The sequence below is a fragment of the Leisingera sp. MMG026 genome (genome assembly GCF_021654205.1).
GTDB lineage: Bacteria > Pseudomonadota > Alphaproteobacteria > Rhodobacterales > Rhodobacteraceae > Leisingera.
The window spans coordinates 1-53,480 of sequence record NZ_JAKFZM010000030.1 but is presented as its reverse complement, the minus strand read 5'-3'; the positions used below and the strand labels follow the sequence as shown (position 1 = coordinate 53,480).

The window sequence follows — 53,480 nt, the reverse complement described above, 5'->3', positions numbered from 1 at the left end:
AGTGCGGTTCCAGACCCGCGACGGCCTGGGGCTGCGATCTTCCAGCGCCTCAGGGCCGCCCGACAAATACCGATCATACCAGCGGCAGAAGGTCGTTCTGGGGATGCCGGGCTTGTCCTGCCTGCGCCTGGCCGGCAGGTGCGACCCTTCCACCAGCCGGATGCTCTCCAGATTCTCAGATGCGGGATACCTCATTCGCCGTCATCCCCATCCGCGATCATGCATTTTTGAGCAGCCGCAACTTCAGGTCCTGCTCAGCGACAACTTCCTTTCGATCTCGGGCTTCACGGCTAAGGTCATTGACCTCGCTCTACGTCGCCGCACGCGCCGTATCGCCCGCCAAGCGTTTCTTCCCGGCTTCGAGGAATTCCTTGGACCAGCTGTAATACAAGCTCTGCGCAATGCCCTCGCGGGGCACAGCTCTGCAATGCTGTCCTCGCCCTTCAGGCCGTCCAAGACGACCCTGATCTTCTCCTCAGCTGAATACTGCTTTGGGGTGGCACGGCGGATTTCCTTGACGACCTTCTTGCCGTGGCTCCGCTTGGTTCCGGGTTTCTGTCTCATCTCCGCTCCTCGGTGGTTACGATGTGCCAGCAACCCTATCTTATCAAATCAGCCTAAACTGTCCCATTGGCGCTGACGTCAGAAAGATTCAACAGTCGCACGGCACCGCCCTGATCCACTACGATTGTCTTCACAATCGCCAGTCCCAGCCCGCTGCCGGGCACAACCTGCCCCAAACGCTCAAACGGCCGGAACACCCGCTCAAGATCCTCCTTGGCGATGCCTGGGCCGAAATTGTCGATGGTCACGACCGCTACATCGCCTTCTTGGACAACCGCAGCCCGCGCCTGCCCACCGTACTTGCATGCATTTTCAACCAGGTTGGACAGGCACCGCTGGACAGCATTCACACGGCAAGACACGATCACCGGTGCGGCTTCAGCCATTTCTGCATCCTCACCCAGTTCCGCCCGCTCATCGACGACCACTTCAAGCAGCTGGCCCATATCAACTTACTGAAAATCCCCGTCGCGCATCACCGCCCGTGAAAATTTCATAATCGATTCCACAACGGTCTCTACATCTTTCACCCGCGTTTCAATCAGATCGCGTGTATTATCCTGGGCCACTGTCTCGACAAACCGGTTCACCGCTGCCAGTGGCCCTAAAAGGTTATGAGCAAGGCTGCGCAAGAGCCCGATCTGATAATCACGGTCTGCGTCACGCGTTCGTTCATACGGTTGAACGACAAAATAAATTCCCGGGTGTCCCGGGGGGATCAACGACCAGCACCTCTGCAACCTCGCCCCGCCCAAGCCGCGCGGCTTGCCGCGAGAGGCGATACAATGGCCGCATGACACGGCGGCCGATGATCAAAACAACTACTGCCAGACAGAGCTATACCACACTGGTGGTGAACAGCTTCGTATAAGCAGCATTCACCGGTGGGGGCCGTTGCAAATGATAGACCGTTAGCCAGCGGCCGGTCACTTCGTGCCGCAGTGCGATCCGGTGAACTTCTGTGCGCGGCTGGAACCGGAACAGGTTCAGCATGTTTTCCGGCGGTGCTGGTGCTTCCTCTAAAACCTAATGGCGCAATCGATGAGGTTCATTTTCCCGTGCCAAGAGTGTGGGCGGTCTCTCGCCAATGTCCAATAAGGCAGAGCGTTCAGCTGCAATTCCCGGTACTGGAGGTGGCGACGGATACCCCCGTTTTGTCATCACAACGGCATCCACCGGCACGCCCGCATCGCCGCTCAGCAGTGTTCGCAGCTCGCCCCACTCAACTTGAACTGCCTTATTCGACAGCGCCCGGGTGAACATGGCGCTCTGGCCTTCCGGAAGCGCGGCCACGTCGCGCAACGCCTGGCCAGCCAAGATCAGGTTTTGGCTTTGCTGTATCGCGGTGGTCTGTTGGACATCTGCAAACCGCGCCACAATAACATTGGCGACCTGACCGCGAAGACGAGCCCGATGACCAACACTACAAGCTGTTGGCCCAGCGTCAGGCGGTTCAGCGTCAGCATCTTGTTCATCTCCTAAAGCTGGCATTTGTGCGCAACTGCACTATCCCCGCATATCGCGGTTCTCTGCAAAGCCCAATGGAACCAGGTGTTGTTAAGATGAACGAAAACGTATTGATCGTAGATAACGAAAAGGCTTTGGGAACTGATCTGGCAGCCGCATTGTCCAGCGCGGGATATGTAACACGGCACCGGACAAATGTTCCCGAAGCCCGGCAGGCCTGGTCCGAAGAAAAGGCAGATCTGTGCCTTGTTGATATTCTCATGCCGGGCCCAGCGGGCAAAGTATTCTGTCGCGAAATCAGCGAACATTCCGATGCCTCCATCATTATGATGAGTTCGCTTGGCGATCATGAAACGGCCATCGCGCTTCTCGACATTGGCGCCGATGACTGCATCGTCAAGCCGTTCTCGATGTCTGAGATGATGGCGCGCGTTCGCGCGGTCCTGCGCCGTCGCACGAGCCGGTCTGCCCCGCAGGCTGCGTCCTCCATAGAGATTGGCGATTTGGCATTCGATCTGCAATTGCGCCGTCTGTCGAAACCTGAAGGGCTGACAATTCCGCTTTCTTCAGCAAGCACTATATCGCTCCGCGATAGGGGCTCATCGAAACTCCTGCGCGTGGCGAGCAGGAGATTGCCCGGATGTCCGGTGGTCTGCCATTCGGCACAGCTGGTCTCGACGCAATTAACCCCCGCGCTCCGGCCCATCGCGCGGCTTGCACTGGTCATGTTGCGGTTTGATACCGCTCCTTTGATGGAATTTATTGCACCTAAGTAGACGAACTCTGGAACTGAATTGGACGGAGGAATTCCGCGCTTATGCGGTGCGGATCGCGCTGACCAGTGGGCTGACATGCAAACTGGTGGCGTCTGATTTGGGCGTGACCGATGCTCAGATCCGTATGCTGACGCTTTACGTCCTTTGGAATGCTGAAGAAGTTCCAAGCTGAAGAAAATCCACGCTTTCGAAAGGCCATGTATCTTCTGATACTGGCCCTTCCGGCAGGCTATCCTGGCTTCAAGGCCTGGCATTTTTCAATGGCGTTTGGGGTTTTGGACGGGCAGGTTTTGGACGGATCTGTATCCGGTGCCGCAAATTCGAGCCTTCGAAGGAAGGTGTTGGCAGAAATGAGTTTTAACGCAATGACACCTTTTGCATTATGCTTGTTTTTCAGCTTCCCGCTCTGCTTCCAGCGCGCGGATTAAACTTTTCATCCCGCGGTTGCCTGTCAGCACATCTTCAAGCGTCCGGCTGTCCAAAGCGGCAAAAAACGCCTCTTGCGCCTCGTTCAGAATCGGCAGCAGCCCGCAGGCCGGGGTCATCACGCAGCAACCGCCGTCTTCTTTCATACACTCCACCAAGGGGGTGCCGCTTTCTGACTTTCGCAGCAGCGCGCCAATCGAGATTGCCTCTGGCGGAAGCGCTAAACGCATGCCTCCGTTCCGGCCTCGCACTGAGTCCACATACGCCTCATGGGTCAGCCATTGAGAAATCTTGGCCAAGTGATTGAAAGGCAGTTTCTGCATCGCCGCGACCTCGCGGGTCGACATCAACCCTTCCTCATGCGTGGCGAGGTGGATCAGGATGCGCAGGGCGTAATCTGAGAATTTTGATATCTGCATAAGTGTTCCTCCCATAATTAATATGCATTGAAAAGGCGCATTTTGTTAAGGTGTATCGCCTCCCATTCAATAATAGGCATATTTAATGCTTATTAGTCGGGGCGGCACATGTCATCAATGCCCGCAAAATCCGTGCCTGAAATGCCGCGCATCTTTCAATCGTCGCGCACGGGGTCCGAGAAACTTACAGCAAAATTCTCTATCACAGGGCGTAGTGATGCGTTTGAACGGTTTCTGAGAGTGCCGGTAAGCAACGGCGGTTGCCTGCTCTCGCAACCGCTGCTTCCAAGAGGCATGATCCCGGCCAATTTGCCAACAACGCCAAGCTGATGGCCTTCGGACGCCACATTGTCCGGAACCATCCGCACCTCCGGAATCTAGGCGCGCAGCACCGCTGCGGCTTCCTGCCTCGCCTCTGGCGCGTACAGAGACCGGGCGGGATCTTGGACCGGTTCTGTGTGCCGGGCCGAGAGACTGGGATGCAGCCGCAGGGCAGGCACTGGCGGGTGACAGCCCAGAGCATCGTTGGCGCATTGCGGCATGAACTTTGCGAAATGCGGCGGAAAGCTGCATCCGGCTAGGAAATTGTTAGAGAGTGCAGCTTAAACCTGCTGGCAATATGCACGTAACGAAGGTTCCGCACTAATGCTCCGACTCCCCGATTTTCTGTACCGTCTGCCTGTTCGTATCTATGCGCTGGCGGCGCTGGCTCTCAGCCTGACGGCTGTGCTGACTTTCCTGCTGCTGTCACAATCCGTCAAAAACGCCTATGAAATGCGCTATACCGAGCTGCACAACGTCACAGACACCGCAGTCAGCCTGCTGCGCGATCTGGAAGAAGGGGTGAAATCCGGCCGTTTCACCGAGCAGGAGGCCCGGGACATCGGCCGAGAGCGGCTCACCGCTCTGCGTTTCGGCGATGCAGGCTATGTCTATGTCTTTGATCATGATCTGGTGGTGCAGGCGCATCCGATCGTGCCTGCCTGGAACGGCACCAACCAGGGCGCCTACGAGGATGTGACAGGCATGAAGGTGTTCCAGGAGCTGGAGAAAATCGCCGCAGCTAATGGGGCAGGGGAGCTTACATATTACTTCAAGAAACCGGATTCCGACGTGATCGAAGCCAAGATCGGCTATGTGCAGGCCTATGAACCCTGGGGCTGGATTGTCGGCACCGGCGCCTATGTCTCGGATATCGAATCGGACGTGGCGCTGATGCGCAATGAGGCGCTGATCATTCTGGGCATCAGCCTGGTGACGCTGTCGATTGCCGCCTATTTCATCACCCGCAGTGTCACCGGACCGCTGAACGGTCTCAAGTCACGCATGCAGACCTTGGCCGATGGCGACACCGACAGTGAAATCCCCTCTGCCAATGCGCGCAGCGAAATGGGGGAGATTGCCCAAAGCCTCGATGTGTTCCGCCAGGCACTGATCCGTCAGAAAGATCTGGAGAAGGCCGAGCAGCAACGCAATGAAAAGCGCAGCAATGTCGTGGCCGTGCTCAGCGGCAAACTGTCAGCCCTGTCGCAGGGGGACCTGACCGCGCAGATCACCGAGGTTTTCCCTGAGAATTACGAGCAGCTGCGCCAGGATTTCAATACCACCGCGCAGAACCTCAGCGCCACGGTTGAGCAAGTGATTGCCGCGGCCGCCAGCATCCGCAGCGGTGCTGCAGAAATCAGCCAGGCTTCGGATGACCTGTCGCACCGCACCGAAAGCCAGGCCGCCACGCTGGAACAGACCGCCGCAGCGCTGGATGAGCTGACCGCAAGCGTCAAATCCGCCGCCGAAGGCGCCCGCAGCGTCGAAGCTACCATGGACGAGGCCAAAGAAGAGGCCCGCACCAGCGGCGAAGTGGTGCAGAGCGCGGTGTCGGCGATGACCGAGATCGAAGAAAGCTCCAACAAGATCAGCCAGATCATTTCGGTGATCGACGACATTGCCTTCCAAACCAACCTTCTGGCGCTGAACGCGGGTGTCGAGGCGGCGCGCGCAGGCGAGGCAGGGCGCGGCTTTGCGGTGGTGGCGTCTGAAGTGCGGGCGCTGGCACAACGGTCTTCGGATGCGGCGATGGAGATCAAGACGCTGATCTCTGACAGCTCCGGCCAGGTGGCCCGCGGTGTGGATCTGGTGGGCAAGGCGGGGGATGCGCTGCAAAGCATCGTCAGCCAGGTTACCCATATTTCGCAGCTGGTTTCTGGCATTGCAGAGGGCGCGGCGGAGCAGTCCACCGGCCTGAATGAGATCAACACCGGCGTCACCCAGCTGGATCAGGTCACCCAGCAGAACGCGGCGATGGTGGAGGAGGCGACGGCCGCCGGCCATTTGCTGAAGACCGATGCCTCCAAGCTGACCGATCTGGTGGCGCACTTCAAAATCCCCGGCGGCCGTATGGCAGCTGCTCCGGTCCAGGCGGCCAGCACGCCGGCATCTGTGCCGTCCGCCCATGGCAACGATGACTGGGACATGCAGCCCGCCGCGCAGCCTGTTGCCGCGGCCGGCGGCAATGCGGCCAAGAACATGTGGCAGGATTTCTGATCCATTCGGCAACCTTCACAGGTAAACAAAAAAGCGCCCGGGGAAATCCCCGGGCGCTTTTTTGTTTCGGACTGTCCGGAAAGATCAGCCGATGATCGCGTTCAGCGTGGCACTGGGACGCATCACCTTGGCCTTCAGCTCGACACTCGGGCGATAGTAGCCGCCAATGTCGGCTGCCGGGCCCTGGGCAGCGGCCAGTTCGGACAGGATTTGCTCTTCCTTGGCGCCAAGCTCTTCGGCGATGGGAGCAAAATGCGCCGCCAGACCTGCGTCTTCGGTCTGTGCTGCCAGGGCTTCGGCCCAATAGCGGGCAAACCAGTAGTGGCTGTCGCGGTTGTCCGGCTGGCCAACCTTGCGCGAGGGCGAGCGGTTGTGGTCGAGAATGCCTTGGGTGGCGTCCTCTGCCGCGGCGCCCAGCACACCTGCTTTGGCGTTGCCTTTGTTGTCGGCCAGGAAGTTCAGGCTTTCCCCCAGGGCGCAGAATTCACCCATCGAATCCCAGCGCAGGTGGTTTTCCTCGACCAGCTGCTGCACGTGTTTCGGGGCGGAACCGCCGGCGCCGGTCTCAAACAGCCCGCCGCCTTGCATCAGCTTGACGATTGACAGCATCTTGGCCGAGGTGCCCAGCTCCAGGATCGGGAACAGGTCGGTCAGATAGTCGCGCAGCACATTGCCGGTGATGGCGATGCTGTCCTTGCCTGCGGTAATGGTCTCCAAGCTCTGGCGGGTCGCTTCGCGCGGGGCCAGGGTCTGGAACTTGTCAGCAACGCCAGCGGCTTCCAGCGCCGGGGTCACATATTTGATCAGCTCGGCGTCATGGGCGCGGTTTGCGTCCAGCCAGAAGATCGATTCCGAGCCGGTCAGCCGCTGGCGGTCCATTGCCAGCTGGATCCAGTTCTCGATCGGCGCCTTCTTCACAGTGCAGGCACGCCAGATGTCACCCGCCTCGACGTCATGCGAATGCAGCGTGCCGCCATTTGCCAGAACCACCCGGATGGTACCGTCTGCGGGCGCTTCAAATGTGGTGGGGTGGGAGCCGTATTCTTCGGCCTTCTGCGCCATCAGGCCGACGTTGGCGACCGCACCGGCGGTGGTCACGTCCAGCGCGCCATTGGCTTTGAAGAAATTGATGGTCTCGTCATAGATCGTGGCATAGCAGCGGTCGGGGATCACGCAGTTGGTGTCGCCCTTGTTGCCGTTCTGATCCCAGCCCTTGCCGCCAGCTCGGATTACTGCGGGCATCGAGGCGTCGATGATCACATCGGACGGCACATGCAGGTTGGTGATGCCCTTGTCGCTGTCGACCATATACATGTCGGGGCGCTCGGCGCGGACCGCGTCGATGGCGGCCATGATCTCTGCGTTGTCCTTGACCCGCGCCAGCAGGTCGCCCAGACCCGAGTTCGGGTTCACACCCAGCGCGTCCAGTTCAGTTCCGAATTTGCCGAACACCGGCGCCAGCCAGGCCTTGACGGCGTGGCCGAAGATGATCGGATCGGAGACCTTCATCATGGTGGCCTTCATGTGCAGCGAGAACATGGTGCCGTCACTTTTGGTGTCTGCGATCGCCTCGGTCAGAAAGGCGGCCAGGGCTTTGGCGGACATGAAGGTCGCATCGGCCACGGTGCCGTCTTCCAGCGGCCAGGCGTCTTTCAGTACGGTGACGGAGCCATCTTTGGCGACGAATTCGATTTTTGCGTCCCCGGCCTGCGCGGCGGTGATGGTGGCGGATTTCTCGTTTGCATAGAAATCATTGCCCGGCATCGACGACACTTTGGTCTTGCTGTCTGCGGACCATGCGCCCATCGAATGCGGGTTCTTTTGGGCAAAGTTCTTCACCGCCTTGGCGGCGCGGCGGTCGGAATTGCCTTCGCGCAGGACCGGGTTTACAGCCGAGCCCTTGATCGCATCAAAGCGCGCGCGGATGTCTTTTTCGGCGTCTGTGGCGGGTTCTGCCGGGTAGTCCGGAATGGCATAGCCCTGGCCCTGCAGTTCCGTGACAGCGGCAACCAGCTGCGGCACCGAGGCAGAGACATTGGGCAGTTTGATGACATTGGCGTCCGGGGTTTTCACCAGCTGGCCCAGTTCGGCCAGATCATCGCTTTGGCGCTGTTCTGCGGTCAGCCCTTCCGGGAAGGCTGCAATGATGCGCCCCGCAAGCGAAATATCCTTGGTTCCGACCGAGACACCAGCGGCTGCGGCAAACTTGCGGATGATCGGCAGGAAGGATGCCGAGGCCAGTTCGGGCGCTTCGTCTACAATGGTATACAATATGTCCGGGGTTTGATTTTCTGCCATGTTTCACAACCTTTCAGCGATCTCGGAGGCTTTTGTGACGTCAGCGCAGACAGGCCGCGCCAGGTTCGGGTATTCCGGTGCTGCCGCGGCGGTGCCCTGAAAATGGGCGGAACCCGGCCTGGCAGCCAATGGTATGGCCCCCATGTAGAACACGATTGCTGCGGGTGCAATGGTTTGGCGCATCTGAACCCCGCGCGGATTGCCGCGGCAGGCCCTGAGGCGGGCGGGAGAGGGGCGCTGCCCCTCTTGGGCCTGCGGCCCAATTCACCCCGGAGTATTTGGGGGAAAGATGAAAATTGCGAGAGAAGGGGGTTATTCGCGCAGCTCTTCCGGAGCAACGCCCCAGAGTTTTTTCTTCGGTGCCCAGCCGCTGTAGCCGCCGGCCGAGATTTCACACCAGCTGGTTTCGCAGTCGCCGAGGCGGGCAACCACGCCCAGTTCAAATGCGGCGGTTACCGGCGCGCGGGAGTCCGGGCGCGCATGCACGGTTAGCATGTCTTCTTCTATCAGCACCGTGCGCACGCCGGACAGCAGCGCGTAATGCACCCAGCCGCCGGCCCCCTCGCGGTCTTGAACCCGGCGCCAGTGGCCGTATTCCGCGGTGATCTCCAGCGGCATGCCGCGGCGTTTGAACACCCAGTCGATCTTATGGGTCAGTGACGGGCCGCGGCGCACATTGCCCTTGGCGGCCTTCATCGAGACATAGCGGGGCAGCGGCAGGTTGGTGACAGGGCCGCGGGATTCGGCAGCGCACACAGCCCCTGCCAGCGCCAAGGATACCGCTGCCGCTGCCAGATGGCGCATTGCCATTGCCGCATTTTTCACTGCCTGCTCGCCTCTTTTTGCCCAGCCGGATCAGGCCCAGCCTCTCGTTCCGGTCTTCTGCCCGCCATTTTGAACTGGCCGGGAAATTTCCGGCCTGCGGCAAGGGAGTTGCGCTTGGGTTCTTGTGCCCGCCCGCGTCCTGCGCCACGATGCCATGGAGGCGTGCGGAATGAAAAGCCCAAGGGAGAGCGCAAGTGCCAAGAGACCGACTGAGTGTTGTTGTTACGCGACGGTTGCCGGAGCCTGTGGAAACCCGGCTGAGCGAGTTGTTTAATGTGCGCCTGCGCGAGGATGACGCGCCGATGTCCCGGGCCGAGCTTGCCGCGGCGGTGAAGGATGCCGATGTGCTGGTGCCCACGGTCACCGATACCATTGATGCAGGGATCCTGGGTCAGGCGGGCGAGCGGCTGCGGCTGATTGCGAATTACGGCGCGGGCGTCGATCATATTGATGTGTCCACCGCCCGCCAGCGCGGCATTCTGGTATCCAACACCCCCGGGGTGCTGACCGATGATACGGCTGACATGGCAATGGCGCTGATCATGGCAGTGGTGCGCCGCATGCCCGAGGGGCTTGCCGTGATGCAGAAGGGCGACTGGAAAGGCTGGGCGCCCACAGCGCTGTTGGGCGGGCGGATTGCCGGGCGCCGTCTTGGCATCCTTGGCATGGGACGGATCGGCCAGGCCGTGGCCAAGCGCGCGGCGGCCTTTGGCATGCAGATCCATTACCATAACCGCCGCCGGTTGCGTCCCGAAATCGAAGAGGCATTGGAGGCCACCTATTGGGAAAGCCTCGATCAGATGGCGGCGCGGATGGATGTGCTGTCGATCAACTGCCCGTCTACCCCTTCGACCTTTCACTTGATGAATGCGCGGCGGCTGAAACTGATGAAACCCTCGGCGGTGATCGTGAACACCTCGCGCGGCGAGGTAATCGACGAACACGCCCTGACCCGCATGCTGCGCTCGAAAGAGATCGCCGGTGCCGGTCTTGATGTCTATGAGCACGGCACCGACATCAACCCGCGCCTGCGCGAGCTGCCCAATGTGGTGCTGCTGCCGCATATGGGCTCGGCCACAATCGAGGGCCGGATCGAGATGGGCGAGAAGGTGCTGTTGAATATCAAGACCTTCGAGGATGGTCACCGGCCGCCGGATCAGGTGGTGCCGTCGATGCTGTAACTGCCCGCACGCCGGGCCGGAATTTAAGAAAGGACTTTTCCATGAGACACTTGATTCTGGCCTGTATTGTCTGCGCGGGCAGTGCCGCTGCCCAAGAGGCTGCCGACGCCGTCGCGCCCGAAGGGGCAACTGCCGGCAGGTTTGAGGCGCTCTCGGCGGATGTGGCTGCTGCGCTGGAGGCCAAGTCCGCGGGCCTGCCTGTAGACGCCGAAAACTGGATGGTCGCCGCCGCCAATCCGCATGCGGTGGAGGCCGGCGCTGCCGTGCTGCGCGCAGGCGGCACCGCGGCTGATGCGATGGTGGCGGTGCAGACCGTGCTGGGGCTGGTGGAGCCGCAATCTTCGGGCCTGGGCGGCGGCGCGTTCCTGGTCTGGTATGATGCTGCCACGGGCGAGCTGACCACACTGGACGGGCGCGAGACGGCGCCGCTGGCTGCCACACCAATCTTGTTTCAGGATGAAAACGGCGAGCCGTTGAAATTCTTTGATGCGGTTGTCGGCGGTCTGTCTGTTGGCACGCCGGGCACACCTGCGCTGCTGGAAGCCGCGCACCGGCGCTGGGGGCGCGCCAACTGGCCGTCGCTGTTTGAACCGGCGATCCAGCTGGCGGAGGATGGCTTTGCCGTCTCGCCGCGTCTGGCTGCGCTGGTGGCGGGCGATGCAGAGCGGCTGGCGCGTTTTCCGGCTACGGCGGAGTATTTTCTGCCGGGCGGCGAACCCATCGCAGAAGGCGCTATGCTGCTAAACCCTGACTATGCCGCCACTTTGCGGGCGCTGGCGCAGGGCGGGGCAGGGGCGTTTTACACCGGTCCCATCGCGGCAGAGATCGTCCGCACCGTCAACACGGCCGAGGGCAACCCGGGCGTTTTGTCCGCCACCGATCTGGCGCTTTATCAGGTCAGGGAACGTCCGGCAGTCTGCGCCGTCTACCGCGATTTCGAGGCCTGCGGCATGGGGCCGCCTTCGTCCGGTGCGCTGACGGTGGGGCAGATCCTGGGAATGCTTGGACAGTATGATCTGGCGGAACTGGGCGCGGACAGTGCCGAGGCCTGGCGGCTGATCGGCGATGCTTCGCGGCTCGCCTTCGCCGACCGGGGCCGTTACATGGCGGACAGTGATTTTGTGCCGGTGCCGACGCAAGGGCTGGTGGCAGCGGATTACCTCGCCAGCCGGTCTAGGCTGCTGCAAAGTGGTGATGCGCTGCCCGAGGCGGCGCCGGGCACGCCCGAGTTCGATCACGCGCTGCTGCTGGCAGATGACGAGTCGATCGAGCTGCCCTCGACCTCGCATATCTCGATTGTGGACCAGTACGGTAACGTGCTGTCGATGACCACGACGATAGAAAACGCCTTTGGCTCGCGTCTGATGGCGGGCGGTTTCCTGTTGAATAATGAGCTGACGGATTTCTCCTTCCGCACCCATGCGGACGGTGTGCCCATTGCCAACCGGCTGGAACCGGGCAAGCGTCCGCGCTCCTCGATGGCGCCGACGATCATGCTGCGGGACGGCAAGCCGGTGCTGGCCATCGGCTCTCCCGGCGGCAGCCGGATCATCGGCTATGTGGCGAAATCCATCGTGGCATGGGCGGATTGGGGGATGAACATCCAAGAGGCACTGGCTCTGCCGCATCTGGTTAACCGGTTCGGCACCTATGATCTGGAGGCAGGCACCAGCGCCGAGGGGTTGGAACAGGCGCTGACAGACATGGGGTATGAGGTCAATATCCGTGATCTGACCTCCGGCCTGCACGCAATTGAAATCGACGAGGGGCTGAGGGGAGCTGCGGACCCGAGACGGGAAGGGATTGCGCTGGGCGGTTAGCCGGTTACTGCCCGGCCGCCATGCCGGGCGGCATCAGCGCTACGGGGTTCTGGGTATTGCTGAACTGCAAGTTCGGAGCGTAGGTTAACAGGTGAAGTTCCGGGCTCTGTGCCCTGACCCCGAGGAGACCCATTATGGTGCAAGCCATCTCATTGCCCCGCAACGAGGCCGGGATCGCCGCCGCTGTCGAGACGCTGAGCCAGCGGTTCGGCGATCAGCTGCAAACCGGCCAGGCCATCCGCGATCAGCACGGCCACACCACCACATGGATCACCAATCAGCCTCCGGATGCGGTGGTCTTCCCCACTTCTACGGAAGAAGTTTCCGGGATTATCACGGTCTGCGCCGAATACGGCGTGCCGGTTATTCCCTTCGGCACCGGCACCTCTCTGGAAGGCCATGTGAACGCCCCCGCCGGCGGTATCTGCATCGACATGATGCGGATGGACAGGATTATCGCCGTCCATGCCGAAGACCTCGACGTGGTGGTGCAGCCCGGCGTCACCCGTGAGCAGCTCAACACCTATCTGCGCGATCAGGGTCTGTTTTTCCCGATCGATCCCGGCGCCAATGCATCCTTGGGCGGCATGGCGGCGACGCGGGCCTCGGGCACCAACGCGGTGCGCTACGGAACCATGAAGGACAACGTGCTGGCGCTTGAGGCGGTGATGGCCGACGGCGGCGTGATCCGCACGGCGCAGCGGGCCAGGAAATCCTCGGCAGGTTATGACATGACGCGCCTGCTGGTCGGCTCCGAGGGCACCTTGGGCCTGATCACCGAGCTGACGCTGAAACTGCAGGGCATCCCCGAGGCGATCCGCTCCGCCCGCTGTTCCTTCCGCACCGTGGATGACGCCTGCCGCGCGGTGATGATGACCATCCAATACGGCATCCCCGTTGCCCGGATCGAACTGCTGGATGCGCTCAGCGTGCGGGCGGCCAATGCCTATTCCGGCCTCGACCTGCCAGAGACTCCGCTGCTGCTGCTGGAATTCCACGGTTCGGACGCGGGCGTGGTGGAACAGTCGGACATGTTTGCCTCCATCGCCGAGGAATTCAGCGGTTTTGACTTTGCCGCGACCTCAACATCCGAGGAACGCAACAAACTTTGGCAGGCGCGCCATGACATGTATTGGGCCAGCCTGCAGCTGCGCCCCGGTGCCAAGGGGATCTCGACCGATGTCTGCGTGCCGATCTCGCGCCTTGCGGAATGCGTCGGCGCCGCGCGGGACAAAGCCGAGAGCATGGGACTGATGGCTCCGATTGTCGGCCATGTGGGCGACGGCAATTTTCACGCGCTGCTGCTGATTGATATGGACAGCGGCATCGAACGGCAGAAGGCGGATGATTTTGTCGGCTGGCTGAACGATCTGGCGATCTCGATGGACGGCACCTGCACCGGCGAGCACGGCATCGGACAGGGCAAACGTCCCTATCTGCAAAAGGAGCTGGGCGAGACGACCCGCTATATGGCAGCCATCAAGGCCGCACTGGATCCGGAGAACATCATGAATCCGGGCAAGATCCTGGAGATGTGAGCCGCAGGAGCCGCCTGCGAACCATGCTGGATCAACGGCGGACTTTGAGTATTTAGAAAAAGCTGAAGCACTGCCCTGTCGCTTCATCTTTTCTCAAATACTCACTGCGCAACGGCGGCAACAGGATGCAGCGCCAAGATGTTGCACCCCCGGCGCACGCCTGCCTCAGCGTATCTTAAAGCCGCTCTGTCATGATCCCCCTTGATCGCGGTCACCACCGGGCCTGACACCCCCGGCATTTTGGAACAGGGTCCTTTGGCAAGGGCACGCAGAGACAAAGTTCAGCGTGCGGGAGGAGCCTCCCGTCCCGCCTCCGCCTCCTTGGCGGCGGCGCCATTCCTAACTGCTGACGATCAAAGCATCAGACAGCACCCAAGGATCAGCACCGGCAGAATGCGGCAGCAACCGGCAGGGCAGGGTCCTGGCCGGACAGCGGCGATTGCACTGCACTCTTCCCTGAATTGCCGGAAAGCTGCCGCAATTCTGCGCCGGGTCCTGAATTGGGATGAAGCCGGAGCGTTTCGCAAAACCGGAGAACGGCATGGGACTGAAAAAGGCAATGGGCATTCTGGTGTTCAGCACCCAGGCGGTGATCGGCTATGATTACTACATCCAGACCCGTGCCGCGGGGCTGAATTGGGGGGATCTCAGCGCCACCGACTACAGCACCATTCTGCAGGACCGCTTTACCCGCGCCCGTGCCGCCAAGGAAGCAACCAGCCTTGCCGGGCTTGCTGCCGGGGACGGCCAGTCGATTTGGAGCGAGGCGGCCGGCTATGGCAAGAGCCTGCTCTCGGGCGGTCAGCAGGTTGCAGATGCACAGAACAACGAGGACGCGCCGCAGCCCGTCTGCATCCGCCGCGGCAATGTTGCGGACTGCTGACAGCCCCAAACCAGCCTGATCAAGGAACCACAGGGGGCGCCGGCCCGCTTTCTGCTGCGTAGAAAAACGCCATTTCCGGCAGGGTTTCCATCAAAATCCTGTATGCTGTGGCGCGCAAGGTCGGTTTTGGCTGTTTTTGCGTCGGCCTGATTTTGCGCCGATTGCGCGGCTTGGGCATAACCGCAGGCAAGAATCTCACAAAGCTGGAGAGCCGGAGAATGAAAACCCAAGTCAAAGCGCTTGTTGTTGGCGGCGGCGCCGTTGGCACCTCGATTGCCTATCACCTGGCCAAGGCCGGCTGGGAAGACGTCATGCTGATCGAGCGTGACGAGCTGACCTCCGGCTCGACCTGGCACGCAGCCGGCCTTCTGCCGCTGTTCAACATGTCTTATGCGACCACCCACATCCACAAGTACTCGGTCGATTTCTACAAGACCCTGGAAGAGGAAACCGGCCTGAACGCAGGTTTTGCCGTGGTCGGCAACCTGCGCATGGCGCAGACCCAGGAGCGCATGGACGAATACATGCTCTATGCCTCCATCGCGGAAACCTGCGACGTGCCTTATGAATGGCTGACCCCGGATGAGATCAAGGCGCGCTGGCCGCTGATCGAGACCTCTGATCTGAAGGGTGCGATCTACCACACCGAGGACGGCTATATTAACCCCGCAGACGTGACCCAGGCGATGGCCAAGGGCGCCCGTCAGCGCGGTGTTGAGATCGTTCGCAAGCTGCAGGCTGATGAATTCCATTGGACCGGCACCCACTGGGAAGTCACCTGCACCAAAATGGTGGAGAAGGGCGGCAACCTGGTCGAGAGCGACGAGAAGGTTGTGATCACCGCCGAGCATGTCGTGACCGCATCCGGCAACCACGCGCAGCGCACCGCCAAGATGCTGGGCATCAAGATGCCGGCAATCCCGGTCGAGCACACCTTCATCGTCATGGACAAGGACCCCGAGCTGGTCAAATGGCGCGAAGCAGGCAACCCCGAGCACCCCGTGGTGCGCGACGCCGACAATGAATCCTATGCCCGCGAAGAACGCGGCGGCTGGATCCTGGGGATTTATGAGCGCGGGGCACCTGCGCGTTTTGAGCACGGTGTGCCGGACAGCTTCCGCGCCGACCTGTTCCCGCTGGAATTGGACCGGATTGCCGATCAGTACATGGCGATGGCCGAACGGGTTCCGTCCTGCGCTGAATCCGGCCTGAAAGACGATTTCAACGGCCCGATCTGCTACACTCCCGACGGCAACCCGCTGGTCGGCCCGGCACCGGGCCTGCGCAACATGTGGCTGGCGGAAGGCTTCTCCTTCGGCATCACCGCCGCAGGCGGCACCGGCTATTATCTGGCGCAGATGATGGTCGACGGCGAAGCCGAGATCGACATGGCGTCGCTCGACCCGAAACGCTACTCCTCCAACTGGATGACCACCGAGTTCGCGGCCCGCAAGAATGAAGAGTGCTATGAGCACGTCTACATCCTGCACCACCCGGACGAAGAGCGCCCGGCAGCCCGCCCGCTGCGCACCGCGCCCGCGTTCGACCGCCAGAAAGCCCGCGGCGCGCAATTCGGCTGGGTCAACGGCTGGGAACGTCCGAACTACTTCGGTCCCGTGGACGCCGCCGACAACTTTGACGAGGAAGCCCGCTCCTTCCGCCGCGGCGGCTGGTGGCAGCACGCTGTGGACGAAGCCAAGGCGATCCGCGAAGGTGTTGGCCTGGTCGATGCAACTGCCTTTACCAAGCACATCGTCAAAGGCCCTGGTGCGACTCAGTTCCTTGACTGGTTCACCTGCAACAAACTGCCCAAGGTCGGCCGCATCAACCTGACCTATGCGCTGACCGTAGCCGGCACCACCCGGACTGAGTACACCATCGTCCGCCTGAAGGATGACGAGTATTACCTGGTGTCCGCAGGTGCCTGGACCGAATACGACGCCGACTTCCTGAAGAAGGCGATCGCGGATAAGGAAGCTGAATTCGGCCGTATCGAGCTGCAGGACGTGACCACCCAGTGGGGCGTGTTTGCGATTGCCGGTCCGAAATCGCGCGACGTGCTGAAAGAGATCATCGTCGATGCCGATCCGGAAACCGCGCTGTCCAACAAGCGTTTCCCCTGGCTGTCGGCCCGCCAGATCGAACTGGGCATGTGCCCGGTGAACGCGATCCGCGTGGCCTATACCGGTGAACTCGGCTGGGAACTGCACCACCCGATGGAGATGCAGAACTACCTGTTCGATCTGCTGGAAAAAGCCGGTGAGAAGCACGGCATGAAACTGGTGGGTGCGCGTGCGCAGAACTGGCTGCGCCAGGAGAAATCCTATCGCGCCTTTGGCAACGAACTGGGCCGCGACGCAACCCCGGCCGAAGCGGATCTGCCGCGCTTTATCGACCTGGAAAAAGATTTCCACGGCAAGGAAAAGCTGATCGAGACCGGCGTGCGGGTGAAATGCTGCACCCTGCTGATCGACGGACCCGAAGACGCTGATCCCTGGGGCCGTGAGGCGCTGTACGCCGAGGATGGCACCCGTGTGGGCCGCCTGACCTCGGGCGGCTATTCGGTGGCCTTCGAGAAATCCATCGGCATGGGCTATGTAAAGCCCGAGATGGCGGTGGAAGGCACCAAGCTGAAGGTCAAGATCCAGGACAAGCTGTGGGACGCGGTTGTGACCTGCGACAGCCCCTATGACCCGAAGAACGAGACCATCCGCCAGAACGGCTAAGGCCAGAGCAGTGAGACAAGGAAGCCCCGGCGATTGCGCCGGGGCTTTTTTTCTGGGGGTGGCGGCCAGCCAAGCGCGGCCTGTCTGCCCCTGCGGTCGTTAGGACACCAGCTTTTCCGCTTCGGCGACCGCGGCCTGGAAGCCGGCCTCCGGATCCGCCGTCAGCAGCGTGGGCTGGAAACGGATTTCTTCGATGTTCTCCACACCGGCCTGGTTCAGCCAGAACTTCAGGTAGGCAGACTGGTGGTCCACGCCGAAGGCGGGCGAAGGCATGTTCGGGCCGTAGGCTCCGCTGGTCAGGGCCAGCACGGCCTTTTTGCCTTCCAGCAGGCCGAAGTAGCCTTTTTCCGGGTCAAGACCCCACAGCAGGCCGGGCTGGTGCACCAGGTCGATGTACTGCTTGAACTTGTAGGGGATGCTGCCGTTCCACATCGGAGAGGCGATCAGGTAGATGTCGGCGCTGATGAAGCGATGAGCCATGGTGGTAATCTCGTCCCAGGCAGTCCGCTGGGATGCATCCTGGTCCTGGCCGGTGATGATGTTCATCTTGGCGGCAACCTTGTTGCCATCAAAGTCCGGCAGGGTTTCGGCGGACAGATCCAGAACGTCCACCTCGAGCTGGGCGTCCTGCGCCTGCAGCTTAGCAAGATAGGCGTTGGCCACCGCGGTGGACTTTGAATCATCGCCGCGGGGCGATGCCTTGATAAACAGCAGTTTGGTCATCTCATGTCTCCTGTCTGAGGGAATGATTGTCTTGGACGGGTGCAATATGAGGGCGGAACCAACCCGCAAAAATGGATTGAATCGCAAAGCACTTGTGCGCAAATTGCACAAATGATTCAGGGCGCCAGCATCTCTCTGTTTGTCTGCGTGGTCGAGGAGGGCAGCTTCTCGGCAGCAGCTCGCGTTCTGGGTGTGGCGCCGTCGTCGGTGGCGCGCCAGATCCAGCAGCTTGAGAGTGCCTTGGGGGCGCGGCTTTTTCAGCGCACAACCCGGAAGCAGAGCTTGTCTGAGGCTGGCGAACTGTATTACCACCATGCGAAACGCGCTGCCGAGGAGCTGGACGCTGCCCGCAGCGGGATCGCGCGTATGACCGGCGCACCGGCCGGGATGCTGACGGTAACGGTTGAGCCGGATCTGGCGGTGGCCCTGATTTCACCGCTGCTGCCCGAGTTTCTGCGCGGGCATCCGGAGGTGAAGGTGAAGCTGCTGTTTTCCTCTCCCATTGCGGATTTGGTGGAAGGCCGGATCGACCTTGCAATCCGCATGGGGCAGCTGAAGGATTCCAGCCTGGTCGCCCGTAAGTTGTTCGATAGCCACTCGCAGCTCTATGCCAGCCCGGCTTATCTCAAGGCGCAGGGCACGCCGGCGCACCCTTCAGATCTGGCAGGGCATCAGTGCCTGTCGTTCCGCACATCCGCCGGCCCCTCGTTCTGGCGGTTTGATACGCCGGACGGCCCATGCGATGTTCCGGTCAGCGGTCCGGTTCAAGCCAACGGGCTGGCGTTTCTGAAGGCGCTGGCGGTGTCCGGATGCGGGGTCGTGATGATGCCCGAGTGGGCAGTCCGGGAGCAATTGGATAATGGCAGTCTTGTTCCTTTGCTCGCAGAATTTGTTTCTCTTCCCGCAGGCACGCCGGTCAGCGCGGTCTATGCGGAGCGGCGCCAGCTGGAGCCGAAAACACGTGCTTTTGTGGATTTCCTGACGGCCTGCCTGCCAAAATCCTGAACCGGCGCCCAATCCGGATCCGGCTATGGAACCTTTGCTGGACGCCTTTCCGATTGGCCGCAGATATTGCTCTCCCGCCCGTCACCGTTCGGATATGAAATCCGAAGGTTCCCGTTGGGCCAGGCAGGCCGCGCCTGCGGCGCGGCCTGCCTGGCCCCCGTGGTGGCGCGCCGGGCGCGGCGCAGGGCCGCCGCGGTCAGCCGCCGGCGGTCTCGGCCAGCTCCATATGGCCCCAGCCGCGCGACAAAACCCGGCGCAGGATCGGCTCGAAGAACTCCAGCGGCTTGGTGGGATACTCGGGGTCAAAGGCGCATTGGTCGTATTTTTCGCAGAAATACCGGCAGTCCTCCCAATGGGGGCTGCCGCGGTATTTGTCGCGGGCGTTGCGGTCACCGCCGAAATGATGGTTGTAATAGAAACCCTGGAACACGCAGTGATGTTTCAGAATCCAATAGGTTTTCTCGCTGACATAGGGTTTCATCATCGCCGCTGACAGCTCGCCATGGTTGTAGGGCGACAGGATGTCGCCGGTGTCATGCACCAGTGCCGCCACGATGATCTCGTCATTGGCGCCGTCTTCATGCGCGCGGGTCGCGGCCTGCAGCGAGTGCTGGTACCGGTTCACCGGGTAGGGGGTCCAATCCTCGTCCAAAGAGCGGATCGCGTCCAGAATCCGGTCGGGCAGGGCGGCGTTGTATTCCTCCTCATATTTCTCCACCGCGGCCCAGTCTTCGGGCGTGGCGTCTTGGAAACTGGTCCAGGTGGGCTTGTGGCTTTTGTCCAGCATGTCGCGGGTCCTTTGGTTGATAGGGTTTCAGCCTAGCGAAACGTGACTAAGCAGAAAAACGAATTGATTTGCTCGATCCGAGCAGAAATAGTGGTCAATATGCAGATCAACGCTTTTGAGACCTTTCTGGCTATCGAGGCCGCCGGCAGTTTTCACGCCGCGGCGCGGCGGCTGCACATCACCCAGACCGCGGTCAGCGCCCGCATCAAGGCGCTGGAGGAGGCGCTGGGCGCCAGCCTGTTTGAACGCGGGCCGGGCGGCACCCGGCTGTCTGCGGCGGGCCGGCAGTTTCTGCCCTATGCCGAGCAGATGATGCGGACCTGGGAGTTTGTGTCCGGCGATTTGCGGGAAAGCCTGGCGGGAAGGGTTTCACTTCGGTTGGGGGCGCAGCTGTCAGTTTGGGATCCTCTGCTGGTCGATGTGGCCGTCTGGCTGGAACAGGCGCAGGGCACCGTGCCGTTCACGCTGAACTATGATCACGGTCTCAACATGGGCGAAGCGGTGGCGCGCAGGCTGCTGGATCTGGCAATTGTGAACGAGGTTCCCGCAGGCACAAGGCTGGGGGTAGAGGAACTGCCGCCGGAGGAGCTGGTTCTGGTGTCGGACCAGCAGTTGCGGCTGGGTCGGGACGCATTGCCCCTGTTCATCAACCTGGAGTTCGGCAGCGAATATGCGGCGCAGGTGCAGCAGGTGCTGCCGCAGCGCAGCCGCCAGCATATCGTTTTGGGTAACGCGCCGATGGGTTTGCGCTATCTGATGAAACGGGGCGGCATGGGGTATTTTCCTGCCTATATGGCGGCGGGGGCGCTGGCGGCGGGACAAATCCACAGGGTCGAGGACGCGCCGACAATCCAACTGAGCTGCAAGGTGCTGTACCTGCCGGACAACCCGGCGCTGGAGCAGATCCGCCAGGTCTTGCAAGGGTTGCGGGAGGTGCGCACATAAAATCCCGGTGCGGAATTTCCGCCGGAAAACAGGTGGTCTCCGGGCTGAATTCCGCGTCGGAGGTCAGCGGGTCAGCTGATCGAAACAGTCCATCGCCTTGGCCGCATACATCATTGCCGGCCCGCCGCCCATCTGGATCGACATCGCCAGCACGTCGCCCACTTCCGCCCGGCTTGCCCCCGACTTGACCAGCGCCTCCACATGCAGACCGATGCAATCCTCGCAGCGCAGGGCCACCGCGATGCCAAGGGCCACAAATTCCTTTTGCTTGAACTCCAGCACACCGCCCTGTTTCACAGCTTTGCCAAGTGCGCCGAAGGCCTGCGCGGCTTCGGGGATGGCGCCGTTCAGATTGCGCAGACCCTTGCGGGTCTCATTCAGTTTGCCGTGCCAGTCCATCTGCCTGTCCCTCAGAAATATATTCCAGTTTCAGAAGGTTTATGGGCCGCAGGGGCGGGCAGCATTGATCCAGATCAGAGGCGTGGTTTTTCCGCAATCAGCGCCAGATTGATGGCGGGCATCTCGACCGCCTGCAGCAGCTCCAGCCCGTTGCCGTGCAGCCAGTCGATGGTGTCGAAATCGTCCTTGTAGCCTATCTGCGGGTCGTGGGCGGTGAGGCTGGCATGGAACGCTTTGTCGCCCTCGCTGGTCAGCTCGCCGCCACGCAGGAAGGGGCCATAGATCACAAAGCGCCCGCCGGGGGCGAGGGCGGCGGCGGCCTCGGCGATGAGGGTTTCTGCTTCATCTTCGCTGATCAGATGCAGGAGGTTGACCAGCACGATCAAATTCTGCCCCGGGTGATCTGCACCCCAGCCGGGGGCGGTAGCATCCAGCGGCACCGGCGGGGCGATGTTCGCCAGGCTCGCCCCTTCGGCATAGGCTTGGATACTGGCAAGCCGGACCGCCTCCGCTTCGCTGGGCTGCCACATCAGACCGGGCAGGCGCGCGGCATAGGCCGCGATATGCTGGCCGGTGCCGCTGGCCAGTTCCAGCGCGCGTCCTTGCGGCGGGGCAACCTCTGCCAGCAGATCGCACAGCACATCGCTGTTGCGGGCGGCGGCGGGGGCGAACAGCTTGCCATCCTCAGGTGCCGCGACCGAAGCTGATCCGGGGACAGAGCGCACCGGCATCAGCGCAGCCTTGCAGGCGACAAGGCCGCGACGGCGGACGCATCCAGTGCCGGCGTGCGGCCTGCCGTCAGATCGGCAATCAGCTGCGAGGCGGCGGGTGCGGTCATGATGCCATAGCCGCCCTGGGCCGCGCACCAGATGAAATCCGGCTGCTCCGGGTCCGGGCCCAGAACCAGGGTGCCGTCGGCCACAAAACTGCGCAGCCCGGCAAAGTTGCTTTCGACCCGCGTCACCGGCTCGGTCACCATCTCCTCGTAGCGCGCCAGTCCCTCGGCCAGCACCATGTCGTCGGCATAGGCGTCATGCGGGTCCACCGGATCGGTATCGGCGGGGGAGACCAACAGCTTGCCCGCGTCGGGTTTGGCGTACCAGGTTTCACCGACGCCGATCATCATTGGCCAGCCGCTGACGTCATGCCCGCCCGGCGCAGGCAACCGCGCCATCGAACGGCGCTTGGGCTGAAGGCCGATGGTTTCCACGCCTGCCAGTGCCGCAACCTGATCCGCCCAGGCGCCCGCCGCATTGACCAGCTTGCGGGCCTGATAGGATTGGCCGCCTGCAGTGACCTCCCATCCAAAAGCCGTGCGTGTGATGGCACTCACCGGCGCCTTGGTCACGATCTGACCGCCGCCGGCGCGCAAGGATTTGGCGAAATCCTGCAGCATCCGGTCGGTGTCGATATCCTCGGCCGCGCCGCTGACGGCGGCAAAGCCGACGGTATCAGGGTTCAGGATAGGGATCATGGCGCGGGCCTCGTCCAGCTCCAGCGTGGCCATCTGCAGCTCATCGACGTCGCGGGCAAAGCCTTCGGCATCCTCCTTGGCCCCCACCAGCATCAGACCGCGCGGCGACAGATAGCCGCCGCCGCGCAAATGGGCTGCGCTGGCGCGGTTCAGGTCGATGGTGGGGCCGTGGCCGTAGTTTTCCTCGAACAAAGCGGCGGAGCGGCCCGAGGAATGGTAGCCAAGCGCGTCCTCCATCTCCAGCAGGGTAACGCTGCCGAGGTCTGCAAGCCGGGCGGCGGCGCTGGTGCCGGCCATGCCGCCGCCGATGACGATGAAATCCTGCATGGGTCTAATCCTGTTCTTCCAGCCGGTCGGTCGCGGGTGCGGGTCGGGGGCTGAGTGCTTCAATTGCTTGGTAAAGGTCCGGCTCCATACCAAAATCCAGCGCTGCCAGCGAGGGTTGCAGCTGCTGGACAGTGCGGGCAGAGATGATCGGCACAGGGCGGCTGGGATGCGCTGCGGCCCAGGCAACTGCCAGAGTGGCCGGATCGGTTCCATGATCCGCTGCCAGAGCGGTCAGGGCTTGGGCGGCTTCATGCATGAAGGCCTGCCCGTAGCGGGTGCGGTAGCCTTTGTCCTCGGTGATGCGGCCGCTGCCGCCGGCGGCATATTTGCCGGTCAGCAGCCCGCCGCCCAGCGGCGAATAGGGGACGGCGGTTATGCCCTGATCAGCGCACATCGGCAGGATTTCCACCTCGGCCTGGCGTTTCACCAGCGAATACATCGGCTGCAGGATGTCCACGGCGGTGCCCGAGGCGAGGCCTGCCATCTGCGCCTTCATCACCTGCCATGCAGCAAAGTTCGACAGCGCCGCATAGCGGATCAGCCCTTTGCTTTTCAGTGCCGCAAAGCAGTCCATGGTTTCGCGCAGGTCGGTATGCGGATCAAACCGATGCAAATAAAGCACATCGACCATGTCGAGCCCCAGCCGGCGGCGGCTTTCGTCAAACTGAGTGCGGATATTCGCGGCGCCGGCACCGCCGGTATAGCCCGCCTTGGTGGCGATCAGCAGCTGCTCGCGCTCCTCCCGGATCAGGCGGCCCAGGATCTCCTCCGAACGGCCACCCGTATAAATCCAGGCGGTGTCAAAGTGGCTGATGCCGGCGGTGCGGCAGGCGGCATACATCCCGGCCGATTGCGCCTCATCGGCGCGGCCGCCGAACTGCATGCAGCCAAAGGCAAAGCGGCTGGCGGGGGTGCCATCGGGGGTGGTCAGATTCTGCGTCATGCGCGGAGCTTGGCATAGGGGGCGCGGCAGGGAAAGACGGATTGCAGCCTTCGTGCAGCCCAGGTCTGGATGCCATAATGCGGCCCGGTTTTCTTGTCAGGATAGAGGCCGCAAAGCTACGGAGAGCAAACGTGAAACAGTTTCTGATGATCGGGGCGGCGGCGCTTCTGGCAGCCTGTGCGGGACCGGAGAAGCCCGATTACTGGTCGGCAACGCGGGCAGGTTCCAGCGCGCAGGCAGGAGGGCAGACCGGGGTGCCGGCCGGGGCAAGCGGCACAGATTACCGGGCAGCAGCCGAGGCTGAGCTGGCCCCCCATGCAGCGATGCGCCCGGGCCTGCACAAGACCCGTACCGGCGCCCCATGGCTGGTGGCCCATTCGGCGGGTTTCCAGGCAGGCGGCGCACGGCTGGCCGCGCGCGAAGCCGCCGGGGCTGCAATTGCCTACAAGGCGTCTGAACGCAAGTCGCCCTATGCGGCAAAGACCAACCTGGGGGATGCGCAGACCCGGTTCCGGATCGTTACAGTGGACGGCAGCAGCTTTGCAGTGCTGTTCGCCATCAGCATGCCCAGGGCCGGGCTGCAGGCTGGCGGCAGTGCCGCGCTGCAGGAGCTGACAGCCTATGTCGCGCAGATTTCAGGCTGCGCAGTGACCGGCGCACCGCTGGCTGAACGGGATAGCGGGCAGGTGCGGCGGCTGGCAGCGCCGGTGCGCTGTTCCTGACCGGGGCCGGGGACACCGAATGAAAAAGGCCCGCCAACCGGCGGGCCTTTCCATTTCTGAGTGACGCGCGCTTACTGCGGGATGTCGCCTTCCAGGCCTTCGACATAGAAGTTCATGCCAGCCAGGGTGCCGTCGTCTGCGGTCTCGCCCTCAGCCAGCCAGTCAGAGCCGTCCTGCTTTTTGACCGGACCGGTGAACGGATGGTAAGAGCCGTCGGCGATCGACGCCTTTATCGCAAGGGCTGCCTCTTTCACATCCGCCGGAACCGCATCGGAAATCTCGCCGATGCCAACCATGCCGGCGCCGATGCCGTCCCAGGTGTCAACCGACACCCAGTTGCCGTCAATCACTGCCTTGGTGCGGGCGATGTAATAGGGCGCCCAGTCGTCGATGATCGAAGACACCCGCGGCTTGGGACCGTATTCCGCCATGTCAGAGGCCTGACCAAAGGTGATCACGTTGCCTGCGGCCTGTGCGGCGGCCTGCGGCGCGGTGGAGTCTGTGTGCTGCAGGATCACGTCGGCACCTTGTTCGATCAGCACCTTGGCGGCATCTGCCTCTTTCGCAGGATCGAACCAGGTGAAGGCCCAAACGATCTTGAACTGGACGTCGGGGTTCACCTTCTTGGCGTGGAGATAGGCGGAGTTGATGCCGCGCACCACTTCCGGGATCGGATAGGAGCCGATGTAGCCGACCACGTTGCTTTCGGTCATGTGGCCCGCGATGGTGCCCTGTACTGCGCGGCCCTCGTAAAAGCGGGCGGAATAGGTCGAGACGTTGTCGGCGCGTTTATAGCCGGTGGCGTGCTCGAACTTCACATCCGGGAATTTCTTGGCGACGTTGATGGTCGGGTCCATGTAGCCGAAGGAGGTGGTGAAAATCAGGTCGGCGCCTTCCAGCGCCATCTGGGTCATTACCCGCTCGGCGTCCGGGCCTTCGGCGACGTTTTCCACGTACACAGTTTCGACCTGATCGCCGAATTCGGCCTCAACCGCCTTGCGGCCCTGGTCGTGCTCATAGGTCCAGCCGCCGTCGCCGACGGGGCCGACATAGACAAAGCCCACTTTGGTGGTGTCCGCCATCGCCGCGCCTGCGGCCAGGCCAAGCGCCATCGCGGCGCTGGTCAGAAGTTTGGTCAGTTTCATCAATTTCTCCCCAGTTTGGATCTTTTTGGCCCCGGGCTGCCGGGGCAGTGAAAAGCCCCCCATGTTCAACGGGAGGCGTGGAAGTTGCGGCCAAGCGAGGCGGGTGCGCTGCTTTTGTCCGCCGAAAGGATAACAAGCACAAGGATCGTAATCAGATAGGGCGACATTGCCAGATACTCGACCGGAATGGCAACGCCTGCCGCCTGCAGATTGAGCTGCACCACGGTGACCCCGCCAAAGAGATAAGCACCCAGCAGCGCGCGCCAGGGTTTCCAGCTGGCAAAAACCACCAGCGCCAGGGCAATCCAGCCGATGCCGGCGGTCATGCCCTCGGTCCATTGCGGAACACGGATCAGGCTGATGTAGGCGCCGCCAAGGCCTGCACAGGCGCCGCCGAACATAATTGCCATCAGGCGGATCTTCAGCACCTTGTACCCCAACGCATGGGCGGCGTCGTGGTTCTCGCCCACTGCGCGCAGCACCAGTCCGATGCGGGAATATTTCAGCACCCACCAGACGGCTGCGGTCAGCACGATACCGAAATAAAGGATGATGTCATGGCCGAACAGGATCGGGCCGACCACGGGCAGATCGCTGAGCACCGGGATATGGATATCGCCCATTTGCGGCGGTTTCACACCGACATAAGATTGCCCCAACAGCGCCGAAAGCCCCAGCCCGAACAGGGTCAAAGACAGGCCCGAGGCCACCTGATTTGCCTGGGCAAACTGGGTGAGAATAGCAAACAGGACCGACAGGGCGGCGCCCGCAATGGCGGCGGCCACGAAGCCGAGGAGCGGCGAGCCGCTCTCTACCGCCACGGCAAAGCCTGCGATGGCGCCGGTGATCATCATCCCCTCGACGCCAAGGTTCAGCACGCCGGATTTCTCGACCACCAGCTCGCCTATGGCGGCCAGCAGCAGCGGGGTGGCGGCCACCATCAGCGAAGCGATGAGCAGGACCGGGTTGATTGCAGAAAGATCCATCACGCCACCTCCGGCTTGCCGATTGCGATGCGGAAATTGGTCAACAGGTCAAAGGCCAAGAGGAAGAACAGAAGCATCCCCTGGAACACCTGAATGGCCGCGGCGGGCAGCTGCAGGTTCGACTGCGCAATGTCGCCGCCGATATATGTCAGCGCCATCAGCCCGCCTGCCAGCAAGATGCCGACAGGATGCAGACGGCCCAGGAAGGCGACGATAATGGCGGTAAAGCCATAGCCCACGTTAAAGTCGATGCTGACCTGGCCGGACGGGCCGGAGACCTCGAACATGCCGGCCAGCCCGGCCAAAGCGCCAGAGGTGCCAAGGCAGAACAGCACCAGCCGGGTGGGGTTCACGCCGGCAAACTTGGCCGCGCGCGGCGCCTCGCCGGTCAGGCGGATGTGGTAGCCGGTCATGTGGCGGTTCAGCAGCACATAGGCAAAGATCACCGCAATCAGCGCCGCCACCACGCCCCAGTGCATGCCGCTGCCCGCGATCAGCTCAGCGTTATGGGCGGCGTCCCAGGACTGCAGGTTGCGCGATCCGGGAAAGCCAAATCCCTCCGGGTTCTTCAGCAGCCCCAATGAGACCGAGGCGAGGAACTGCTCGGCCACATAGACCAGCATCAGCGACACCAGGATCTCATTGGTGCCAAAGCGGGTTTTCAGCACCGCCGGGATCATCGCCCAGAGCCAGCCGCCAAAGGCGCCTGCGAGGACCATGAAGGGGAAAATGAGGAAGGATTCGGAAGGATAGAAGGCCAGGCCGGCCCCGGCGCCAAAGATGGCGCCCATGATGTACTGGCCCTCGGCACCGATGTTCCAGATCCCAGCGCGGAAACCCAGCGACAGGCCGATGGCGATCAGCACCAGCGGTGCGCCTTTCACCAAGAGCTGCGGGCGGTAGTAAAAGGAGAACTCGCCAAACAGCGGTTCCCAGAAAATGGTGCGGATCGCCTCCACCGGCGGTTTGCCAAGGGCTGCAAACAACAGCCCGCCAAACAGCATCGTCGCCAGCACCGCCACCAGCGGCGTCGCCATCGACCAGGCGCGCGACGGCTGCGGCCGTTTCTCAAGCCGGATCATGTAGCGGCTCCCTGTTTCATCTTTCCAAAAATACTCCCGCCCTTTGCCCGGCAGACCGCTTTGCCGCCGAGAGGGGAGGTGAAATAACTGCGGGCGGGGTCAAACATGCGCCACCTCCATGCCATGGGCGCCGCCCATCATCAGGCCGATTTCGTCTACGGTCAGGCCCGCAGCCTCGCGCGGGGCGCTCAGGCGGCCCTCGTTCAAGGCGGCAAAGCTGTCGGAGATTTCCATCAGCTCGTCCAGATCCTGGCTGATGCAGATCACCGCCGCCCCCTTGGCGGCCAGATCCAGCAGCGACTGGCGGATGGCTGCGGCAGCTGCGGCATCGACGCCCCAGGTCGGCTGGTTCACCACCAGAACGTCCGGATCCTGCAGCACTTCGCGCCCGATCACGAACTTCTGCAGATTGCCGCCCGACAGTGAGCGCGCAGCATTGCCGGGACCAGGCGTGCGGACGTCAAAAGCCTTGATGATGCGCTCGGCAAATTCCTTGGTTGCAGCCCAATCCAGAAACCCGTTCTTTTCCAGCCCCTCACGCACCGATCCGGTGAGCATGGCATTCTCCGTCAGGCTCATATCAGGCGCCGCGGCATGGCCCAGGCGTTCTTCGGGTGCTGCCAGAACGCCCAGCTTGCGCCGTGCGGCGGGGCCAAGGCGGCCAATGGGTTGCCCATGCAGTTTTACTGCATCCGCATCGGTCAGGACCTCGCCGGAAAGCACACCCAGCAGTTCGTCCTGCCCGTTGCCTGCCACGCCGCCGATGCCAAGGATCTCGCCCTTTTTCACCGTCAAATGCACGTTCTTCAGTGCAGTGCCAAAGGCCGAAGGCGCCGGTACCGACAGGCCGGAGATATCCATCGCCACACCGCCGAATTCGCGGTTGCCGCGTTCCGGGGTCTGCAGGGTGCTGCCGACCATCATCTCCGCCATGTCGCGGGCCGAGGTTTCAGCCGGGGTGCATTCGCCGACGTTCTTTCCCAGCCGCAGAATGGTGGCGTGATCGCAGAGCGTGCGGATTTCCTCCAGCTTGTGCGAGATATATAGGATCGAGGTACCCTCGGACTGCAGCTTCTGCAGGGTCTTGAACAGGATCTCCACCTCCTGCGGGGTCAGGACCGAGGTCGGCTCGTCCATGATCAAGAGTTTCGGGTCCTGCAGCAGGCAGCGGATGATCTCGACCCTCTGGCGCTCACCTGCCGACAAATCACCAACGGTGCGGAAGGGATCGAGCGGCAACCCATAGGTTTCCGACACTTCGCGGATGCGGGCGGCGAGGTCGCGCAACTCCGGCGGGTTCTCCATCCCCAGCGCAATGTTCTCAGCCACATTCAAGGCGTCAAACAGCGAAAAATGCTGAAATACCATGGCGATGCCGTCAGCACGTGCCGCACGCGGCTCAGCTGGGGCGAAAGGCGCTCCGCGCAGCAGCATCTGGCCGCTGTCGGGCTTCACGAGGCCATAGATCATCTTGACCAGCGTCGATTTCCCGGCGCCGTTTTCACCAAGGAGGGCATGCACTTCGCCCTCGCCGATGTCAAAGGAGACGGAGTCATTGGCCACAACCCCGGGGTAGGCCTTGGTCAGGCCTTGCAGGCTCAACAGTGGTACACTCACGCGCGCCGGTCCTTTCTCAATTCATCTTTTGCACTCAGCCGCAGCAACTGGGCCGCGACGCCGACCGCAATCATCTGCGGATGTTTTCCAAGTTGCGGATCGCCGATCGGGCAGGCGATCCGTGAAATCCGGTCCGGGCTGTGGCCCAGGGCGGCAAGACGCGACCGGAACCGCGCCCATTTGGTTCTGGAACCGATCAGCCCAGCGAAGGCAAAGCCGCGGCCCAACAGCGCGTGGCATAGCGCCAGATCCAGCGCATGGGAATAGGTCAGCACCAAATGCACAGCGTTTTCAGGCGCATGCGGCACCAGAAGCGCAGGGTCTGTGGCAGGAACTACTGTGATGCCGGAAGGCGTTTCTGCCGGAAACCGCTCTGCGCCGGTGTCCACCCAGGTGATCTCCAGATCCGGCAGCGGTGCCAGAACGTTCACCAGTGCGCGGCCCACGTGGCCTGCGCCCCAGATCCAGACCGGGCTGTTAGGTTTGTGAACAGGTTCGATCATCCAGCCGTCCACCAGCTGCGGCGCAGGGGGCAGGCCCTGGCTGCGGGCGGCAGCGAGGATGCGTTTCACCGCCATCGGCATCGGCGCCGGGCTGGCGGAGCGGGCGATGATCTCCTGGTCCAGCGCGGCTAGATCCGCGGTCTCATAGACCTCGTTCAGCAGGGTGACCGCGCCGCCGCAGCATTGGCCCAGGTCCGGCCCTAATGCATGGGTGCTGAACGTCTTGGGCTCGGCTTGCAGGCGTGCGGCCTCTGCAGCTTCAAACTCCAATGTGCCGCCGCCGATGGTGCCGCTTTGGCCGTCCTTCCAAACCAGCATGGCAGTGCCGGCCTCGCGCGGGGAGGAGCCGCGGACAGCCGCGATCACCACCCGCACCACGCGGCCATGTTCCTCGACCGCCTTGCGGAGGGCCTGGACATCAAACCCCATCACGTACCCTCCGGATTGCGCGCCAGACTTCTTCCGCTGTGGCGGGGGCATCCAGCGCCGGGTAGGCATCACCAAAAGCCGAAACCGCATCGCTGAGCGCCAGCCAGGCGGAGATGCCCAGCATAAAAGGCGGCTCCCCCACAGCCTTGGAGCGGTAGATGGTGTCCTCGCGGTTCTGCCCGTCGTAAAGTGCAACGTTGAACACATCGGGCCGGTCCGAGCAGGCAGGGATTTTGTAAGTTGAGGGGGCATGGGTGCGCAGGCGCCCGGCGCCGTCCCAGACCAGCTCCTCGGTGGTCAGCCAGCCGGCGCCCTGCACATAGCCGCCCTCGATCTGGCCGATGTCGATGTCAGGGTTCAACGAGGCGCCGGCGTCATGCAGAATGTCGGCACGCAGGATACGGTTCTCGCCGGTGAGGGCGTCCACCACCACTTCGGTCACCGCGGCACCATAGGCGAAGTAATAAAACGGGCGGCCCTGGCCCTTGATCCGGTCCCATTCCACCTTGGGTGTCTTGTAAAAACCGGTGGCAGACAGGCTGACCCGGCCCTGGTAGCAGGCCATGGCGGCCTGATCGAAACTCATTTCGTCCTGGCCAATGCGCACCATACCACCTTCAAACACCACATCGCCGGGGCGTGCCTGATGCTGCTGCGCCAGATACCCGGCCATGCGGTCGCGGATGGTGTCGCAGGCCGCCTTCACCGCCATGCCATTAAGGTCGGACCCCGACGAGGCCGCGGTGGCGGAGGTATTGGGCACTTTGGCGGTGTCGGTTGCGGTGATCCTGACCTTCTCCAGCGGGATGCCAAAGCGGCTGGCGGCAACCTGCGCCACCTTCTGGAACAGCCCCTGGCCCATCTCGGTGCCGCCGTGGTTCAGATGCACCGAGCCGTCCTGATAGACATGCACCAGCGCGCCGGCTTGATTGAGATGCGTCAGCGTAAAGGAAATCCCGAACTTCACCGGCGAAAAGGCGATACCGCGTTTCAGGTGGGTCTGACCCTTGTTCCACTCCGCAATTGCTGCCTTGCGCGCCGCATAATCCGAGGAGCGCAACAGATCCGCCGTCATCCCTTGCAGCTCAAAATCCGTGACTTCCATGCCATAAGGCGTGGTGTTGTCTTTCCTCTTGCCCGAAATATCCCGGGGGGGCGGGGGGGCAGAGCCCCCCTCCTCGGGGGCCGCATAATAATTCCGCTGCCGCAGCTCCGCTGGGTCCATCCCGAGGTCATGGGCGATATGGTCCATCACCCGCTCGATCCCGACCATGCCCTGCGGTCCGCCAAAACCGCGGTAGGCGGTGGCGCTTTGCCGGTTGGTGCGCAGGCGGTGGCTCTCAATCCTGATACCGGGGATCAGATAGGCATTATCGGCGTGCAGCATGGCGCGATCAGCCACCGGCAGCGACAGATCTTGCGCCCAGCCGCAATCCACCAGATGCAGGAACTCGACCCCTTGCAGCTGACCGTCGCCGTCAAACCCGGCGCGGTAGGAGATACGGAAGGCGTGGCGCTTGCCGGTGATCACCATGTCGTCGTCACGGTCATAGCGCATCTTGCAAGGGCGCCCGGTCAGCCGCGCCGCAACAGCACAAGCGACGGCCAACGCATTGCCCTGGCTTTCCTTGCCGCCAAAGCCGCCGCCCATGCGGCGGGTTTCGACCCTGACACTATGCATTGGCAGATCGATGGCGTCCGCCACTTTGTGCTGAATCTCGGCCGGATGCTGGGTCGAGGAGAAGACATGCATGCCGCCATCCTCCTGCGGCCAGGCCATTGCTGCCTGGCCTTCGAGATAGAAATGCTCCTGTCCGCCGAGTTCGAATGTGCCCTCAATCATGCGCGGAGCGGCAGCGATGGCGGCAGCGGCGTCGCCCTTGGCATAGATGCGCGGGCCTTCCTCGAACCGGCTGTCAGCGGCAAGGGCCGCGTCCAGGGTCAGCAGGGCGGGTTCTTCGGCATAGTCCACCCGGCCCTTGCGGGCAGCGATGCGGGCGCTGCGATGGCTGTCGGCAACCACCAGGAACACCGGCTGGCCGACGTAATTGACCGTGCCCGCCGCCAGCAGCGGCTCGTCATGGATCGAGGGGGAGACGTCGTTGGAAAACGGCAGCCCCTTGGCGGTCAGCACTGCCGCCACGCCGGGGCTGTGCTGCACCTTGCTCAGATGCATTCCGGTGATGTGGCCGCGGGCGATGGGGGAAAGGCCGAAGGCCAGATGCAGCGTGCCGGCGGGCGAGGGGATGTCATCCACATATCGCGCGGCGCCGGTCACATGCAGTTCGGCGGCGTCATGGGGGAGGGGTTTTGAAACGCTCATGGTTTCACCTCCAGCACCGAAACTGCCGCGCCGTTCATCTCTGCGAAATAGCGGATCAGCATATTGCGCGAAGTTTCCAGCCGGTATTCGGCTGAGGCACGCATGTCGCTCATCGGGGTGAAGTCCTGATCAATCGCAGCGGTGGCGGCCTGTATTGCGGCCTCAGTCCAGGGCTGGCCGGTCAGGGCGGCCTCTGTATAGGCAGCGCGTTTCGGGATACCTGCCATGCCGCCGAAAGCGATGCGGGCCGTGGTGATCCGGCCGTTCTCGACTGTCACGTTGAAAGCACCGAGCACGGCGGAAATGTCTTGATCAAAGCGTTTCGATAGCTTGTAGACCTTCAGCGTGCCGGGCTGGCGGGGAAAGCTGACGGTCTCGACAAATTCGCCGGGCTGGCGGTCCTGTTTGCCGTAGCTGAGGAAGAAATCCTCCAGCGGCAAATCCCGGCGGTCATCCCCGTTGCGCAAATGCAGGGTGGCACCGAGCGCGATCAATGCGGGCGGGGTGTCGCCGATGGGGGAGCCGTTGGCGATATTGCCGCCGACTGTCGCGGCGGCGCGCACCTGCTGGGAGGCGAAGCGGCGGAGCATTTCGGCGAAGGACGGGTGCAGCGGTTCCATTGCGGTGCGCAGGGCGTTCATGTCTGCCATGGCGCCAATGCGGACGGTGGTGTCTGTGACCTCAATGTCCTTCAGGTCTGTGCAGCCGTCCAGGAAGATCATCTGCGGCAGATGGCGCAGCTGCTTGGTGACCCAGAGGCCGACATCGGTGGCGCCGGCCACGAGGGTTGCATCCGGGTTGGCGCTGTAGAGTTCGGCTAGTTCGTCTGCGGAGGCGGGCAGCAGCGGGGGCGTTGGCGCAGGGGGGCCGGAGGGGTGCGCTGCCCCCCGGCCTGCGGTCTCCCCCCGGAGTATTTCGGAAAAAGTGAAAGAGGTTTCATCCGCGATCCAGTCCGGGACCGGGGCGCCGCTGGCGGCCTCGGCGGCGCGGATGATCGGGGCGTAGCCGGTGCAGCGGCAAAGGTTGCCGGCCAGCTGGTCGTCAAAATCCGCCGCACCGTTGGTGTGGGCGGTCACCATCGACATGATGAAGCCGGGCGTGCAGAAACCGCATTGGCTGCCGTGATGATCGACCATCGCTTGCTGCACGGGGTGCAGGCTGCCGTCCGGGCCTGCGGCACCTTCGACAGTGCGGACAGATTTGCCGTTGAGCTGGGGCAGGAACAATATGCAGGCATTCAGCGCTTTCGATCCGCGCCCGTCGGTGACCATGACAGTGCAGGCGCCGCAATCGCCTTCGTTGCAGCCTTCTTTGGTTCCGGTGAGACTCTTAGCGCCGCGCAGCCAGTCCAGCAGCGTGGACGATGGGTCTGCGTGTTCGATCAGAACGTCTTCACCATTCAGACGAAAGGCGAGTGCCATCTTCCCGAGACCCGCCGCGTTACCCTGTTGACCCGGTATGCCTCCCTTCGATGCGGCGTAGAAGGAAAGGCGGGCTGTGTGTTGCTTGCTGATACCAGCCTAGGGAGCAGCCCCTTGGCAAAGCAAGGAAAACCGCTGCTGCGCTGCAGTATTCCGCGGCGCAATTAAATTTCAAATGCGGCGGCTATGCTGTTAATTTTTATGCCTTTTAGCTGTATGTTTAGGGCGGGTCTCTCTTTGCGGGGCGAAACAGCTTCAAATTAATCCTGAAAATGGCGGGTAATCCTTTCGCTAATGCGGGAAGCAGGCTTTGCAGTTCGCTCTTTCACCGTGCTGCGGCAATAAGATAGCGTGGCGGCATGACAAGCTCTCCCCGATTCATTCACCTGCGCAGCCATACCGAGTATTCCCTGCTGGAAGGCGCGCTGCGGCTGAAAAAGCTGCCGGACCTGTGCAAAAAACACGGCATGCCGGCGATTGCTGTGACCGATACCAATGCCATGTTCTCGGCGCTGGAATTTTCGGTGACGCTGTCCGGTGCAGGCATCCAGCCGATCCTGGGCTGCCAGGTCGATCTGACCTTTCAGCAGGCGGAGCCGGGCGGCAAGCCCAAGCTGCCCGCGCCCCTGGTGCTGCTGGCGCAGAGCGAAGAAGGGTATGAGGGCCTGATGCGGCTGTCGTCCTGTCTATATGTGGACAATGGCGGACAGCTGCCGCAGGTCACATTGGAGGATCTGGAGGCCAACAGCGCGGGGCTGATCTGCCTGAGCGGCGGGCCGGACGGGCCGGTGGGGCTGTTGCTGCAGCAGGGACAGCGGCCGGCGGCAGAGGTGCTGATGCAGCAGCTGAAGCGGATTTTTCCGGATCGGCTGTATGTGGAACTGCAGCGCCACCCCGGCGAGCACGGCCAGCCGGAGGCGGAAAAGCAGACCGAACGCGGCCATGTGGAGATGGCCTATGCGATGGAACTGCCGCTGGTCGCGACCAATGACGTCTATTTCCCGAACACCGAAATGTACGAGGCCCATGATGCGATGATCTGCATCGCTGAGGGTGCCTATGTCGACCAGTCCGAGCCGCGCCGGCGGCTGACCGCGCAGCATTACTTCAAAAGCCAGGAAGAAATGGTGGCGCTGTTTGCCGACCTGCCCGAGGCGGTTGAAAACACGGTGGAGATCGCCAAGCGCTGCGCGTTCAAGGCCTATTTGCGGGATCCGATCCTGCCCAAATTCGCCGATGATGAGGTTTCAGAACTGCGCCGCATCGCCAATGAGGGCCTGCAGAAACGCCTGGCGGTGATCCCGCACGCGGTGAGTTTGGAGGAATACCAGGCACGGCTGGATTTTGAACTGGGCATTATCGAGGGCATGGGATTCCCCGGCTATTTCCTGATCGTTGCGGATTTTATTCAATGGGGCAAGGATCAGGGCATTCCGGTGGGGCCGGGGCGGGGCTCGGGCGCGGGATCGTTGGTGGCTTATGCGCTGACCATTACCGACCTTGACCCGTTGCGCTATTCGCTGCTGTTTGAGCGGTTCTTGAACCCGGAGCGGGTATCGATGCCCGACTTCGACATCGATTTCTGCATGGACCGCCGCGAAGAGGTGATCCGCTATGTGCAGCAGAAATACGGCCGCGACAAAGTCGGGCAGATCATCACATTCGGTGCGCTTTTGTCCAAGGCGGCGGTGCGCGACATCGGCCGGGTTCTGCAGATGCCCTATGGCCAGGTCGACCGGCTGTCCAAGATGATCCCGGTGGAAGGGGTGAAACCGGTTTCTATCGAAAAGGCGCTGGTGGATGAACCGCGGCTGAAGGAAGAGGCGCGCAATGAGCCGGTGGTGGACCGGTTGCTGACCTATGGCCAGCAGGTCGAGGGGCTGCTGCGCAATGCCTCGACCCACGCGGCGGGGGTGGTGATCGGCGACCGGCCGCTGGATGCGCTGGTGCCGCTCTATCAGGACCCGCGGTCCGACATGCCGGCCACCCAGTTCAACATGAAATGGGTGGAGCAGGCCGGGCTGGTTAAGTTCGACTTCCTTGGCCTGAAAACCCTGACCGTCATTCAGAACGCGGTGGATCTGATCAAACAGTCGGGCCGCGATCTGCATACCGGCGAGGACGGCACGCAATTGTACGATCCGCCCGAAGGCGCGGTGAATGAAATCAACGCCATTCCGCTGGACGACAAGGTTACATACGAACTTTATTCGCGGGCCAAGACGGTGGCGGTGTTCCAGGTGGAATCCACCGGCATGATGGATGCGCTGAAGCGCATGAAGCCGACCTGCATCGAGGACATCGTGGCGCTGGTGGCGCTGTACCGGCCCGGCCCGATGGAGAACATCCCGACCTATTGCGAGGTGAAGAACGGGCTGAAGAAGATTCAGTCGGTGCATCCGCTGATCGATCATATCCTGGAGGAAACCCAAGGCATCATCGTCTATCAGGAACAGGTGATGCAGATTGCCCAGGTGATGGCCGGCTACAGCCTGGGCGGCGCCGACCTGCTGCGCCGGGCGATGGGTAAGAAAATCAAGGAGGCGATGGACGCCGAACGCCCGAAGTTTGAAAAGGGCGCGGCGGAGAATGGCGTGCCTGCCAAGAAGGCCTCGGAAGTCTTTGACCTGCTGGAGAAATTCGCCAACTACGGCTTCAACAAGTCGCACGCGGCGGCCTATGCGGTGGTCAGCTATCAGACCGGCTGGCTGAAGGCGAACCACCCGGTGGAGTTCATGGGCGGCGTCATGAACTGCGATATCCATCTGACCGACAAGCTGGCGATCTACTTTGAAGAGGTGAAGAAAGGGCTGGGGCTGAAATACGTGCCGCCCTGCGTGAACCGGTCGATGGCGACGTTTAATGTGGTCAAGGGCGAGTTGGTCTATGCGCTGGGCGCGCTGAAGAACGTTGGTGTTGACGTGATGCGGCTGGTCACCGAGTCGCGCAATGAGAGCGGGTATGATCGGGTTTTTGTGAACCTGTTCGATTTTGCCCGCCGGGTGAATTTGAAGCGCGTCGGCAAGCGGCCCTTGGAGATGCTGGCGCGGGCAGGGGCGTTTGACCAGCTCGACCCCAACCGCCGCCGGGTGTTCGAAAGCCTCGGCCCGTTGGTGGATTACTCTGCCGCGGTGCATGACCAGCGCAATTCCAGCCAGGTGTCGCTGTTCGGCGAGGCGGGCGAGGATCTGCCCGAACCACGCCTGCCGAGCGTACCGGACTGGCTGCCGGCCGAGCGGCTGAGCGAGGAATTCAAGGCGATCGGGTTCTACCTGTCGGGTCATCCGCTGGACGACTACATGCCGGCGCTGAAGCGCAAGGATGTCATGACGCTGGACGAAGTGACGGCGAAGGCCGAGCGCGGCCCGTTCATGGCCAAGATGGCGGGCGTGGTGGCCGGGCGGCAGGAGAGGAAATCCGCCCGCGGCAACCGCTTTGCCTTTGCCCAGCTGTCGGATCCTTCCGGTGCCTTTGAGGTGACACTGTTTTCCGAAGTGCTGGAGAAATCCCGCGAGTTCCTGGAGACCGGCGCCAAGGTTGTGATCACCGCCGAGGCGACGATGGAGAGCGATCAGCTGAAACTGCTGGTGCGCTCGGTTGGTCCGGTGGATAGCGCGATTGCCGATGCCGGGCGCAGCAGCTTGCGGGTTTACCTGAGCGATGCCGCGGCGGTTGGCACCGTGGCGCAAGTGCTGGAGGACGCCAAGGCGGCGGCCCGCAATGCCGCGCGCGGTGAGGTCTATATGTACCTGCAGGACCCGGGCCTGCCCGGCGATGTGGAGATGGATCTGGGCCAGGCGTTTCCGATCAACCCGCAGATCAAGGGGGCGCTGAAGTCGCTGGACGGGGTGCTGGATGTGGAAGAGATCTGAGGGGAGCTTTGGGGACTCCTCTGTTGCGCGTTGTCAGTTGTTGCGCGTTGTCAGTTTGTGCAGCTAATCCGAGCGAAGAGCATTCTTGTGTCGGTAAAACTGGCCAAGGCACCAGCGCTTCGCACTCTCAGGTCGTAAGTTTCATCAAAACCTTCCCAACTGCAAACTGGGTGTGACTTCATGGCATTGTTTGCTAGCTGGATTGTCTGAGCACGCGTCAGTTTGATTTCTCCGTGCGCCTTTTGGCAAGCTGCATAGTTATTCATTGCCGACCAGCAGCCGGTGTACCCGGGGTCGGAAGGTTTGAGTTCGTTACCACCTGAGAACGAGAACATAACGTTCTCGTTAGTGTTTGACTTTTCCTGCAACACATTGAAATCACGCCAAGAAACAACAACATTGCCAATTGTTGCGCTGCCAATCCTATCTTTTTCCCCCATGCTCCCGTCGGTCGAACATCCCGTAAGAGCAGACATGGCAATTAATATTGTCGCTGAGATTCCCTTAAGTTTCAATTGTCACCTGTACGGCAAAAGAGATTGGATTTCTGCATTATTGCTAGTCTACTCAGGTTTGCACAGCACTGATAATTAGCACTGGCTTCCATGGTTTGTGCCGGATTGCGTTGCCAAACTATCACAGCCTTTCACGCGGTCTGCCCTTGGGATCATGGTACCACCAAGGTCTGGAACAACGGCGCGGAGTGCCCAGAGTTTGCGGCAGCCCGTTCGGGCGGGCTGGCGCAATGGTGAGGCAATGTGCTCCGCCGGAAAAGTCGTACGGGTTTGGCCGGGATAAACTGCCCCAAACACCTGTTGAGGCGCCAGCCCACGGGCTGCCGCAGGTCCGTCATGACTGGATTTTGCTCAGTAGTGCGGCGGGCGTTCGTCGCCAAAGACTGCGCCGCCGGTGCTGTCCTGCTCGCGGGTGGCCTCGCGCTGCATCAGCATGGCGACGCGGCGGGTCAGGGTGTCGATCTCCTGCTGCTGGCGGGCGATCACGTCGCTCATCTCCTCCACGCTGCGGGTCAGATGGGCGATTTGCTCTTCCAGATGCTGCATGGGGCTCTCCTGTGCGCGGCTGGCCTGTCATAGGGGCATTGCCTGCCTGGGTCCATGGGGCGGCTGTTGCTGACGAGGGTTTTCCTGGTGGAAAACCAGCGGGCCTCCGGCGGGGATGTTTCCGCCAGAAGAAGGCGGCGCGGCGCTATGGCCGTTGGGTTCCTGCGTTCCTGTGTGCGCCCGGCTCCTTCTTGCTGTTGCGGCTGGCATCCGCTAGACCGCCGGGCAAGTGAAACCGCTACCCGTGAGGAGGCCGAACATGGCCAAAGTGAAGAAACAGCCCCGCCCCAAGGCACAAACGCCCAAGGGGTTCCGCGACTATTTCGGTGCGGAGGTGACCCAGCGCAGCGAGATGCTGCGGGCCATTGCGGGTGTGTATCATCATTACGGGTTCGAGGCGCTGGAGTCCGCGGCGGTGGAAACCGTTGAGGCGCTGGGCAAGTTCCTGCCCGATGTGGACCGCCCCAATGAGGGTGTATTTGCCTGGCAGGAGACCGAGGACGATGGAAACGGTGACTGGATGGCGCTGCGCTATGACCTGACGGCGCCCCTGGCGCGGGTCTATGCCCAGCACCGCAATGATCTGCCGACGCCGTACCGCCGCTATGCGATGGGACCGGTCTGGCGCAATGAAAAGCCGGGACCGGGCCGCTTCCGCCAGTTTTATCAGTGCGACGCGGACACCGTTGGCACCGCTTCGATGGCCGCGGACGCCGAGATCTGCGCGATGCTGTCGGATACGCTGGAAACCGTCGGCATTCCGCGCGGCGACTATCTGGTACGGGTGAACAACCGCAAGGTTCTGAACGGGGTGCTGGAAGTGATGGGGATCGGTGACGACCCTGCTGTATGTGACAACGTTCTTCGCACTATCGACAAGTTCGACAAGGTGGGTGAGGCCGGCGTGCGCGAGCTGCTGACCAAGGGGCGGCTGGATGCGTCGGGTGCTTTCATCGACGGGGTAGGCCTGTCTGATGATCAGGCCGCGCCGGTGCTGGCGTTTCTGACCTCCAAGGCGGCGGAGGCGGCGGGCACCATTGCCAACCTGCGTGCTGCCGTGGGCGACAGTGCGGTGGGCCAGGAGGGCATTGCCGAACTGGAGCAGATCGGCGAGCTGCTGGCCGCGGGCGGCTATGGCAAGGACCGGATCGAAATCGACCCGTCGGTTGTACGCGGGCTTGGCTATTACACCGGGCCGGTGTTCGAGGCAGAGCTGACCTTTGATATCCTTGACGAGAAGGGCCGCAAGCGCCAGTTCGGATCGGTTGCGGGCGGCGGGCGCTATGATGGCTTGGTCAAGCGCTTTACCGGGCAGGAAGTGCCTGCAGTGGGTGTGTCCATTGGCGTTGACCGGCTGCTGGCGGCGCTGCATGCCAAGGGGCGGCTTTCGGCGGAGGCTGCCGGCCCAGTTGTGGTCACCGTAATGGACCGTGACCGGATGGCGGATTACCAGGCGATGGTGGCAGAGCTGCGCAATGCGGGCATCCGGGCGGAGGTTTACCTGGGCAATCCCAAGAACTTCGGCAACCAGTTGAAATATGCGGATAAGCGGAATTCGCCCGTGGCCGTGATCGAAGGCGGCGATGAAAAAGCCAATGGCGTGGTGCAGATCAAGGACCTGATCCTCGGTGCCAGGATCGCTGAGAGCGCGACCCTGGAAGAGTGGAAGGAACGTCCGAGCCAGTTTGAAGTGCCGCGCAGGGAACTGGCCGCCAAGGTGCGGGAAATTCTGGACGGGCAGGACTGATCATGGCGGCTCAATCGCAAATTCAGGCCCGCGCTGCGATGCTGCGGGTCCGCTTTGAGGCCGCAGGCGCGCAGGTGGTGGACACGCCGCTGCTGCAGCCGGCCGGCACGTTGCTGGATCTTTACGGCGAGGACATCCGGGCGCGCGCCTATGTGACCTCAGATGCGCTGCACGGCGAGCAGATGCTGCGCCCGGATTTCACTGTGCCGGTGGTGGAGGCGCATATGCGCCACGGGGCGGAGCCTGCGCGTTACACCTATTCAGGCGAGGTGTTCCGGCGGCAGGAGATCGACCCTGACCGGCCCAACGAATACCTGCAAGTCGGCTATGAGGTGTTTGAGCGCAACGATGCGGCGGCAGCGGATGCGGAGGTGTTTGCGCTGTTTGCGCTGCAGGTGCGCGGGCTGCCTTTGCGGGCGGCAACCGGCGATATCGGCATTCTGATGGCCGCCGTGCAAGGGCTGAAAACCAGTGAGAAGCGCAAGGCGGCGCTGATGCGCCATATCTGGCGCCCGCGCCGGTTCCGGGCGTTGCTGGACCGTTTCGCGGGCCGGGCATCGGTCCCGGAGAACCGCAAGAAGCTGCTGGAGACCGAGGGCGATCTGACCGGGTCGGCGGTGGAGCTTGGCAAACGCCGCGCGGCAGAGGTGCAGGCGCGGGTTGAAGCGCTGCGCGAAGATGCCAAGGCACCGCCGATTGCCGAGAATGAGCTGCTGGCGCTGGAAGCGCTGATGGCGGTACGCGAAACGGTGCCCTACGCGGTAGAGCAGATGCGCGACATCGCCGTGGACCTGCCGCAGATCAATCTGGCGCTGGACCGCCTGGATGAACGCACCGCGGCGATGAAAGCGCGCGGAGTGGATGTGGAGACCCTCGATTTCGAGGCCTCTTACGGGCGCACCTCGATGGAGTATTACGACGGGTTTGTGTTCGGCTTTTACGCCGAGGCGCGGCCTGATTTGCCGCCGATCGCCAGCGGCGGGCGCTATGATGCGCTGACCCGGCGGCTGGGCGGGGGCGAGGAAATCCCGGCGGTCGGCGGTGTGCTGCGCCCGGACCTGATGCTGCAGCTTGAGGAGGTGCGCGCATGAGCTTGAAGCTGGGGGTGCCGTCCAAGGGGCGGCTGATGGAGAAGACATTCGACTGGTTCGCCAAGCGCGGCGTGACGTTGGCGCGCACCGGGTCCGACCGGGAATATGCCGGCGCGGTCGAGGGTGTTGCGAACATGGAGCTGGTGCTGCTGTCGGCGGGGGAAATCCCGCGCGAGCTGGCGGCGGGGCGGATCCACCTGGGCGTCACTGGCACCGATCTGGTGCAGGAGAAGCTGCCGCGGTTCGAGCAGCAGCTAGAGAGCCTGGCTGAACTGGGTTTTGGCCATGCCGACCTGATCCTGGCGGTGCCGCAGTTCTGGATTGATGTGGACACGCTGGATGACCTGGATGCGGTGGCGTCTGCCTTTCGCTCCGCGCATGGGCACCGGTTGCGGATTGCCACCAAATACCACCGGCTGGTGCGGGAATTCCTGACCGATGCCGGGGTGGCGGATTACCAGCTGGTGGACAGCCAGGGCGCGACTGAGGGCACGGTGAAGAACGAGACCGCCGAGATGGTGGCCGACATTACCTCGACCGGCGAAACGCTGCGGGCCAACCATCTGAAGCTGCTGGCGGACGGGCTGGTGCTGAAGTCCCAGGCGACGCTGTGGCGCAGCCGGGTGGCGAAATACGGGCTGGATGAGAAGGCGGCTCTGAATACGCTGCTAGACCTGCTGGAAGGCCGAAAGCAGGCGGGACCGCCCGCGCGCTAGCGCGGGCTGCGCCCGCCGCCATTCGGGCATCTTTGATGCCTGCAATGGCGGCGGGAGATCCTCTTTTTTAAACCCAAAGCGGTCCCTGAGCCAGTGTTCTCCCGCCCGGCGCAGCGGCATCCAGGATGCCGCCGTTCCGGTTGGGCCGGGCGCCGGGCTGACGCCCGGCGCTGGCGAGGCACGCCGCGGGGGGGGGCGGAAAGCCTCAGATCACTCCGATTTCCGCCAGTGCCTGCGAGAGTTCCAGCGGCAGCGGCTCTTCTTGGCTTTTGCCGGCAGGCAGGTCGGCGGGTGAGTCTTCAGTCTTCAGATAGCGCCAGCCCTGGAACGGGCGTTTCGGTGCAGTGTGGGTGCGGTGCAATTCCGGTTCCAGAATGATGGCGCAGCGGCGGATGCCGTCTTCGCCGGTCACCTCATCCATTCGCAGCACGCGCTGGCGGCATTGGATCAGCCCCTTGATCACCCAATAGATCGAGCCGCCATTGAGGATCTCCGCCTCGCGCTTGGGCCACATGCGGGTGACGTGGCGTGGCAGGCCCTCCGGCAGTTCCCGGCGGCGCATCTCCTGCCAGGCCATCAGGGTTTCAACGCTTTCGGTGCCAACCGAAAGCTTCACAAGGTTCACGCGTTTATCCACAGGTTCCCCACAGAGTCGTCCAGAGCGGCACCTTTATATAGTAGTTCGGAGTTTGGCGCTAGCAAGGTCTTGTGGTACACTCGGTAATAAATTCTCAACGATGTACGTTTTCAGCGTTGAGAAATCCGCCTTGCCTGTAGTATCGAAGCCGCCATTCAAGCTGCATTCGTGCTGCCACACGACTCAAAGGAATCGCCATATGAGCCGCTTCGCCGCCCCCATCGCCGAGCAAATCTGGGATATGAAATACCGTTTCAAGCAGGCCGATGGCACGCCGATCGACGTCACCGTCGAGGACAGCTGGCGGCGCATTGCGCGCGATTTGGCGCGGGCGGAACAGGCGCCGGATGCCTGGGAGGAGAAGTTCTTTGCTGCGCTGGAAGACTTCAAATACCTGCCCGCGGGCCGGATTACCGCAGGCGCCGGCACCGCGCGTCAGGTAACCCTGTTCAATTGCTTTGTGATGGGCACCGTGCCCGACAGCATGTCGGGGATTTTCGACATGCTGAAAGAAGCAGCGCTGACCATGCAGCAGGGCGGCGGCATCGGTTATGACTTCTCGACCATCCGGCCGCGCGGTGCGGATGTGAAAGGCGTGGCGGCGGACGCCTCCGGCCCGTTGTCGTTCATGGATGTGTGGGATGCAATGTGCCGCACCATCATGTCGGCGGGCTCGCGCCGCGGTGCGATGATGGCCACCATGCGTTGCGACCACCCGGATGTTGAGGCTTTCATCACTGCCAAATCCGATTCTGCCCGCCTGCGCATGTTCAACATGTCGGTGCTGATCACCGATGCTTTCATGGACGCGGTCAAGGCCGACGGTTCCTGGGAACTGGTGTTTGACGGCAAGGTCTATCACACCGTGCAGGCGCGCGATCTGTGGAACAAGATCATGCAGGCGACCTATGATTATGCCGAACCCGGCGTGATCTTCATCGACCGGATCAACAAGGCCAACAACCTTTCCTATATCGAAAACATCTGCGCCACCAACCCCTGCGGCGAGCAGCCGCTGCCGCCCTATGGTGCGTGCCTTTTGGGTTCGGTCAACATGGCGCGGCTGGTGGCCAGCCCGTTTGAGAAAGACGCGCATCTGGACCAGGAGGCGATGCAGGAGCTGGTCGCCACCGCGGTGCGGATGATGGACAACGTGGTCGATGTCTCCAAATTCCCGCTGGAGGCACAGGCGCAGGAAGCCAAGAACAAGCGCCGGATCGGCCTGGGGGTCACGGGCCTTGCCGATGCGCTCTTGATGCTTGGCCTGGAGTACGGCTCCGACGAAGCGGCGCGTCAGACCGACGAATGGCTGCATAGCATAGCCCGCGCCGCCTATCTGGCGTCGGTGGATCTGGCCAAGGAAAAGGGCGCCTTCCCGCTGTTCGACGCCGAGGCCTATCTGAACTCCGGCAACATGCTGAACATGGATGACGATGTGCGCGACGCAATCCGCGAGCACGGCATCCGCAACGCGCTGCTGACCTCGATCGCGCCGACCGGCACCATTTCGCTTTATGCAGGCAACGTATCCTCAGGCATCGAGCCGGTGTTTGCCTATGCATACACCCGCAAGGTGCTGCAGAAGGACGGGTCGCGCACCGAAGAGGAAGTGGTCGATTACGCAGTGCAGATGTACCGCGAGAAATTCGGCGCCGATGCCAAGCTGCCCGGTTACTTCGTTAACGCCCAGACCCTGCCGCCCGCGGCCCATGTCAAGATGCAAGCAGCGGCGCAGAAATGGATCGACTCGTCGATCTCTAAGACCATCAATTGCCCGGAAGACATCTCCTTTGATGACTTCAAGGACGTTTACATGCAGGCCTGGGATCAGGGCTGCAAAGGCTGCACCACCTACCGTCCGAATGACGTGACCGGCTCGGTTCTGTCGGTCAGCGAAAGCGCCGACACCGCGCCGGGCGAGACCGCCCAGGCACCGCATGAGAGCGATAGTGCCGAAGTGGTCTACATGTCCGAGCCGCTGGACCGCCCGCAGTCGCTGGAGGGCCATACCTACAAGCTGAAGTGGCCGGACAGCGAGCACGCGATCTATCTGACCATCAACGACATCATCATCAACCACCACCGCCGCCCGTTCGAGGTGTTTATCAACTCCAAGAACATGGAGCATTATGCCTGGACGCTGGCGCTGACCCGGATGATTTCAGCCGTGTTCCGCCGCGGCGGAGATGTGTCCTTTGTGGTCGAGGAGTTGAAAGCGGTATTCGACCCGCGCGGCGGCGCCTGGGTTCAGGGCAAGTATATCCCGTCGATCCTGGCTGCAATCGGCGGCGTGATCGAGACGCATATGGTCAAGACCGGCTTTCTGGAAGGTGAGGGCATGGGCCTGAAATCCGACCCGCAGGCGCAGGTGGTGAACCTGAACGCCCCGCGCGGCAAGGCCTGCCCGAGCTGCGGCCAGTTCGACATGCAGATGGTTGAAGGCTGCATGACCTGCCGCAGCTGCGGCCACTCGAAGTGCGGATGAAGGATGAAACGCCTGTTGGTGTCGGACCCAAGAAATAACTGCCATTGATGGGGGTTTTCTGCCATTCTGACACGAGGTTAATTGCCACCGGCCGATCTTCGGCCGGTGGTTTTGTTTTAATACAATGGCTTAGACGAATTCCGCCTATTACCTGTTGCGGGGGCGCGTGTCCCCCTCGGAGATCAGCTCCAACTGTTGACTGAAATGGCCGTATTGAGCAGGACTGAAGCTCAAACCTGGCCAGGTTCTTTCCTTCATTTCCCCGAACGCACCGTGTGCAATCGGGTGCCAGACGGCGCGGCGCGCCGGGAAAGGGCCAGCTATGTCCAAGATCAAGTTCATCGAAGCAGAGTTCCACAATGCCGACAAAGACCGGAGGGCAATTCGGCAGCGCCTGGAACGGTTCCTGAAAACACGCCGCGCGCTCGAACGCGGTATCGTGCCTCCGGACCCTGAGGATCGTGATGACCGCCTTCGGTGGGAAACCGAATTGATGCAGATCGGTCTCGGGCGCGAAGGTCAGGACCGCGTGGACCGCCGGGTGAGCAGGCTGGCGGAACGGCGGGCAGCGGTCGCAGGTCTCTCCCACCTCAAACTCGACGACCGAAGAGCCTTGGAAGTTCTGCGCAACGGTGTAGAGCTGATCCGGATCAGGACAGAGCATCAGGCGGATGAAATCGCCGCCGGAATTCATGCCGACATGCCCTGGATGGCACCCGCGACAGATCTTCTATGGAAGTCCATGCGGCGCTCAGTCCGCAATGGAGACGCGGGCTTTCGCCTGCCGCCTGTGCTGCTGGATGGTCCGCCGGGGATTGGAAAGAGCATGTGGGCCCGTCAGCTGAGCACCGCACTTGGCGTGCCCCGCTGTGGTGTGGAGGCGACGGCGGAGCAGGCGTCGTTCGGTATCGTGGGCTCTCAACGCGGCTGGTCCAACGCGCAGCCGGGACGCCCTTTGATGACGATCCTGAAGCACCTGATTGCCAACCCGGTGATCGTTGTGGACGAAGTGGAAAAGGCCGGGGTTGCGACCTCGACCAAAGGAAACTGCTTCGGCCTGACCGAGGGGCTGCTGTCCCTTCTGGAGCCATCTTCCGCGGCTTCGTGGCAGTGCCCCTTTTACCAGGTGGGTTTCGACATGTCCTGGATCAGCTGGGTGCTGACTTCCAACACTTTAGTCACTTTGCCAGCCCCTCTGCTAAGCCGCCTGGAGGTTGTTCACCTCCCGCCAGTTTCAGCATCCGAACTAGCCGCTTTTGCTCGCCGTGAGGGCTGCCGGCGTGGATTGACGCAAGACTCTGTCGAGGCTGTGGCCGAAGCGTTGGAAATTGCCGGAAGCGGTGCGGAGCTGAACCTTCGGCATGTCATCCGGATGCTGACCCGGGGTGAAGTGATGGAGGCGGCTTGGACCCGTCATTGAGGATGTCGTTTCCAGACATCATAAAATAGGGGCTGGCAGGCGGTATAGCTAACCAAACCGGCCCACATCGGTCATTGGCCGGTGGATAGCAGCACTGCAGTGCGGCCCGCCGAAGGAGACATTCGCTGCGCCTGCAAACGTGCTTCTCGCTATTCTTCGCGCAACGCATCCATCTTGCCCCTTAACTCACGTAACTGGGGCAGCAATGAATGAAACGTGCCGGGCGCGGCTCTCTGCGCCAAGTCCCGGAAGACCGGGCCGAGCGCAGAGACGATCTCTTCACGAATCCGGCGCCCTTGGGTGGTGATCCAGATTGTCTTGGACCGCCGGTCCTTCGGGTTTGGGTGCGCTTCGACTAAACCGCGCTTTTCCAGTCCCGCAAGCGTATTGGAGAACGATGTCTTCGGAACCTGCAGCGCCCGCGCCATTTCGATTGGCGTCTGACCGTCGCCAATTCGGATCAGGTGATTGAGCACGGCAAAATGAGGTGCGATCAAGTCGTCCGGCAGACATGCCTCCAAGGCGGCAGTCGCAAGCTGGTTGATGATTCCCACTTCCGTCAGAACCTCGAAGACGGGGGGAGGCGGTACATCAGGCGTCGGCAATGCGGCTCTCCAATGGCCAGCGGGGACTTGCCTCTGCGGGCGGTGCATAGCCAACACGCCCAAGCATTTGCACCGTTTCGCCGGGTGAGGCCAGCTGCTTGTGAACTTGCGCGTAGAGATCCGCCTGTTCGGGATATTCTTGCAGCGCTTGGCTTACTGGCTGCATCGCAAGCCCCTGGCCGGTTGCTGCAAGGTGCAGCCGGACCCACCGCCTGCCGGCCTCGATTTGATCGGTGCGGCTGTTGCCCGCAGTGCTCACAATCGCATAAGCGGGTGTCGCGTCCATGGATGATTTGAGCATGCTGAGCGTTTGCTGATACTCGCCGCTGCTAGGATCAGCTTGCCCTTCGCGGGACAGCATTCCAACCTTCATCAGTGCTTCAAGCATCGGGCCGCCCAAGGTAATTCCGTCCGGATTGGCTTCGATTTCCTGCTTGCCAAAGCGCATCAGACCGACGCTTTCCATATGGGTGCGTGGCGTCGCCATTTCGATCCGCATCGCCTCCCAGGTAAGCTTGTGAAGGGCGGCAACCGCGTCCGGCGCGGTAACAACTGACGTCGCCTCCGCCAAAAGTGCCGCGGTGGCCGGCTGACGGTCCTCATAGGCATTCCGATTAGTATGCCGAACCGGGACATGGGCGAACAGCGGGTCCGGCAGACCGCCCGGTGTCAAGCGGATATGCGCCACGGACCCATCCTCGCCATCCGGGAACAGAGTGACATCTGCCGCCAGCCCTCGCTGGGCAGCGGCTTGCCGCAGGATTTCCAGAAAACAACCCATTCCAATGGTCAGCTGCCTGTCAAAGGGATCCGTCTCAGGCAGGTTCAAAGACAGGTCTCGCCAGATCAGGATCTCATCGTCACCCACGAGCTGGGCAAGCCAAGGCTGACGGTTGTGCGGATTGGGTGCAAGGATCGCCCAGCTGAGTGCTGCCATGCGCGGGTCCTTGTAGCTGCCCGCAGCATCCCATGGCACCAGTGCTGCATCTGGTCTGCGGGTTGCTGCAAATCCGCCAGCTCCGGCCCCGGCGGCAAGAACAACGCCGCCGCCAATCAGTCCAATCATCTTCCGTCTCGACAGTGTCATGATGCGTTCCTGTAGTACGATATCAAACCATATAGTTCGATGTCGCACCAGTTTCAACTCAGTCGGATCCGTTAACCAGACAGGCTACCTACTACGTAACCAGAACTATTCCTTCTTGGCGCAACAGTTATTTCCAGCCCCTATGTCACAGCAAAAGGTGGCTATGCTGCATCCGGAAGGACGACCCGCTTGCTATCTAAAACCGAAATACCATCACCGCTCCGAGGAAAATCCGGTGACACGTTTCATCAGACCGAAAGCGTTCGGTAATCCCTTCGAACAAACTCTGCCTTGAGCATTCCGTCGCTCTGATCTACGAGCCGTTCCACTAGTTTTTCGGTCTTCGAGAAGCTCTTGAAGTACTTGCTGCTCCGCGGCAGATCTTCCGAGTTTGTCGAGAACCAAAATGTGAATGGCCGGTCGTCGGCCTCTGGCGCAAGAGCGCGTTTCGAGGATGGGCCGAGCCGAGAGTCATAGTAGATTTGGACTACCTCCGGCTCGGGATTGCCGCTGCTTCCGTCACCACAGAAGAAGTAGTGATCAGCCGTAACAATCCGCGCAAAGTTTGCGTCGGTATTGTTCTCCGAGCCATGGTGGGCCACCTTCAACACATCAAGATGCAGATGTCCATTGTCTAGGAACCCAGTTTCCTCAAGCCCTTTCAAGAGTACATCCTGCTGGGTGTCGCCAGTCATCAGAGCGCGCGTGCCGCCCTCTTCAACCATGAACACCAGAGAAGCGATGTTCGGAACTGAGACGCCCTCGAAGCCCGAGATGCCATTCCATTTGCGAAGATCGAAGGGCGACTCGCTCAACTCGCCGGTTGCGAACTTTTCAAGTTGTTCTTTAACCTTCCTGCGGACCTTCTGCACGTCGTCTTTGCCATTATTGCTCTTGAGCCAGTTGTTCCACCCCCTCTTAAGGTCACTCAGCGCCTTCTTTGTAGGGCCGACCAAGGTGAAGTCGAGCGAACCGATTGAAAACTTTACGGGATTGTCGCCACGGAACAGCAACTTGCCGGGGCCGCTCTGACCGGGCAGCACATTGACCGAAATATCCAGGAAGTCGGGCTTCGCATAGCGCGAGACCTCCAAAGCCTCGGGGATTGATGAAGCAACGTTGCCTACCTCGTGCGCCTCGTGAAGGAACTTCTCGACTCCAGTCGCATGCAGGGTTGGTACCGCTGAGGCCAAGAGATCGCCTATCTCACCGGCATTTTCGCCAACCATGTCTCTGAATGAATTGTGCCACAACGCCTCTATCTTTGGCGGGCGCGGGATTTTCGGCTCACGGACATCCGTATCGCCATTGTTTTTATGAAAGTCATGAACTCGCCATTCAACGGCGTCGCGCAGAAGTTGAAGGATGCCAGAGATATGGTCTTGGTCGATATGTGAAATATAGATGGCGTCAAGCTTCCCGCCATTGTCTTTGACGAGATCCACCAGTGGGCGGCGAACATGGTTTTTCATGCTTTTGTACATGCCCCCATCGCAAAGGATGTTATGGCCGTCGGCCTGCAGAAGCACACAATCGCCGTGGCTTGATTTGAAAATTCTAAGTTTCATGGCGCGCTCACCCTCTGTCTGTCCGCCGAGCAAAATTCTCGGCTTCGGCGATTGCTGCTTCTGGATCGATCCGGCCAAAACCGGCATCATTAACCCAATCAAAAGTGCCGCCCGGCAGGGGTTTTGCTGTACGTTGGAGTATCCCAAGGCACTGTAGGGAGTTAATTGGTTTTTTTGCGGCGTTCATCATCAATCCGATGACACCGGCGACATAGGGGCTTGCCATACTAGTGCCTGACATGGACACCCAAGTTTCATCATCGAGCGCGAAGCCGTTTGCCGCCACGATATCCGTACCCGGCGCGGTGAGGTCAGGCTTCATCCGGCCGTCGCGGGTCGGGCCCTGGCTGCTTGTGACGTTCATGCGGTTCGTCGCGGTGTCGTAGTTCGACACCGCGATGGTCGCGCGGCCGCAAGCAAGCGACGAGATCGAATGCGAGTCAATATTGCTCGCCCGAGAGAAGAAAGACGGGAACCGGAAAAAGCGCTGACCGCCGAGCACGCCGATTTCGCGGGGATCGTCGCGCTCGATCCAGCAGTGGAACTTGCCGTTCCGAACTTCTTCTCCAATCAAGCGGACACGCCAAAGCCCGGCGCGTATTCCGCGGATTTCACCGGGTTCCAGGTTCGGCGAGAGGTAGATGGAGATATAGTTCCCGCCGTTGCCGGGATGGAAAAGCTCATTGTATATCGAAACCGTGGTTCCGTCACGCAGGCGTTTGTTTTCGATGAATTCCTGTGGACTGACCCGCAACCAGCGCGTCTCTCCCGGGGGAAGAAGCTCGACTTGAAAGCGATCCTGCGGGCTGTACCAAATCTCTAACTCGTTCTCAGAAATGTCCGCGATCCCATTGCCCACAACGATCCATTCGAGTTCGGTTTCCAGCCCGCGCGCGGCGATCTGTCCCTGCGCGTGGATGCGCCCCATGATCCAGCCGATATCCTCTTCATTTTGAGGATCCTCCTGTCCGGCATTGCCAGCCGCGAGTGTGATGGACCGCCCCGGCAGCGTGAGCGCATTTTCGAACCATCGATTGGTTCCGGCCAAACCGTCATGCGCGCCGCCATTGGTGCCGAGGCTGATGTTGATGGAGACCAGCTTGTTCTTCTCTTTGGCGATGCCGAGGAGGTATTCGACCGCGTGTATGAGCCTGCTTGAGTCGGAGAATGTGTGGCGCCGTCGCTCGAAGTCGTCTTCGGGAACCGGCACGTCAATTAGTACGCCGACGATCTCTGCCTTCGGGCAAACGCCGCTATTGCCTGCGGCAATGCTTGCGACATGGGTTGCGTGGGAGGACGGCGACCGCTGGGACTGTCGCTCGATCAAGATAGCGGGAAGTCCGCCGCTGGCCTGTGCGTCTATTGCATCGTTGAGGTGCTTTTGCGTGAATTCACTTCCAAATCCAAAATTCTCTGGAGACGGACGAAAATCGCCGCCCTGGTCCCAAATCCGCGTAAATCGCGTTTTGCCGTTCTCGTCGAGAAAATCCGGATGTGCGAAGTCGAATCCACCGACATCGATAATTCCGATAATCACGTCGGCCCCGTCTTTGTGAAGCGATGCCCGTCCGATCCGTCGCGGGGTCGGCTTTATTCCTTCAGAGGGGGTGGGCAGGTCCAGCTTGAGAACATCGGATTTGTTGACGAAGGCGATGTCGGGATCGGTTTCGAGATCGGCTAGAAAAGAGACTGGGACCGTCGCGGCAATCTGATCATTGCGCGTAATTGTTTTCGCCGCTGACTGTGGCGCGCTACGCCCATCGAGCGCATTTTCGCATAGCTCGCGGATTCGATGCACTGCTTCACGGGTCGAGGCGTCATCTGTCTTTCCGCCTTTAGCCGCGACGTCGATCAACACGTTGACGAACGCGGTGTCTGCTTTCGGGCCATCCTTGAGCTTCTTGCGCACTGGAAGACCGGCACGGCGCAGAGCAGCGGTGTCTATCTGGGCCGCGCTTGTCACTTCCTGCATTGCCACCTGAAGCGCAACTACGTCAACGCCATCTTCGACTTCACTGACCGAGAACTGAGTGCCTGGCCCGCTGGCGACCTGCGTGGACATTTTCGATCGGCAGGCATTTACCGACCCGCTGCCATTTGCGATCACTCGGAGCCTTGGGTGAAGACGAAACGAGTCTGTGGAATAATATGGCATCAAATCCCCCTTATGAAGCGGCGTAAGAGAATTTTCCCAAAAGAACTCTAGCATAAGTAGTTCGTGGAACGAAGGAACTTAAGGATATCCCGTAACAACCGCTCTGTCGGTTTGATCTCGCGAATTGAATGATCCCAACGCAACCAACTGAGAACGGAATTGGAACTGCTGGTTCTTGATCCGAGAAACCTCGGCCCAGACTGGACTTTCACAGGTTAGCTATCGCTGCGCCGCAGTCTCCCCGAACCGGCCTTTTCTAAAAACGTCCAGCTTTGTTCGCTTGGCCAAGGCCCGCAATGCGCAGGTGGTGGATGGTAGGTGCGCCGCCCTAGTCACGCTGAACAGCGTCAGGAGCCGACCTTGCTCCTGAGGAAGCCAGAGCCCATGAGTAGGAGGCATCGGCACACTGATGCCGTTCAAGCTGTGCTCAGCGCAGACCGGGTTTGGTTGGAAGCGAGGCACCTCCGGAAACCATCTGTCTGAAGGGCAATCATCGAGATACACTGCCCTCACGGGAAAAGTGGAGGGAATCAGAAGCCTGCCTGTTTCACCGTGATTGCCTTGCCGCCCTGAGATCACTGCATCACGATGCATGCAAGAAAGCCAGAGGTTTCCGGATGTGTCCACCTTTGCATTGTGCGCAATGAGAGATTCTGCAACACTGCAACGGTCAACAATTTTGTTTGACAGTGAAGAATAGTTGCAACCGAAATAGGTCAATTTTGACTAACCAATCCTACC

Annotated in this window: 42 protein-coding genes and 1 pseudogene; 17 read left to right on the top strand and 26 right to left on the bottom strand. The window is 61.7% G+C overall.

Annotation, left to right across the window (positions count from 1 at the left end; translation table 11 throughout):
• The 3 genes and pseudogenes from L1069_RS16360 to L1069_RS16350 all read right to left on the bottom strand — a co-directional run.
• Positions 1–564: pseudogene (locus L1069_RS16360) on the bottom strand (transposase); the annotation flags it as partial.
• A gap of 53 nt (positions 565–617) precedes the next feature.
• Positions 618–1,010: an ATP-binding protein gene (locus L1069_RS16355; RefSeq protein WP_237456383.1), complete on the bottom strand. Its 393-nt coding sequence runs from the start codon at positions 1,008–1,010 to the stop codon at positions 618–620.
• Positions 1,011–1,883: 873 nt separating this feature from the next.
• Positions 1,884–2,030 (bottom strand): hypothetical protein, encoded by a 147-nt coding sequence (locus L1069_RS16350; RefSeq protein ID WP_164982695.1) that lies wholly within the window; start codon positions 2,028–2,030, stop codon positions 1,884–1,886.
• Positions 2,031–2,126: 96 nt separating this feature from the next.
• On the opposite strand from L1069_RS16350, the gene L1069_RS16345 reads away from it, so the two are divergent.
• Together L1069_RS16345 and L1069_RS24285 are read left to right on the top strand one after the other, a co-directional pair.
• Positions 2,127–2,807: a response regulator transcription factor gene (locus tag L1069_RS16345; protein WP_237456382.1), complete on the top strand. Its 681-nt coding sequence runs from the start codon at positions 2,127–2,129 to the stop codon at positions 2,805–2,807.
• 7 nt (positions 2,808–2,814) lie between these two features.
• Positions 2,815–2,979 (top strand): transposase, encoded by a 165-nt coding sequence (locus L1069_RS24285; protein ID WP_343328065.1) that lies wholly within the window; start codon positions 2,815–2,817, stop codon positions 2,977–2,979.
• Between the two features lie 208 nt (positions 2,980–3,187).
• On the opposite strand, the gene L1069_RS16340 is transcribed toward L1069_RS24285, so the two are convergent.
• On the bottom strand, positions 3,188–3,652 hold the full coding sequence (locus L1069_RS16340) for an Rrf2 family transcriptional regulator (protein ID WP_237456381.1): 465 nt from the start codon (positions 3,650–3,652) through the stop codon (positions 3,188–3,190).
• A gap of 645 nt (positions 3,653–4,297) precedes the next feature.
• Here L1069_RS16340 and L1069_RS16335 point away from each other — a divergent pair.
• Positions 4,298–6,193 (top strand): methyl-accepting chemotaxis protein, encoded by a 1,896-nt coding sequence (locus L1069_RS16335; RefSeq protein ID WP_237456380.1) that lies wholly within the window; start codon positions 4,298–4,300, stop codon positions 6,191–6,193.
• A gap of 84 nt (positions 6,194–6,277) precedes the next feature.
• On the opposite strand, the gene L1069_RS16330 is transcribed toward L1069_RS16335, so the two are convergent.
• Together L1069_RS16330 and L1069_RS16325 are read right to left on the bottom strand one after the other, a co-directional pair.
• On the bottom strand, positions 6,278–8,491 hold the full coding sequence (locus L1069_RS16330; protein ID WP_237456379.1) for an NADP-dependent isocitrate dehydrogenase: 2,214 nt from the start codon (positions 8,489–8,491) through the stop codon (positions 6,278–6,280).
• Between the two features lie 312 nt (positions 8,492–8,803).
• Positions 8,804–9,301, bottom strand: a complete 498-nt coding sequence (locus L1069_RS16325) for an SH3 domain-containing protein (protein ID WP_129372846.1) — start codon at positions 9,299–9,301, stop codon at positions 8,804–8,806.
• A gap of 209 nt (positions 9,302–9,510) precedes the next feature.
• Between L1069_RS16325 and L1069_RS16320 the strand changes: the two genes are divergently transcribed.
• The 5 genes from L1069_RS16320 (at position 9,511) to L1069_RS16300 (ending at position 17,464) form a co-directional block, all read left to right on the top strand.
• Entirely contained in the window at positions 9,511–10,497 is a 987-nt protein-coding gene (locus L1069_RS16320; RefSeq protein WP_129370059.1) for a D-glycerate dehydrogenase, read from the top strand.
• Positions 10,498–10,538: 41 nt separating this feature from the next.
• The gene (ggt, locus tag L1069_RS16315) at positions 10,539–12,317 is read left to right on the top strand and encodes a gamma-glutamyltransferase (RefSeq protein WP_237456378.1); all 1,779 of its coding nucleotides are present in this window, start codon (positions 10,539–10,541) and stop codon (positions 12,315–12,317) included.
• Positions 12,318–12,451: 134 nt separating this feature from the next.
• Positions 12,452–13,855 carry an FAD-linked oxidase C-terminal domain-containing protein gene (locus L1069_RS16310; protein WP_237456377.1) on the top strand — a complete coding sequence of 468 codons (1,404 nt, stop codon included), beginning with the start codon at positions 12,452–12,454 and terminating at the stop codon, positions 13,853–13,855.
• 541 nt (positions 13,856–14,396) lie between these two features.
• The gene (locus L1069_RS16305) at positions 14,397–14,738 is read left to right on the top strand and encodes a hypothetical protein (protein WP_129370061.1); all 342 of its coding nucleotides are present in this window, start codon (positions 14,397–14,399) and stop codon (positions 14,736–14,738) included.
• Between the two features lie 218 nt (positions 14,739–14,956).
• Positions 14,957–17,464: an FAD-dependent oxidoreductase gene (locus L1069_RS16300; protein WP_129370062.1), complete on the top strand. Its 2,508-nt coding sequence runs from the start codon at positions 14,957–14,959 to the stop codon at positions 17,462–17,464.
• Between the two features lie 99 nt (positions 17,465–17,563).
• On the opposite strand, the gene L1069_RS16295 is transcribed toward L1069_RS16300, so the two are convergent.
• Positions 17,564–18,187, bottom strand: a complete 624-nt coding sequence (locus L1069_RS16295) for an NAD(P)H-dependent oxidoreductase (RefSeq protein WP_237456376.1) — start codon at positions 18,185–18,187, stop codon at positions 17,564–17,566.
• A 111-nt stretch (positions 18,188–18,298) separates the two neighbouring features.
• Here L1069_RS16295 and L1069_RS16290 point away from each other — a divergent pair, with 111 nt between their 5' ends.
• Entirely contained in the window at positions 18,299–19,192 is an 894-nt protein-coding gene (locus L1069_RS16290) for a LysR family transcriptional regulator (protein ID WP_237456375.1), read from the top strand.
• A gap of 196 nt (positions 19,193–19,388) precedes the next feature.
• Here L1069_RS16290 and L1069_RS16285 read toward each other — a convergent pair whose 3' ends face one another.
• Positions 19,389–19,979: a phosphohydrolase gene (locus tag L1069_RS16285; RefSeq protein ID WP_237456374.1), complete on the bottom strand. Its 591-nt coding sequence runs from the start codon at positions 19,977–19,979 to the stop codon at positions 19,389–19,391.
• Between the two features lie 99 nt (positions 19,980–20,078).
• Between L1069_RS16285 and L1069_RS16280 the strand changes: the two genes are divergently transcribed.
• Positions 20,079–20,924, top strand: a complete 846-nt coding sequence (locus L1069_RS16280) for a LysR family transcriptional regulator (protein ID WP_237456373.1) — start codon at positions 20,079–20,081, stop codon at positions 20,922–20,924.
• A gap of 63 nt (positions 20,925–20,987) precedes the next feature.
• Here the strand turns inward: L1069_RS16280 and L1069_RS16275 are convergent, their stop codons facing one another.
• From L1069_RS16275 to L1069_RS16260, 4 genes are all read right to left on the bottom strand, one after another.
• Positions 20,988–21,323, bottom strand: a complete 336-nt coding sequence (locus tag L1069_RS16275; RefSeq protein ID WP_129370066.1) for a carboxymuconolactone decarboxylase family protein — start codon at positions 21,321–21,323, stop codon at positions 20,988–20,990.
• A 74-nt stretch (positions 21,324–21,397) separates the two neighbouring features.
• Complete coding sequence (locus tag L1069_RS16270) at positions 21,398–22,054, bottom strand: DUF938 domain-containing protein (protein WP_237456372.1); 657 nt, start codon at positions 22,052–22,054, stop codon at positions 21,398–21,400.
• The gene (locus tag L1069_RS16265; RefSeq protein ID WP_237456371.1) at positions 22,054–23,124 is read right to left on the bottom strand and encodes an FAD-binding oxidoreductase; all 1,071 of its coding nucleotides are present in this window, start codon (positions 23,122–23,124) and stop codon (positions 22,054–22,056) included. The genes L1069_RS16270 and L1069_RS16265 overlap by 1 nt, the downstream gene beginning before the upstream one ends.
• 4 nt (positions 23,125–23,128) lie before the next feature.
• The gene (locus tag L1069_RS16260; protein ID WP_237456370.1) at positions 23,129–24,067 is read right to left on the bottom strand and encodes an aldo/keto reductase; all 939 of its coding nucleotides are present in this window, start codon (positions 24,065–24,067) and stop codon (positions 23,129–23,131) included.
• Between the two features lie 131 nt (positions 24,068–24,198).
• Here L1069_RS16260 and L1069_RS16255 point away from each other — a divergent pair, with 131 nt between their 5' ends.
• The gene (locus L1069_RS16255) at positions 24,199–24,789 is read left to right on the top strand and encodes a hypothetical protein (RefSeq protein ID WP_134830376.1); all 591 of its coding nucleotides are present in this window, start codon (positions 24,199–24,201) and stop codon (positions 24,787–24,789) included.
• 71 nt (positions 24,790–24,860) lie between these two features.
• Here L1069_RS16255 and L1069_RS16250 read toward each other — a convergent pair whose 3' ends face one another.
• The 7 genes from L1069_RS16250 to xdhA form a co-directional block, all read right to left on the bottom strand.
• Positions 24,861–25,934, bottom strand: coding sequence for a BMP family ABC transporter substrate-binding protein (locus L1069_RS16250; protein WP_237456369.1), 1,074 nt, complete (start codon positions 25,932–25,934; stop codon positions 24,861–24,863).
• A gap of 65 nt (positions 25,935–25,999) precedes the next feature.
• On the bottom strand, positions 26,000–26,920 hold the full coding sequence (locus L1069_RS16245) for an ABC transporter permease (RefSeq protein ID WP_237456368.1): 921 nt from the start codon (positions 26,918–26,920) through the stop codon (positions 26,000–26,002).
• The gene (locus L1069_RS16240; RefSeq protein ID WP_237456367.1) at positions 26,920–28,002 is read right to left on the bottom strand and encodes an ABC transporter permease; all 1,083 of its coding nucleotides are present in this window, start codon (positions 28,000–28,002) and stop codon (positions 26,920–26,922) included. Before L1069_RS16240 ends, L1069_RS16245 begins: the two co-directional genes overlap by 1 nt.
• Before the next feature lie 99 nt (positions 28,003–28,101).
• Positions 28,102–29,619 carry an ATP-binding cassette domain-containing protein gene (locus L1069_RS16235; protein ID WP_237456366.1) on the bottom strand — a complete coding sequence of 506 codons (1,518 nt, stop codon included), beginning with the start codon at positions 29,617–29,619 and terminating at the stop codon, positions 28,102–28,104.
• Positions 29,616–30,551 carry a xanthine dehydrogenase accessory protein XdhC gene (gene xdhC / locus L1069_RS16230; RefSeq protein WP_237456365.1) on the bottom strand — a complete coding sequence of 312 codons (936 nt, stop codon included), beginning with the start codon at positions 30,549–30,551 and terminating at the stop codon, positions 29,616–29,618. Before xdhC ends, L1069_RS16235 begins: the two co-directional genes overlap by 4 nt.
• On the bottom strand, positions 30,541–32,874 hold the full coding sequence (xdhB, locus tag L1069_RS16225) for a xanthine dehydrogenase molybdopterin binding subunit (RefSeq protein WP_237456364.1): 2,334 nt from the start codon (positions 32,872–32,874) through the stop codon (positions 30,541–30,543). Before xdhB ends, xdhC begins: the two co-directional genes overlap by 11 nt.
• Positions 32,871–34,295: a xanthine dehydrogenase small subunit gene (gene xdhA / locus L1069_RS16220; protein ID WP_237456363.1), complete on the bottom strand. Its 1,425-nt coding sequence runs from the start codon at positions 34,293–34,295 to the stop codon at positions 32,871–32,873. The genes xdhB and xdhA overlap by 4 nt, the downstream gene beginning before the upstream one ends.
• 359 nt (positions 34,296–34,654) lie before the next feature.
• Here xdhA and dnaE point away from each other — a divergent pair, with 359 nt between their 5' ends.
• Complete coding sequence (gene dnaE / locus L1069_RS16215; protein ID WP_237456362.1) at positions 34,655–38,167, top strand: DNA polymerase III subunit alpha; 3,513 nt, start codon at positions 34,655–34,657, stop codon at positions 38,165–38,167.
• Between the two features lie 50 nt (positions 38,168–38,217).
• Here the strand turns inward: dnaE and L1069_RS16210 are convergent, their stop codons facing one another.
• Positions 38,218–38,607 (bottom strand): hypothetical protein, encoded by a 390-nt coding sequence (locus L1069_RS16210; protein WP_237456361.1) that lies wholly within the window; start codon positions 38,605–38,607, stop codon positions 38,218–38,220.
• A gap of 426 nt (positions 38,608–39,033) precedes the next feature.
• A complete protein-coding gene (locus L1069_RS16205; protein ID WP_024089107.1) occupies positions 39,034–39,228 on the bottom strand; it encodes a SlyX family protein in 195 nt (64 codons plus the stop codon).
• Between the two features lie 259 nt (positions 39,229–39,487).
• Here L1069_RS16205 and hisS point away from each other — a divergent pair, with 259 nt between their 5' ends.
• Genes hisS through hisG form a run of 3 tightly spaced genes read left to right on the top strand, consistent with a single transcriptional unit; the run spans position 39,488 to position 42,782 of the window.
• Positions 39,488–40,975, top strand: coding sequence for a histidine--tRNA ligase (gene hisS, locus L1069_RS16200; RefSeq protein WP_237456360.1), 1,488 nt, complete (start codon positions 39,488–39,490; stop codon positions 40,973–40,975).
• Between the two features lie 2 nt (positions 40,976–40,977).
• On the top strand, positions 40,978–42,066 hold the full coding sequence (locus L1069_RS16195) for an ATP phosphoribosyltransferase regulatory subunit (RefSeq protein ID WP_134830356.1): 1,089 nt from the start codon (positions 40,978–40,980) through the stop codon (positions 42,064–42,066).
• Positions 42,063–42,782 carry an ATP phosphoribosyltransferase gene (gene hisG / locus L1069_RS16190; protein ID WP_134830357.1) on the top strand — a complete coding sequence of 240 codons (720 nt, stop codon included), beginning with the start codon at positions 42,063–42,065 and terminating at the stop codon, positions 42,780–42,782. The genes L1069_RS16195 and hisG overlap by 4 nt, the downstream gene beginning before the upstream one ends.
• 205 nt (positions 42,783–42,987) lie before the next feature.
• Here hisG and L1069_RS16185 read toward each other — a convergent pair whose 3' ends face one another.
• Positions 42,988–43,419 carry a DUF1489 family protein gene (locus tag L1069_RS16185; RefSeq protein ID WP_237456359.1) on the bottom strand — a complete coding sequence of 144 codons (432 nt, stop codon included), beginning with the start codon at positions 43,417–43,419 and terminating at the stop codon, positions 42,988–42,990.
• Positions 43,420–43,618: 199 nt separating this feature from the next.
• Between L1069_RS16185 and L1069_RS16180 the strand changes: the two genes are divergently transcribed.
• Positions 43,619–45,904, top strand: coding sequence for an adenosylcobalamin-dependent ribonucleoside-diphosphate reductase (locus tag L1069_RS16180; protein ID WP_129370084.1), 2,286 nt, complete (start codon positions 43,619–43,621; stop codon positions 45,902–45,904).
• 322 nt (positions 45,905–46,226) lie between these two features.
• Complete coding sequence (locus L1069_RS16175; protein ID WP_237456358.1) at positions 46,227–47,324, top strand: AAA family ATPase; 1,098 nt, start codon at positions 46,227–46,229, stop codon at positions 47,322–47,324.
• Positions 47,325–47,473: 149 nt separating this feature from the next.
• Here L1069_RS16175 and L1069_RS16170 read toward each other — a convergent pair whose 3' ends face one another.
• The 4 genes from L1069_RS16170 to L1069_RS16155 form a co-directional block, all read right to left on the bottom strand.
• Complete coding sequence (locus L1069_RS16170; RefSeq protein ID WP_237456357.1) at positions 47,474–47,929, bottom strand: MarR family transcriptional regulator; 456 nt, start codon at positions 47,927–47,929, stop codon at positions 47,474–47,476.
• Positions 47,916–49,016, bottom strand: a complete 1,101-nt coding sequence (locus tag L1069_RS16165) for a twin-arginine translocation pathway signal protein (protein WP_237456356.1) — start codon at positions 49,014–49,016, stop codon at positions 47,916–47,918. Before L1069_RS16165 ends, L1069_RS16170 begins: the two co-directional genes overlap by 14 nt.
• A 248-nt stretch (positions 49,017–49,264) precedes the next feature.
• Positions 49,265–50,662: an MBL fold metallo-hydrolase gene (locus tag L1069_RS16160; protein ID WP_237456355.1), complete on the bottom strand. Its 1,398-nt coding sequence runs from the start codon at positions 50,660–50,662 to the stop codon at positions 49,265–49,267.
• The gene (locus L1069_RS16155) at positions 50,592–52,646 is read right to left on the bottom strand and encodes a S8 family serine peptidase (RefSeq protein ID WP_237456354.1); all 2,055 of its coding nucleotides are present in this window, start codon (positions 52,644–52,646) and stop codon (positions 50,592–50,594) included. Before L1069_RS16155 ends, L1069_RS16160 begins: the two co-directional genes overlap by 71 nt.
• Positions 52,647–53,480 lie beyond the last annotated feature (834 nt).

Excerpts from the sequence above, each read along its gene's own strand:
- L1069_RS16355 (WP_237456383.1), bottom strand. The coding sequence starts at position 1,010 with ATGGGCCAGCTGCTTGAAGTGGTCGTCGATGAGCGGGCGGAACTGGGT.
- L1069_RS16350 (WP_164982695.1), bottom strand. The coding sequence starts at position 2,030 with ATGCTGACGCTGAACCGCCTGACGCTGGGCCAACAGCTTGTAGTGTTG.
- L1069_RS16345 (WP_237456382.1), top strand. The coding sequence starts at position 2,127 with ATGAACGAAAACGTATTGATCGTAGATAACGAAAAGGCTTTGGGAACT.
- L1069_RS16340 (WP_237456381.1), bottom strand. The coding sequence starts at position 3,652 with ATGCAGATATCAAAATTCTCAGATTACGCCCTGCGCATCCTGATCCAC.
- L1069_RS16335 (WP_237456380.1), top strand. The coding sequence starts at position 4,298 with ATGCTCCGACTCCCCGATTTTCTGTACCGTCTGCCTGTTCGTATCTAT.
- L1069_RS16330 (WP_237456379.1), bottom strand. The coding sequence starts at position 8,491 with ATGGCAGAAAATCAAACCCCGGACATATTGTATACCATTGTAGACGAA.
- L1069_RS16325 (WP_129372846.1), bottom strand. The coding sequence starts at position 9,301 with ATGGCAATGCGCCATCTGGCAGCGGCAGCGGTATCCTTGGCGCTGGCA.
- ggt (WP_237456378.1), top strand. The coding sequence starts at position 10,539 with ATGAGACACTTGATTCTGGCCTGTATTGTCTGCGCGGGCAGTGCCGCT.
- L1069_RS16310 (WP_237456377.1), top strand. The coding sequence starts at position 12,452 with ATGGTGCAAGCCATCTCATTGCCCCGCAACGAGGCCGGGATCGCCGCC.
- L1069_RS16305 (WP_129370061.1), top strand. The coding sequence starts at position 14,397 with ATGGGACTGAAAAAGGCAATGGGCATTCTGGTGTTCAGCACCCAGGCG.
- L1069_RS16300 (WP_129370062.1), top strand. The coding sequence starts at position 14,957 with ATGAAAACCCAAGTCAAAGCGCTTGTTGTTGGCGGCGGCGCCGTTGGC.
- L1069_RS16295 (WP_237456376.1), bottom strand. The coding sequence starts at position 18,187 with ATGACCAAACTGCTGTTTATCAAGGCATCGCCCCGCGGCGATGATTCA.
- L1069_RS16290 (WP_237456375.1), top strand. The coding sequence starts at position 18,299 with ATGATTCAGGGCGCCAGCATCTCTCTGTTTGTCTGCGTGGTCGAGGAG.
- L1069_RS16285 (WP_237456374.1), bottom strand. The coding sequence starts at position 19,979 with ATGCTGGACAAAAGCCACAAGCCCACCTGGACCAGTTTCCAAGACGCC.
- L1069_RS16280 (WP_237456373.1), top strand. The coding sequence starts at position 20,079 with ATGCAGATCAACGCTTTTGAGACCTTTCTGGCTATCGAGGCCGCCGGC.
- L1069_RS16275 (WP_129370066.1), bottom strand. The coding sequence starts at position 21,323 with ATGGACTGGCACGGCAAACTGAATGAGACCCGCAAGGGTCTGCGCAAT.
- L1069_RS16270 (WP_237456372.1), bottom strand. The coding sequence starts at position 22,054 with ATGCCGGTGCGCTCTGTCCCCGGATCAGCTTCGGTCGCGGCACCTGAG.
- L1069_RS16265 (WP_237456371.1), bottom strand. The coding sequence starts at position 23,124 with ATGCAGGATTTCATCGTCATCGGCGGCGGCATGGCCGGCACCAGCGCC.
- L1069_RS16260 (WP_237456370.1), bottom strand. The coding sequence starts at position 24,067 with ATGACGCAGAATCTGACCACCCCCGATGGCACCCCCGCCAGCCGCTTT.
- L1069_RS16250 (WP_237456369.1), bottom strand. The coding sequence starts at position 25,934 with ATGAAACTGACCAAACTTCTGACCAGCGCCGCGATGGCGCTTGGCCTG.
- L1069_RS16245 (WP_237456368.1), bottom strand. The coding sequence starts at position 26,920 with ATGGATCTTTCTGCAATCAACCCGGTCCTGCTCATCGCTTCGCTGATG.
- L1069_RS16240 (WP_237456367.1), bottom strand. The coding sequence starts at position 28,002 with ATGATCCGGCTTGAGAAACGGCCGCAGCCGTCGCGCGCCTGGTCGATG.
- xdhC (WP_237456365.1), bottom strand. The coding sequence starts at position 30,551 with ATGGGGTTTGATGTCCAGGCCCTCCGCAAGGCGGTCGAGGAACATGGC.
- xdhB (WP_237456364.1), bottom strand. The coding sequence starts at position 32,874 with ATGAGCGTTTCAAAACCCCTCCCCCATGACGCCGCCGAACTGCATGTG.
- xdhA (WP_237456363.1), bottom strand. The coding sequence starts at position 34,295 with ATGGCACTCGCCTTTCGTCTGAATGGTGAAGACGTTCTGATCGAACAC.
- dnaE (WP_237456362.1), top strand. The coding sequence starts at position 34,655 with ATGACAAGCTCTCCCCGATTCATTCACCTGCGCAGCCATACCGAGTAT.
- L1069_RS16210 (WP_237456361.1), bottom strand. The coding sequence starts at position 38,607 with ATGGGGGAAAAAGATAGGATTGGCAGCGCAACAATTGGCAATGTTGTT.
- L1069_RS16205 (WP_024089107.1), bottom strand. The coding sequence starts at position 39,228 with ATGCAGCATCTGGAAGAGCAAATCGCCCATCTGACCCGCAGCGTGGAG.
- hisS (WP_237456360.1), top strand. The coding sequence starts at position 39,488 with ATGGCCAAAGTGAAGAAACAGCCCCGCCCCAAGGCACAAACGCCCAAG.
- L1069_RS16195 (WP_134830356.1), top strand. The coding sequence starts at position 40,978 with ATGGCGGCTCAATCGCAAATTCAGGCCCGCGCTGCGATGCTGCGGGTC.
- hisG (WP_134830357.1), top strand. The coding sequence starts at position 42,063 with ATGAGCTTGAAGCTGGGGGTGCCGTCCAAGGGGCGGCTGATGGAGAAG.
- L1069_RS16180 (WP_129370084.1), top strand. The coding sequence starts at position 43,619 with ATGAGCCGCTTCGCCGCCCCCATCGCCGAGCAAATCTGGGATATGAAA.
- L1069_RS16175 (WP_237456358.1), top strand. The coding sequence starts at position 46,227 with ATGTCCAAGATCAAGTTCATCGAAGCAGAGTTCCACAATGCCGACAAA.
- L1069_RS16165 (WP_237456356.1), bottom strand. The coding sequence starts at position 49,016 with ATGACACTGTCGAGACGGAAGATGATTGGACTGATTGGCGGCGGCGTT.
- L1069_RS16155 (WP_237456354.1), bottom strand. The coding sequence starts at position 52,646 with ATGTCCACGCAGGTCGCCAGCGGGCCAGGCACTCAGTTCTCGGTCAGT.